This is a genomic window from Streptomyces musisoli (assembly GCF_016741855.1).
Taxonomy (GTDB): domain Bacteria; phylum Actinomycetota; class Actinomycetes; order Streptomycetales; family Streptomycetaceae; genus Streptomyces; species Streptomyces musisoli.
In genome coordinates this window covers 285,203-341,937 of record NZ_JAERRH010000006.1, presented here as the reverse complement: position 1 = coordinate 341,937, position 56,735 = coordinate 285,203, and the positions used below count along the sequence as shown (strand labels likewise).

Genomic DNA, 56,735 nt, shown 5'->3' with positions numbered 1-56,735 from the left:
CGTACGCGAAGCTGCCCGAGGTCCTCAGGAAGGAGGTCGCCGGCACCCACTGCCGGCACTCGGTCCGCAAGTACTTCAAGATCCGCCCGCACGACGTCTACCGCCCGCTCTCCGAGATCATCGAGGAGGTCGAGCGCAAGACACCACCCGTCCGCCAGCCCACCACGTTCACCCACCCCCTCACGGGCGAAACGGTCCTGTACATCAGCGAGGGCTTCACCGTCGGCATCGAGGACGCGGACGGCGAACCGCTCGACGACGGCCTGCTGCACCGCCTCTTCGAAGCCACCGGCCAGCTCGACGACACCTTCGAACACGACAACATCCACCTCCAGAGCTTCGAGCAGGGCGACCTGCTGATCTGGGACAACCGCAGCCTCATCCACCGCGCCCGGCACACCACCACCCCGGAGCCGACCGTCTCCTACCGCGTCACCGTCCACGACGAGCGCAAGCTGCACGACGGGATACGGGTGCCATGACCACACCCGCCGTCGACCGCCCGTACGCCACCGACGCCGGCCTGCTCGCGCGGGTCCTGAGGCCGTACAAGAAACATTGCAGGTACCTGAGGGCCGCCGAGGTCACCGCCGGCCCCGAAGGCGTCATGGCGCACTGCGAGTTCGCGATCCCGGAGTCCTGCTACATCGACGACACCGGCCACCTGAACTCGGTGGAGACCAACATCGCCTACAACCAGATGATGTACTACCTCGTCGCGAAGTCCGTGAAAGAGGGACTCCTCGCCGGGTTCGAGAACTGGACCCTGGACGACTTCTGGCGGCACCAGCTCCCGGACATCCTCATCGCCCGCTTCGCGGGCTCCTTCCGGCGCCCCGTCGACCCCCGCCGCTTCTTCGGGGAGATGACGTTCCTGTCCGTCACCCGGCGCGAGCCCAGCGGGGGCGAACCGTTCCTGCACGCCACGACCTCGTACCGCTACTGGGACGCCGACGGCGGCCGGTGCGACGGCGAGGCCACCCTCGCATTCGTCAACATCCCCTGAGCCACCGAAGGGACCGCCCATGGAGACGCTCGTCCAGACCACCCGCTTCCACGCCGACCGTCGGCCCGACACCCCGGCCGTGCTCTGCGAGGGCCGCAGCCTGTCCTACGGGGAACTGCACCGCGAGAGCAACCGCATCGCCCACGCCGTCCGCGCCGCCGGACTGACCGAGGGCGACCGGGTGGCCTACCTCGGCAAGGAGTCCGAGCACTACTACGAGATCCTCTTCGGCTGCGCCAAGAGCGGCACCGTCCTGGTCCCCGTCAACTGGAGGCTCACCGCACCCGAGGTCGGCCACATCCTCCAGGACTCCGGCACCCGGCTCCTGTTCCTGGAACCGGAGTTCGCGCCGATCGTGGACCGCATGCCGACCGCGCCGCCCGGGACGGTCGTACCCCTCGGCCCGGACTTCGCGGGGTGGAAGGCCGGACACCCCGACAGCGACACCGAGTTCGACGCCACCGCCGGCACACCCGTCGCCCAGCTCTACACCAGTGGCACCACCGGCCTGCCCAAGGGCGTCGTCCTCGCCCACCGCAGCTTCTTCGCCATCCGTGACGCCCTGACGGGCGAAGGGCTCGACTGGATCGACTGGCGGCACGGTGACATCGCACTCGTCGGCATCCCCGGCTTCCACATCGGCGGCCTGTGGTGGGCCACGCAGAACCTCAACGCGGGCACGACGATCGTGGCGATGCGCGCCTTCACCGCCCGCCGGGCCGTCGACCTGATCCGCGACCTCGGCATCACCACGGCCTGTGTCGTTCCCGCCATGCTCCGCATGATGCTCACCGAACCGGGTGCCGGCGCACAGGACTTCACCACCCTGCGCAAGGCCGTCTACGGCGGCTCGCCGATCTCCGAGAGCCTGCTGGAGGAGAGCCTCGCCGTCCTGGACTGCGAGTTCGCGCAGATCTACGGGCTCACCGAGACAGGCAACACCGCCGTGTGCCTGCCGCCGGCCGACCACGTCCCCGGCGGACCCCGCATGCAGGCCGCCGGCCGTCCCTACCCGGGCGTCCGCGCCAAGGTGATCGACGGCACCGGCAGGGAACTGCCCCCAGGTGAGATCGGCGAGGTCTGCCTGCACACCCCGGCCCGGATGGTGGAGTACTGGGGACTGCCCGACAGGACCGCGGAGACCCTGGTCGCCGGGTGGATCCACACCGGCGACGCCGGCTACGTCGACGAGGACGGCTACGTCTTCATCCGCGACCGCATCAAGGACGCCATCCTCGTCGCCGGGGAGAACGTGTACCCCGCGGAGATCGAGAACGTGCTGGAACACCACCCGGGGGTGACCGAGGCGGTGATCGTCGGAGCCCCCGACGAGCGCTGGGGCGAACGGGTCCATGCGTACGTCGTCCCCGCCGCGGGGGAGCAGCCGAGCCCACGCGACCTGCACACCTTCCTGGTGCCGCGCCTCGCCGCCTTCAAGCTGCCCTCGGCCTACGAGTTCATCGACCACGTCCCACGCAACCCCAGCGGCAAGATCCTCCGCCGCGAACTGCGCGACCGCTTCTGGGGCGGCTCCGCCCGCAAGGTCAACTGACGCCACCGCCGACCGTCGTGGAGACGAACCATGCCCGAACCCCTCACCCTGGAGAGCTTCCGCGCCGACCTCGCGGAGTTCCTGTACCTCCGGCCCGACGAAATCGACCTGGACGACAACCCGTTGGACGCCGGCCTCGACTCCCTGCGCATCGCCACGCTGCTCGAACGGTGGCAGGCCGCCGGCGCGCACGTCAGCTTCGTGGACCTCGCCGAGCGCACCTCCTTCGCCCAGTGGTGGCGGCTGCTGACCGAGCGCCGGGGAGGTGCGGCACGTGCCGACACCTGAGCCCGCGCTCCGCCACCCGCTGCTGGCCGCCCAGGAGGGCATCTGGACCGGCCAGCAGCTCGACCCGGACAGCCCCGCCTACAACACGGCCGAGTACGTGTGCATCGACGGCCCGGTGAACGCCTCCGTCTTCGACACCGCGCTCCACCTCGTCGTCGGCGAGACCGAAGCCCTCAACGTCACCTTCGGCACAGACGACGAGGGCCGCCCCTGGCAGACCGGCACCCCGGCCGGCGACTGGCAGATGCACACGGCCGACTTCACCGCCGAACCGGACCCGGACGCCGCCGCCCTCGCGTGGATGGCCGCGGACATGGCACGCCCGGTCGACCTCACCCGCGGCCCCGTCTTCGGCCACGCCCTGCTGAGGACCGCGGACGACCGCCACCTCTGGTACCACCGCGTCCACCACATCGCCCTCGACGGCTTCGGCCTCTCGCTGGTCGCCCGCCGTGTGGCCCAGGTCTACACCGCCCTCATGGCGGGCGAGCCCGTGCCCGACAGCGCATTCGGCACCCTCGAATCCGTCCGGGCCGAGGAACGCGCCTACCTGGACTCCCCTCGCCCCGCCAGGGACCGCGCCTACTGGACCGGCCGGTACGCCGACCGCCCCCCGGTGGCCACCCCGGCGGGCCGGTCGGCGCTGCCCGCCCGCACCTTCCACCGGCGGGTCACCGACCTCGACACCACCCAGGCCGAAGCGCTGCGCACCGTCGCCCGTGAGCTGTCGGTCACCTGGTCCGAGGTGCTGCTCGCGGCTACCGTGGCCCACCTGCACCGGCTCACCGGGGCGCCGGAGATCGTCCTCAGCCTGCCGGCCATGGGCCGCCTCGGTTCCGTGTCGCTGCGGGTTCCGGCCATGGTGCGCAACATCCTGCCCCTGCGCGTCGCCGTGCGCGCCGGCGACAGCCTGCGCGACCTCACGGCCCGCGTGTCCCGCGAACTCCGCGCCGGGCTGCCGCACCAGCGCTACCGCTACGAACAGCTGCGCCGCGACCTGAAGCTGGTGGGCGGCCGGCGCAGGCTTTCCGGGCCCGGCGTCAACATCATGCCGTTCGAGTACGACCTGCGGTTCGCCGGACACCGCAGCACCGTGCACAACGTCTCCGCCGGCCCCGTCGACGACCTCGCGGTCAACGTGTACGACCGGTCCGACGGCACCGGAGTGCGGATCGCGGTCGACGCCAACCCCGAGCTGTACGAGGAAGCCGAAGTGAAGGCGTTCCAGGACGGGTTGCTCGCGCTGCTCGCCGACGCGACGGCCGCTCCCGACCGGCCCCTGCGCCCGGTCCCCGCACCGGTCCCGCACGGCGGTCCGCTGCCCGTCCCCGCACCGGTCGCGCACGGTGTTCCGCTGCCCGCCCCCGCACCGGTCCCGCACGGTGGTCCGCTGCCCGCCCCCGCGCCGGTTCTTGACGGCGGTCCGCTGCCCGTCCCCGCCCGGCCGGTGCTCAGCCTGATCGCCGACCATGCCGCCCGCAGGGGCGGAGCCGTCGCCGTGGAACACGACGGCGACAGCGTCACCTACGCCCGGCTCCTCGGCAGCGCGCACGACCTGGCCCGCCGCCTGGCCGCCAGGGGCGTAGGCCGGGGCGACCTGGTGGCCGTGGCGCTGCCCCGGGGCATCGACGCCGTCACCGCCGTCCTCGGCGTACTGCTGTCGGGCGCGGCCTACTGCCCGCTCGACCCGGATGCCCCCACCGGGCGGACGGCCCGGCTCCTGGACGAGGCCGCGCCCGGCCTGGTCCTCACCACGGCCCGCCGCGCGAGCGTCTTCGCGGGCACGCCCGTCCTCACCCCCGGCCGGCCGGACGACTTCCAGGGCCCCACCACGTCACCCCACGCGAGCACCTTCGCGGGCACGCCCGTCCTTCCCCCCGGCCGGCCGAACCAGTTCCAGGGCCCCATCCCGGCACCCCACGCGAGCGACTCGGCGGGCACGCCCGTCCTCACCCCCGGCCGGCCGGACGAGTTTCCGCTCCCCGCCCCGGTGCCGCCGTCACCCCGGAGCCCCGCCTACGTCATCCACACCTCCGGTTCCGGCGGCCGCCCCAAGGGTGTCGAGATCAGCCACGGTGCCCTGGCGCACTTCGTGGCGGGTGCCACCCACCGCTACGGGCTGCGCAGCGAGGACCGCGTGCTTCAGTTCGCGCCCCTCCACTTCGACGCCAGCGTCGAGGAGATCTTCCTCACCCTCTGCGCCGGCGCGACCCTCGTCGTCCGCACCGAGGAGATGACGGAGTCGGTCCCACGGTTCCTGGACGACTGCGCACGCCTGCGCGTCAGCGTGCTGGACCTGCCCACCGCGTACTGGCACGAACTCGCCTACACGCTCTCGACGGGAACCGCCGCCCTTCCCGAAGGTGTGCGGGCCGTCGTCATCGGCGGCGAGGCAGCGCTCCCCGAACGGGTCGAGCGCTGGCGCAAGGCCGTCGGCACCTCGGTCGAGCTGTTCAACACGTACGGCCCGACCGAGGCGACCGTCGTGGCCACCGTCGCCGACCTGCACGACCCCGCGCTCGCCCCCGGCGACGTGCCGATCGGACTGCCGCTGCCCGGCACCCGGGCCGCCGTCGTCGACGGCGAGCTGTACCTCATGGGCGACAACCTGGCCCTCGGCTACCGAGGGTCCGGCGCCTTTGGCGCCCCCCGCTTCGCCCCTCTCGCCGCACTCCCCGGCGCACCCCGCGCCTACCGCACGGGCGACCTCGTACGCATCGGCGACGACGGCCGGCTGCGGTTCCTCGGCCGGGCGGACGAGGAGTTCAAGATCAGCGGCCACCGTGTGCATCCGGCCGAGGTGGAGAGCGCACTGGTGACCCACCCGCGGATCCGCGAAGCCGCGGTCGTCGGACAGACACTGCCGGACGGGACGCGACGCCTCGCGGCCCATCTGGTCACGGACCCTCCGGCTCCCTCGGCCTCCGAGGTGCGGGACCACCTGAGGGCCAGGCTGCCCGCGGCGATGATCCCCTCCGCCGTCGAACTCCACGACCGCCTGCCCCGCACCCGAACCGGCAAGATCGACAGGGCCGCGCTGGGCACCCCCCGCACCCCGAAGGCCCCGACCGAAGGAAGCCGGCTGGAGCGGACGATCGTCGCCGTCTGGCGGCACGTGCTGGGTACGGACGACGCCACCGCCGACGACGACGTCTTCGTCCTGGGCGCCCACTCCCTTCAGGCCATCCAGGCCGCCAACAGGCTCGGGGTCGAACTGGGCCGCGACATACGGGTGGCCTGGCTCTTCCAGCACCCCACCGCCGCCGGACTCGCCCGCTTCCTCGACGACCGGCCGCCCGCCGCGACCGGACTCCCGGCGGTCCTGGCCACCGACACCGTCCTCGACCCGGACATCAGGCCCGGCGCCACCCGCCGCCCGGACGCGCTCCGGCGCATCCTGCTGACCGGCGCCACCGGATTCGTCGGAGTGCACCTGCTGGCGGAACTCCTCGCCACCACGGACGCCGGGATCGTCTGCACCGTCCGCGCGCACACCACCGACGAGGCCCTGGACCGCCTCCACCGGGCCCTCGCGGAGCATCGCCTCGCGCTCGCCGAGGACGTGAGGCCGCGCATCACCGCACTCCCCGCCGACCTCGCCCGCCCCGGGCTCGGTCTCGCACCCGAGGACCTGAGCCGGCTCGCCGACACCTGCGACGCGATCTTCCACAACGCCGCGACGGTCAGCATCATGCGGGAGTACGGCACCCTGCGCGCCGTCAACACCGGGTCCACCCGGGACCTGCTGCGCCTGGCCGCCCCACGGGCGGTCCCCCTGCACTACGTCTCCACGCTGTCCGTGGCCCCGCCCGTGAGCCACAGCCCCGAGGTGACGGAGACGTTCCTGGCGCCCCATCCCGGTCTCCGGTACGGCTACCAGCAGTCGAAGTGGGCCTCGGAACGGCTCCTCGAACAGGCCGCCGAACGAGGACTGCCCGTCACCGTGCACCGCCTGGGCCGAGTGGTCGGACCCGCAGGCACCGGGTACGTGAACGCACCTGACTTCCTGTGGAGTGTGCTGCGGGCGGGCATCCCGGCGGGGATCGTCCCGCACCTGTTCGAGGACGAGATCTGGACACCGGTGGACCACACCGCCAAGTCCCTCGCGCACCTCGCCCTGACCGCCGCCGGCCCCGTCTTCAACCACGCGGCGGTCCCGAGGGTGCGGCTGAGCGACTTCTACGACTGGGTCGAGGAGTACGGCTACCCCCTGCGACGTCTGCCGCTCGCCCGGTGGCGGGATCTGCTGCCCCGCTCGGCCGACGTGGCCGCGACCACGCTCGCCTTCTTCGACGCGCACGAGACGAGCGGGAGCGAGGCTCCCGACCTGCGCCTCGGGCACATCCGTGCCGACAACTTCCGCGACGGACTGCGCGGCACCGGCATCACCTGCCCGCCGGTCGGCCGGGACCTGGTGTTCCGGTACCTCGACCACTGCGTGACCACGGGGGCACTTCCGTCCCCGGCCGGCCGGCGGCCTCGTCCGGCAACGCGAGCGAAGTGAGCCGGAGTTCGCCGGGAACTCACCGCCGCCCCGTCACGACTACTGCAACGGAACACCACCGAGCCCCGTGAGCAAGGAGCCAGCATGTCCATCAAACGGCCGGTCGCCACAGCCCTGGCCGCGGCCCTCTGTCTGGTCACCACGGCATGCGCCGACTCCTCGACCGACGAGAAGACCGACGGCGGGCGGACCGGGGCCGCGTCGAAGTCCGGATACCCGGTGACCATCGACAACTGCGGCCGGACCGCGACCTTCGAGAAAGCCCCCCGCCGGGTGGTCGTCATGAACGGCGCCTCGGTCGCCGAGGTCTCGACCCTGCTCGCCCTCGGCCTCGGCGACAGGATCGTCGCCAACGAGCAGACGTACGGAATGAGCGAGGTACCGGGCCGGGCCGAGGCCATCAAGGCGCTGCCCACCGGCGACATCGAACTCAACGACGCCTACGACATCCCCCGCGAGGCGATGCTGGGCCTGCGCCCGGACCTGGTGCTGTCCACCACCTCGTACGGCTTCGACGAGAAGAACGGCTTCGCCACCCGGGACCAGCTCGAACAGGTGGCCGCCGAGACGTACGTCTCCCCGCAGGGCTGCAAGCAGGACACCTCGAAGATGACCGTCGCCGACAGCTACACCCTGCTGCGCGACATGGGAAAGATCTTCCACGTGTCCGACCGCGCGGAGAAACTGATCGCCGCCTCCCGGAAGCACATCGGCGAGGTCTCCGCCAAGGTCAAGGGCAAGAAGGCGCCCAAGGTGATGGTGCTCTTCTCCAACATGTCCATGGGCGGCAACGCCTTCAGCTCCGTCGTCGCCCAGGGCATCTACAACGACATCCTCGCGAAGGCCGGCGGTGCCAACGCCTTCGCGTCGGCATCCGCGACCTCCTTCGCCGACCTGAGCAAGGAGAAGGTCGCCGCCACCGACGTCGACGCGCTCGTCGTCATCGGCTACAACGACCCCCACCCGGCGGCCTACGCCAGGAAACTGCTGAAGGAGTTCCCCCAGTGGCCGGCCGCCAGGAAGAACACGTACGTGGTCCTGTCCGACTCGATGTACCTCGGTCCGAGCAACGACCTGGCGGTGGAGAAGATCGCCAAGATGCTGCACCCGGACGCGTTCCGAGCCGGCCGGCCCGGCTGAGGGTCACCCTGGCCTTCACCCTCCTGCCCGTCGCCCTGATCGCCACCATGATCGTGGCGATCAGCATCGGCGCGGTCACCGTCCCCCTGGGTGACGTCTGGGGCATCGTCTGGCACCACGTCACCGGGCAGGGCGCCGCCGGTGACCTCGCGACCGACCAGATCGTCTGGAACTTCCGCACTCCCCGGGTGGTTCTGGCGGCCCTGGTCGGCGCGGGCCTGGCCGTCTCGGGCGCGGTGCTCCAGACCGTGGTGTCCAACCCGCTCGCCGACCCCATCGTGCTCGGTTTCTCCTACGGGGCCACCCTCGGAGCGGTGCTCGTCATCACCCTGGGCGGAGGCGTGGCGCTCGCCGGGCTCGGCGTCTCGGCGGCCGCGTTCCTCGGTGCGGTGGCGGCGGGCGCACTGGTCTTCGCCCTCGGGCGGAGGAACGGCCGGATGGCCCCCACCCGGCTGGTCCTGGCCGGGGTCGCGGTGGGCTACGTCTTCCTCTCGGCGACGAGCTACGTCCAGTTGCAGGCCACGCCGACCGAGCTGCGGACGGTGATGTTCTGGATGCTGGGAAGCGTGGCCGGCGCCCAGTGGGACCAACTGCCCCCGGTGACGGTGGTGGTGCTGGCGGGCACCGCCCTCCTCACGCTCTTCGGCCGGAGGCTCAACGTCCTGCTGGCCGGGGACGACTCCGCCACCGCGCTGGGCGTCGACGTCAACCGCCTGCGCGCCGTCCTCCTGGTGCTCAGCGCGCTGCTGACCGGAACCGTCATCGCGGTCGCCGGCAGCATCGGCTTCGTCGGCCTGATGATCCCGCACCTGGTCCGGCTCACCCTCGGCGCCGACCACCGCCGCCTCCTGCCCCTGACCGCCCTGCTGGGCGCCCTCTACCTGGTCCTCGTCGACCTGCTCTCCCGCACCCTCGACCGCCCCAACGAACTCCCGCTGGGCATCCTCACCGCGCTGCTGGGCGCTCCCTTCTTCCTGTGGCTGCTGCGCCGAAACAGGGGCCTGGACTGAAGCATGAAACTCACCGTCGACCGGCTCCACATCACCCTCGACCGCAGCCCGATCCTCCACGACGTGTGCCTGGAGGCACGCAAGGGCGACATCGTCGGCCTCGTCGGCCCCAACGGCAGCGGCAAGTCCACGCTGCTGCGCGCCATTTACCGCTCGCTCCGCCCCGCGCAGGGCGTGGTCCGCGTCGGCGACGACGACGTATGGGCCCTGTCCGCGCGCACCGCGGCCCGGCGTACCGCCGCCGTCCTCCAGGACGCCACCGGCAACACCACCGGCCTGACGGTCACCGAGATCGTCGCCCTCGGCCGCGCACCCCACCACGGGCTGCTGGGGCGCGACGGCGCCGAGGACCACCGGGCCGTGGAGGACGCCATCGACCGCTGCGGGGTACGACCGTACGCGGACCGGGACTACGCCTCCCTGTCCGGGGGTGAGCGCCAACGTGTACTGCTCGCCCGGGCGTTGGCGCAGGATCCGCAGCTGCTCGTGCTCGACGAGCTGACCAACCACCTGGACATCCGCGCCCGGTTCGAGCTGCTGGACCTGATCCGGGCCACCGGTGTCACCACGCTGGCGGTCCTGCACGACCTCGATCTGGCCGCCCGACTCTGCGATCACCTGGTCGTCCTGCACGAGGGAGCCGTCGTGACGGCGGGACCGGTCCTGGACGTGCTGTCCCCGGCACTCCTGGCCGACGTCTTCGGCGTGCGCGCGCACGCCGGGCAGCACGCCGACGGCGTCGTCCGCATCACCTACGCGGCCCAGCCGCTCGCCCGCGGCGGCGGGGAGGAGCCCGGTCCCGTGGCGCGCGACGGCACCGGAGCGGAGGAGGGCCGGACCGTGGGGACCGGGGACCGCTGACACGCGGTCAGGCCCCACGTCGAGCCCTCCTTGTCCGTCTCGTCAGCCGGTGTCGGCGGTGCGGGCGCTCCAGCGCTCCTCGACCTTGGCCAGGCGCCAGTAGGCGATGGCCACGGCCCAGACGACCACGAACAGGCCGACGATGACGTAGCCGACGTTGTCCAGGTTCAGGTCCGCGATCCAGCCGGTGACGTCGTCGCTCAGGCCGAGCTTGTCGTGCAGCACGCCGACCAGCTCGATCGTGCCGACGAAGAAGGCCACCGCGATGGACAGGCCGGTGATCGTGAGGTTGTAGAACACCTTGCGGACGGGGTTGGAGAACGCCCACTGGTAGGCGAAGTTCATGAAGGTGCCGTCGAGGGTGTCGAACAGGCTCATGCCCGCCGCGAAGAGGAGGGGCAGGCACAGGACCGCGTACCAGGGCAGGCCGGCGGCGGCGCCGTTGCCGGCCAGGGCGAGGAGGAGGACCTCGGTCGTGGTGTCGAACCCGATCCCGAAGAGGAAGCCGAGCGGGAACATCTGGCCGGGGCGGCGGATCGACTTGGTGAACCGGCCCAGGAGGCGGTTCATGAAGCCACGCGAGTCCAGGTGGGCCTCCAGTTCCGCCTCGTCGTAGCGTCCGGCGCGCATGGCCTTGAAGACGCGCGCGATGCCGAACAGAGCGACGAGGTTGAGCGCGGCGATCAGGTACAGAAAGCTGCCGGAGACCGTGGTGCCCACGGTGCCGAGGACCTGGTGGGTCCGGGAGCCGTCGTCCATCAGGGTGCCGGCGAGCTTCGCGCCCCCGGCCACCAGCGCGGCCATCGCGACGACCACGCTGGAGTGTCCCAGAGCGAACCAGAAACCCACGGACACCGGCCGCTGGCCGTCGGCCATCAGCTTGCGCGTGGTGTTGTCGATCGCGGCGATGTGATCCGCGTCGAAGGCGTGCCGCATGCCGAGGGTGTAGGCCGTGACGCCCAGACCGACCCCGAACGCCTTCGAGTCGACCTCGTAGTGGCGCGGGAGCACGAGCAGGAAGAGGATCCCGAAGGCGACCACGTGCAGGGCGACGACCACGGCCAGGAGACCCGCGGTGCGGACGGTGTCCTCCCGTCGCCAGCGAAAGGACGGGACGGCGGTTTCGGGCACGCCTCGGGACACGGTCATACGGTCACGCTCCAACACCTCGTGGATCAGCTTCGTGCTGCCGTGGCCGGTCTCCTGGCTGACGGGTCGACGCGCCCGCCCCTGCCTTCCCGGCCGTGCGGCCAGTGGCAAACATGGGGCGGGAACTTCCCGATCACAGTGGCGAGGGCCGCTCCGGACTGAGCCCTTTGGGGGCCGGCACCGGTCTTCCCGAACACCACGGCCCGTTCACCCTAGAAGGCCGTGCACGTCAGCTGCAAGATCGCACAGCCGGGCAGGCACGGAGGGGTGCCGTCGACCGGGGGCCGCGGTGGTCGTGACACCGGGCCCGACACCGGGCCCGACACCGGGCCGAGGGGAGCAGCTGGGCCGGGGAGATGGGCCGGGCCGGGGGAAGGACCGGGCCGGGAGGGGCTGGGCCGGGGTCGGCGGCGGGCCGGGGGTCTGTGCGGCGTCAGTGCCCCAGCACCCGCCGTGTCGCCGCCCCGATGACGGCGGCCACGGCGGCCAGCGCGGCCACGCTGGTCAGTGCGGCGGGCAGGGAGAACCAGTCGGCCATGAACCCGATCGCGGGCGGCCCGAGGAGCATGCCGCCGTAGCCCAGGGTGGAGGCGATGGCGACGCCGGACGGACCGGCCAGCGCACCCGCCCGCTCCACGGCGACCGGGAACAGGTTGGCGAGTCCGAGCCCGGTGACCGCGAAGCCGGTCAGGGCGGCCCAGACGGAGGGCGCGAGCGAACCGATCAGCATGCCGGCCGTGGCCACGGTGCCGCCGGCGACGACGGTCCGGGCCCGGCCGAGCCGGGCGAGCAGCGTCGTCCCCGTCAGCCGGCCGACGGTCATGGCGAGCGCGAAGCACGCGTACCCGGCAGCCGCCGTGCCGGCGGAGGCGGCGAGATCCTGTTGCAGGTGGAGCGCGCCCCAGTCGGCCATCGCGCCCTCGCCGTACGCCGTGCACAGGGCGACGAGCCCGAAGACGACGACGAGCCCGCGCCCGGTCCGCCCGCCCGCGGCACTCCCGCCCGGCGCCGCCGCCGACGGCGCGCGTTCCGGCGGCGCGGGCGACTCGTGCCGCAGCAGGGTGCGCCCGGCGACGGCCGTGACCAGCAGCCCGATCACGGTGAGGCCGAGGAGATGGCGGGTGGGGGAGAGGGCGCCGGCGACCAGCCCGCCGAGGCCCGCGCCGACCATCCCGCCCAGGCTGAAGGCTGCGTGGAAGCCGGGCATGATCGGCCTGCGCAGGGCGGTGACCAGGTCGACCGCCGCGCTGTTGAAGGCCACGTTGACACCGCCGTAGGCCGCGCCGAACAGCAGCAGGACGGCCCCCAGCGCCGGCGCCGAGTGGGTGAGCGGGGGCAGTGCGACGCTGAGCGCGAGCACGGTCATGCAGACCACCGTCACCGGATGACTGCCGTAGCGGCGGCACAGCCGTCCGGTCAGCGTCATGGTCAGCACGGCCCCCGCGGAGACCCCGAGCAGAGCGAGCCCGAGGGCGCCGGTGGAGGCGTGCGTCTGGTGCTTGATGTCGGGGATGCGGACGACCCACCCCGCGAAGATGAAACCGTCCAGTGCGAAGAAGGCGGTGATCGCTGCGCGCAGTGCCGCGAGGCCCCGGCCTGGCACGACGCTGTGCGCGCGGGTTTTGTTTATTGTCGGCACAAAATGCAGGGTAGGGGTGGGGGCGGGGATCGGGCAAGCGGCTGGAGGGCGGCCGGGTGGTTGCGGGCCCGGCCCCCGCACCGGGTGAGCGGGGGTGCCGGCGTCTCCTCCCGACACCGCACCCGGCCGAGCTGCACGGCTCCGCCCTGTGTCGCGTGTGGCTGTGGTGGGACCCGTCCATGAACCGGTGGCGAAGGCGGCGTACCGGATGTGCGGCCGGTGAAGAGCGGTACCACTGTGCGGGTTGCCCTGGTGGGGGCGGTGGGACCTCCGGCGCGGCAGCCCGAACGGGCCTGCCCACCTGCGGTTTCCGTCGACTGGGTGGCGCGCGGTGGGGCAATCGTGGTTCGAGGTGGACCCGTTCGAGGGATGGATGCGTGTGCGGGTTCCGCAACGTGCGGCGGATACGGGATGGTTAATGCTTGCGCACGCGCTGGTTGCGGGCGGGTGAGCGCGCCATGATGGGCCCATGACGTTGGCCTCGCGCGCGCTCGCGCAACTGGCGACCTGGCCGGACCTGAGACAGGCCGTCCCGAGCTGCGGTCTGGGGCGGGCGCTGACTTCGGCCCAGGGTGAGGTCGTCCACTTCCACTCCGAGCGTGATGTCGATCTGCGGCTCACCGACCGGGCCGTCCGGCGGTTCGCCAAGGACCTCAGGGACTCGGGTGCGATCAGGATCGTGCCCGGCTCGCAGTGGGTGACCCTGCGCCTGGACGCCGCGAGCGACGTGGACCTGCTGCTGACGCTGGTCAGCGTGGCGCTCCAGGCCCCGCAGATGTGGCCCGACCCGGCCGACCGGCCGGTGGCGGGCTGCAACGACCAGCGGGGCGCGGGGTTCGTGAAGACGGACCTCGGCGCCTTCTGAGCCCGGCGGGCCCCTCCGGCCGACCTCTGCGGCGGTCAGCAGCCAGCATCGGCGGCCAGCGGCCAGCGGCCAGCAGCCAGCAGCCAGCAGTCAGCGTTTAGCTGTCGGCTGTCGGCGGTCAGCTGCCAGCAGTCCGCTGTCGGCAGTCGGTGTCGGCAGTCGGTGTCGGACTCATCCCTCACACCGCCAGCACCCGCACGCCGGCCTCCTCGAACCGCCGTACCGTCTCCTTCTCCACCGCCGCGTCCGTCACCAGCGTGTCCACCAGCTCCGCTCCGCAGATCCGGGCGAACGCCCGGCGGCCCAGCTTGCTGGAGTCGGCGGCGACCACCACCCGCTCGGCGCGCTCGCACAGCAGGCGGTTTATGGCGGCCTCCGCCTCGTCGTGCGCCGCCGCCCCGTGCGCGACGTCGAAGCCGACGACACCGAGGACCGCCACGTCGAGCGTGATCTGGCTCAACACGCCGTCCGCCAGCGGGCCGATGAGTTCGTACGACTGGGCACGCGCCACCCCGCCCGTCACCACGATCTTGAACTGGGGGCGGACGGCAAGTTCGTTGGCGATGTTGAGCGCGTTGGTGACGACGGTGAGCGCCGGGGATCCGGTGGTGAGGTCACCGCGTACGGCCAGCGCCCGGGCCACCTCCGTGGTGGTCGTGCCGCCGGTCAGCCCCACCGCCTCGCCCGGGGCGACCAGCTCGGCCACCGCCTTGGCGATGCGCTGCTTCTCCGAGGCGCGCCGGGCCGTCTTGTAGCGCAGCGGGAGTTCGTACGACACCCCGTGCACCACCGCTCCGCCCCGGGTGCGCACCAGCATCTGCTGTTCGGCGAGCTGGTCGAAGTCCCGGCGGATGGTCGCCGCCGACACCGCCAGCTCGGCCGCGGCCTCCTCGACCTCCAGCCGGCCACGCTCGACGAGCAGTTCCAGCAGCGCCTTCCAGCGGGCGTCCCGGGACATCCGCAGCCTCCGTTCCTTATTCCGGCGATCCTCGGGACGGCCTCGCGATCGTCCCGTACCGGCCTCCCGACCGTTCTCCAGCCGGCCAGCCAGCCAGCCAGCCGACCGGTCGGCCGAACGTCCAGCCACCGGGCCGGTCTTCCGGTCGTGCCCCGACCGAACCGCCAGCCGTTCTCCGTCGTTCTCCGTCGCTCTCCGACCGCCTCCGGTCTCCCGGCGACCCTAGCGCACTCGGCCCTGCCCCCGAATGCTTGATTGTGTTCGAAAGCTCGCTATATCTTGCAGGAACAATCAGCAAGGGGAGGGTGTGGGCATGACCCATGTCGAGAACGAGCTGAACAGCCAGCCGGAGTGCTGGATACGGGCGGCCGAGCAGGCGGAGCGGTACCGGGGCGCACTGCCGGAGCCGGGGGAGCGGGTCGCCGTCGTCGGGTGCGGGACCTCGTACTTCATGGCCCAGGCGGTCGCCGCCCTGCGGGAGGGCGCCGGGCAGGGCGAGACCGACGCGTTCGCCGCCTCCGAGTTCCCCGCCGGGCGGTCGTACGACCGGGTCGTCGCCCTCACCCGGTCCGGCACCACCACCGAAGTACTGGAACTGCTGCGCAGCCTGGCCGGGCGGACACGCACCACCGCGGTCACCGCCGACCCCGGCACCCCGGTCATGGCTGCCGCCGACGACCTCGTCGTCCTGGACTTCGCGGACGAACACTCCGTCGTCCAGACCCGGTTCGCGACCACCGCACTCACCCTCCTGCGCGCCCACCTCGGCCTCCACACCGACGCCGTCGTCGCCGACGCACGCACCGCCCTCGCCGCTCCCTTGCCGGAAGGGCTCGTGCGATGCACGCAGTTCACCTTCCTCGGGCGCGGCTGGACCGTCGGACTCGCCAACGAAGCCGGGCTGAAGATGCGCGAGGCGTCCCTCTCCTGGACCGAGGCCTACCCGGCGATGGAGTACCGGCACGGCCCGATCAGCGTCACCACCGAGGGCACGGCCACCTGGATGCTCGGCGCGGCGCCCGACGGCCTCGCCGAACAGGTCCGCGCCACCGGTGGGCTGTGGATCGAGGGTGAGCTGGATCCGCTCGCCGAACTCGTGCGCGTACAGCGGCTCGCGGTCGCCGTCGCCGCCGCCCGGGGGCTGGACCCCGACCGGCCCCGGCACCTCACCCGCTCGGTGATCCTCACCCCCTGAACCCGTCGGCCCCGTCCCGGAAGGACACCACCCGTGCCCCTCGCACCCACCGGCGAGCTGGTCACCCGGGCCGCCGCTGCCCGCTCCGCCGTCGCCGCGTTCAACGTCATCACCCTGGAACACATCGAGGCCGTCATCGCCGGAGCGGAGTCGGCCGGCTCACCCGTGGTCCTCCAAGTCAGCGAGAACGCCGTCAAGTACCGCTACGGACGGCTCCTGCCGCTGGCCCGCGCCGCCGTCGCCGCCGCCGAACGAGCCGACGTACAGGTCGCGTTGCACCTGGACCACGTGCAGAGCGACGACCTGCTGCGCCAGGCGCCCGACGCCGGGTTCAGCTCGGTCATGTACGACGCGGCCCGTCTGTCCTACACCGACAACCTCGCCGCCACCCGGGTCGCCGCCGACTGGGCGCACGGCCAAGGGCTGTGGATCGAGGCCGAGCTGGGACAGATCGGCGGCAAGGACGGCCGGCCGCCGCTCGACGCGCACGCGCCCGGCGCCCGTACCGACCCGGGCCGCGCGCGGGACTTCGTCGCCCGCACCGGTGTCGACGGCCTGGCCGTCGCCATCGGCAGTGCGCACGCCATGACCACCCGCACCGCCGAACTCGACCACGGACTGCTCCGGCGGCTGACCGCCGCGCTGACCGTGCCGCTCGTCCTGCACGGCTCGTCGGGGGTGCCGGACGACGGACTGGTCGCGGCGGTCGGCGGCGGCATCGCGAAGGTCAACGTCGGCACCGCCCTCAACATCGCCATGACCGGGGCGATCCGGGCGTTCCTCGCCGCCCGTCCGGACGCCGTCGACTCACGGAAGTACCTCAGCGTCGGCCGGGAGGCGATGGCGCACGAGGTGACCCGGATCATCGGCGTCCTCTCCCGCACCCCTGCCTGATCCCCGCCACCGAGACCGGGCACCGGCACGCCGCCGTACCCGGTCGCCACGGTGCCCGGCGCACCGAGCGGCTGCGCCGGACCAGGCCGTTCCAGGCCCCGGGGCTCACCCCACAGCGGAACCTCCGGCCTGCGCCCGCCCCACCGAGCACCCGGGCCGCGCACGCTGACGAGCCCGCGGTCCGCCCCGCCGGCCCGCGCCTCACCTCCGTGGCCTCCGGGCCGCGCCGGCCGTCGAAGCCTTCGTCCCCCGATCCCCCACCGGTGCCTCCGGGCCGCGCGCAGCCGGCGACGGGCTCGCGCTAACCCCTCTTGACGGCCTTCAGGACGACGAACTTCGGATCGCTCGCCACGAGTCGGCTGTTCCCGAACAACCGCTTCAGCTTCACGTGGTAGCCGAGGTGCCGGTTGCCGATCACCCACAGCTCGCCGCCCGGCCGCAGCGCACGCTTCGCCCCGGTGAACATCCGCCACGCCGTCGCGTCCGTGGTCGCCTGGTGGGAGTGGAACGGCGGGTTGTTCAGAACCAGGTCCACACTGCCGGGCGCGACCCCCGCCAGCCCGTCCCCGACCCGGAACTCGGCGTGTCCCGGCACCCCGTTCGCCTTGTACGTCGCCTCGGCCGAGGCCACCGCCTGGAACGACTCGTCCACGAACAGCACCTCCGCCGTCGGATCGGCCAGCGCGACCGCCGTACCGACCACGCCGTTGCCGCAGCCCAGGTCCACCACACGCCCGGCGCCCGGCGCGGGCAGATGGCCGAGGAGGAAGCGGGTGCCGATGTCCAGCCGCTCGGCGCAGAACACGCCCGCGTGGTTGACCACCGTGTGCCCCGACACCGCGCCGACACCGTCCGGCAGGGCGTAGCTGTACGGCCACGGGTTGGCGGGCCGCTCCAGCGACGGGTCCGGGGTGCAGAAGATCAGCCGGGCCTTCTGCTGTGCCCGCGAGGTCCGGGTCGGCCCGAGGATCCGCTCGAACAGCTGGAGCGTCGAGGTGTGGATCTCCTTCACCATCCCGGTGCCGACCACGACCGTGTCCGCGTGCACGGCGGGCGCCAGCCGCAGCAGCTGGTCCTCCAGCAGCGCGAGGCTCTTGGGCACCCGCACCAGCAGCACGTCCACCCGCTCCGGGGGCGGGTCCTGCGTGGTGAGCAGCCGTACGGCACCCGGCTCCACGCCGGCCCGCGCCAGGTTCGCCCGGGTCGCCTCCTGACCGAGGAAGGAATCCGTGATCTGCGCCGGCCGGTGCTCCGCCAGCGCGGTGACCAGCGCCCCCCAGCGGTCCCCGACCACCACGACCGTGCCCGTGAGCGGCACCTTCTCCTCGGCGAGGTGGCGCAGCAGGTACGCGTCGGAGGCGTCCCAGGCACGCAGCCGGTCGCGGGGATCCTCGGGGAAGCGGGTCAGCTCGACCTCGCCCCACGGTGTCGTCATACGGTCGCTCATCGTGCGTCCAGGCTAGCGGAGCCGCAGATCAGGGGCCGTGGGGCAGGATGGGGGCATGGAGGACGAGCTGTTCGGCCGGGAGCGCGCGGAGGTCGCGCCGGGCGCCGTGCACGTCCCGGACTGGCTGGACCCCGGGCGGCAGCGCGCCCTGCTGGACGCCTGCCGGGAATGGGCGCGGCCCCCCGCCGGACTGCGCACGGTCCGCACCCCGGGCGGCGGCACGATGACCGCCCGCCAGGTCTGCCTCGGCTGGCACTGGTACCCGTACGCCTACGCCCGCACCGTCGTCGACGGCGACGGCAGCCCCGTGAAGCCCTTCCCGGGCTGGCTCGGCGAGCTGGGCCGGCGCGCGGTGACCGACGCGCTGGGCCCGCCCGCCGCCGCGGCCCCGCCGTACGACATCGCGCTGATCAACTTCTACGACGGCGACGCCCGCATGGGCATGCACCGCGACGGCGACGAACAGGCGGACGCCCCGGTGGTCTCCCTGAGCCTCGGCGACACCTGCGTGTTCCGCTTCGGGAACACCGGGACCCGCGCGAAGCCGTACACCGACGTGGAACTGCGCAGCGGCGACCTGTTCGTCTTCGGCGGCCCGTCGCGGCTCGCCTACCACGGTGTGCCGCGCGTCCGCCCGGGCACGGCGCCGGCCTGGCTGGGCCTCGCCGGGCGGCTGAACATCACCCTGCGGGTGAGCGGCCTGTAGGCGGAGCCACGGGCCACCCCGGGTGCGGATCATGGGAGACTCGCCCTCATGAGCGGCAAGGCGGAACCCCGGGCAGCGGGGGAGAGGACCACCTCGAGGGCGCGGCTGGACCGGGGACGCGGGGCACTGGGGCCCGCGCTGGAGCTGGTGCACACCGGACGTGCGCCGACCCGGGCCGTGCTCACCGCCGAACTCGGCGTCACCCGGGCGACGGCCGGCGCGGTGGCCGCCGAACTGGAGGCGCTGGGCCTGATCCGGGTGGACGCCCGTCCCGGCTCCGGGGCCGGCTCCCAGGGGCGCCCCTCGCACCGGCTGGAGGTGGCCGAGGACGGACCGGTGGTCCTCGCGGCACAGGTCCACGCCGACGGCTTCCGCGCCGCGCTGGTCGGACTCGGCGGGCGGATCGTGGCGACCGCGCCCGGCTGCGAGACCGTCGACGCCGACCCGGCCAAGGTGCTCGGCTCCGTGGTCGAGGCGGGCGCGGAACTGCTGCGCAGCACCGGACGGCGCTGTGTCGGCGCCGGGCTCGCCGTGCCGTCCGCCGTCGCCGAACCCGACGGTCTCGCCCTCAACCCGCTGCACCTGGCCTGGCCCGTCGGCGCGCCCGTCCGGCGGACCTTCGCCGAGTGCGTGCGCGCCGCCGGCATCGGTGGACCCGCGTTCACGGGTAACGATGTCAACCTCGCCGCGCTCGCCGAGCACCGGCACGGCGCCGGCCGGGGCGCGCGCGACCTGCTGTGCGTGGCCACCGGGCACCGGGGCGTCGGGGGCGCGCTCGTCCTCGACGGCCGTCTGCACACCGGCAGTTCGGGCCTCGCGCTGGAGGTCGGCCACCTCACGGTCAACCCCGAGGGCCGCCCCTGCCACTGCGGCAGCCGCGGCTGCCTGGACGTGGAGGCGGACCCGCTGGCCCTGCTGGTGGAGGCCGGCCGCGAGCCCGGTCCCGAGGTGTCGCTGCTCCAGCAGGCCGGCGACCTGCTGCGCACCCGGTACGACGACCCGGCCGTCCGCCGGGCCGCCGAAGCGCTCATCGACCGCCTCGGTCTCGGCCTGGCCGGCCTGGTCAACATCCTGAACCCGGACCGCATCATCCTCGGCGGCCTCCACCGCACCCTGCTGAACGCGGACCCCGGCCGGCTGCGCGCGGTGGTGGCCGGCCGAAGCCTGTGGGGCCAGAGCGGCGGCGTGCCCATCCTGCCGTGCACCCTGGACCACAACAGCCTGGTAGGAGCGGCGGAACTGGCCTGGCAGCCGGTACTGGACGACCCGCTGGCCGCGCTGGCCGAGAGCGGCTGAGACCTTCCCCAGGACCGGACCGGCCCCGCTACGACGGCCGGCCGGGCCGCCCGAGGCCGACGAGGAGCGCGTCGAGCGCCTCGGCGCGGTCCTGCGGGCGGACGGCGACGATCACCACGTCGGAGCCGTCCACCACGTCCTGGTTGCCGGCCCGGACCCGCACGTTCGGATACCGCCCGGCCAGCTCGGCGGCCGTGCGCGCGCCGCGCGGCGAGAGAAGGATCTCCGGCGGCTCCTCGACGCCGTCGCTCAGGCCCTCCACGACGGCCCGGCCGATCTCGCCCACACCGATGATCCCGATGCGTTCCACTGTGTCTCCCTCTCGTCCCAGCTCTCGCAGTCCCCTGCCGGTTACCGGCTGCCCGTGAGGCCCCGACCGCCCGGCGCCCCGGGTGACGCCCAAAGCCGTCAGTACGTCACCGTGATCCGTCGCCCCGGGCCGTCCACGGTGACCGATCCGCCGTAGGGGATCACGAGTTGGGGATCGGTGTGCCCGAGGTCCACGTCGAGGACCGCCATGGTCCGCGGGGCATAAGCGGCCAGCGCACGAAGCACCGCCTCACGCTGCTCGGCGGTGTAGCGCCGCTTGGCGTCCGCGTCGTTCGGCCGCTGGAACGACCACGCCTTGGCGCGGCCCATCAGCAGGGCCGGGAAGCGCTCCAGCAGGCCCCGTTCGCCCATGTTGCGCAGGATCCGGAAGACCTCCTCCCCGCTCGGCAGCTCCTCCGACGTCTCCAGGAACAGCACGCCGCCGTCGTAGGCCGCGGGATCGCGTTCGACCTCCCGGTCGGCCATCAGCAGCCACGAGAGGATCTCCAGGTTGCCTCCCCAGGCGCGCCCCTCGACGACCCGGTCGGGCCGGTGCCAGGTCCAGCCGCCGGCCGGCTGGGCGTCCGGCTCCGTGCCGAAGGTGGCCGGGTCGGCCCAGTCGCGGTCGGTGTCGCGGTACCGCTCGGCGCAACGGAGTTCGTAGGGGCCCGACGTGAACAGGGCCGCGCGGACCGAGTCGGCGGTCAGGGGGTGCAGCGCGTACGGGCGCCCGATCTCGGTCATCAGGCAGGCGCCGTGGTAGGCGACGATGCCGAGGTTGTACAGGACGGCCAGCAGATTGGTGTTGTCGCTGTAGCCGAAGAACGGCTTGGGGTTGGCGCGGATCAGCTCGCGGTCCAGGTACGGCAGCACGGTGATCTGGTCGTCGCCGCCGATGGTGGCCATCACCGCCTTGATCGTCGGATCGGCGAACGCGGCGTGGATGTCGGCGGCGCGCTCCTCGGGGGCGGACCCCGTCTTGCGAGTGGTGGGGTACTCCACCGGTTGGAGGCCGAAGTCCTCGCGCAGGCGTTTGAGCCCCAGTTCGTAGGGGAGGGGAAGCAGCCCCGCCAGACCGGAGGCGGGCGAGAGGACCGCTATCCGGTCGCCGGGCACGGGTTTGGGGGGATACACGGGTAAGTTCATGCCGGTCAGGCTAGGTGCCCGACCGGCCTTCGATCACTTCATTTCGGACGGGTCCAGCGCCTCACCCCGCACGCCGTGGCCTCGCCACCAGTTCACCCCCGCAGTTGGGACAGAGCCGGCCCAGGGCCGCTCCGCACGCATCGCAGAACGTGCACTCGTACGAGCAGATGAGGGCGGGGCCGTCCGGTGACAGCGGGGCGGTCTCACAGCGCTCGCAGCGGGTGCGCATCTCCAGTGCCATGGTCTTTCGTCCTTCCGGGGAACGGTCGTCGGTCTTGTGCCCTCATCCTCCTGATCAGACGCGGCGACGTAACCGTCCGGCGGGACAGGTATCCGCACGATCGGGCCGCGGCGGCGTGCTCACGTCCAGTCGGTCCCGAACGCCCGCCCCGGGTGCCCGCCGAGCACGAGGTCCGCCAGCTCCGCGCCCACCTCCTGCGCCAGCCGCTGCCGCACCCGGCGCAGCAGGTACGGCATCCCGGGCCCGCCGTCGACCGAGCGGGCCCCGGCGACCACCGTGTCCCCGCCGAGCAGCAGCCGGTCGCCGAACCCCGCCTCCGCCAGCGCCCGTACGGCCTCCGGCATCCGCCAGTCGGTGGCGTGGTGGGCGCGGGACGGCCCGTCGAAGGCCAGCCAGCAGCCCGAAGCGGCGGCCTGACGGTGCACGACCGGATCGGGGGAGCGGTTCAGGTGCCCCAGGATCACACGCCGGCCGGGCACGCCCAACTCACCGCACAGCAGGTCCAGTACGTCCAGCGCACCGGTGCCCAGCTCCAGGTGGACGGCGATGGGCGCGCCGGTGGCATGGTGCGCCTCGGCCGCCGCCGCCATCGTCCAGCGGGCGTGCGCGTCCAGCCCGTGGAAGCCGCCCGCCACCTTGATCAGACCGGCCCGCACCCCGGTCGTCCCGATGCCCTCGGTCAGCTCGGAGACGAACAGCCCGGCCAGCCGTCCGCCGCGCAGCCGGCCGAGCGGCTCCGCGTCGTAGTGCGCCGCTTGGTGCAGCCCGGTGGCGCAGACGATCCGCACCCCGGTCGCCCGGGACAGGGCCGCCAGATCCCCGGCCCGCCGTCCCATGCCGTACGGCGTCCACTGCACGACGGCCGCTCCGCCCGCCGCGCGGAACGCCGCCAGCTCGGCCCGCGCGGCACGGACGTCGTCCAGCTCCTGCCCCGGCAGCTGCGGGCTGCGCAGGAAGAGATGGTCGTGCGCGTCGCACACGCCCAGTTCGCCGGGCCTGACGTCGCCGAGCACGGTACGGACGTGTGTCACCACTGCCGTCCACGCGGGAGCCGGTCGCGGCCGGGTGCGGACAGGTGCAGCACCTCGAAGACGTCCCCGTCGGCCTCGGGGGAGTCGTGCTCCCAGAGGGAGAAGTGCACCAGCTCCCAGCGGTGCGGGTCCACGGCCGCCGCCGCGAGCACGGCACCGTCCCGCGCGGCCAGGCCCTCCGCCTCGGCCACCGCGTCCTCCATCAGGGCCGTCAGCTCGACCCCCTCCGGCACGGGCCGGCGCCGCCGGACGGCGAACGCGGGCCGCGTGCCGCCGCCCTCGGCATATCCGAGGCCGGTCCACTGCCGCACCGCTGGCCTGCCGAAGTCGTCGACGAGCCCCTGAAAGGCGCCGCCCCACAGGAAGCGGTTCATGCCCTCGACGGTGTTCCACAGGTAGAACGGCGCGTACTGGTTCACCGGGGAGCCGTGCACCCCGCGTTCGCGTACCAGGTAGCTCTTGAAGCCGAGGCCCTCCCAGTCCTCCAGCAGGGGGCTGACGCGGGCCACCCGCGCGCGGATGATGCCCATGTCGTAGTCGGCCGGGAGGGTCGACTCGTACTGCAAGGCGTGCATCGGGGTTCCTTCCGTCGTGGCGGGCGTGTTCAGGCGGGCCGGGCGGAGACGGGGCGGCCGTCGGCGCGGACATGGCGGCCCCAGTCCACGGTGGTGCCGTCCGCGGCGGCCTCCACGACCGCCAGGTGGGTCATGAAGGTGCGGGGACCGGCGCCGTGCCAGTGCCATTCGTCCGGCTCGATCCACACCGTGTCGCCCGCCCGGATCTCCTCCACCTCACCGCCCCGGCGCTGCACCAGCCCCTCGCCCTCCAGGACGTGCAGCACCTGCCCGTGCGGGTGCCGGTGCCAGGCCGTGTGCGCACCGGGTGCGAAGTGGACGTTGAACATGCGCAGCCGGGACGGCGCGGCGGGAGCGGCTATCTCGTCCAGCCAGACCGTGCCGGTGAAGTTCTCCGCCGGGCCCTGCCGGGTGTCGGGACGCCGTCTGGTGATGTGCACTGAGTCAGTTCTCCTGTCCTGGGGCCGGCGGCGCGAGCAGGGAGAGCAGGCCGCGTACGCCGGCGTCGAAAGCGGCGGGGGATCCGGAGGCGCGGGCCAGGACGTAGCCGCCCTGCACGGTCGCGAGGACGGCGGCGGCGATCTCCTCGCCGTCGAGGCCGGGCGCGAACTGCCCCCGCCGCTTGCCCTCTTCGACGATGTCCGCGATCCGCCCGCGGATGGCGGCGATCGTCTCGTCGACCGGTGCGCGCAGCTCCTCGCTCGCGATCACGTCCGGGTCCATGGTGAGCCGGCCGACCGGGCAGCCCCGCAGCACGTCACGCTCGCGCAGCAGGTACGCCTCGATGCGCTCGTACGGCGTGCCCGGACCGCCGAGAACGGCCTCGGCGGTGGCCCGCAGTTCCTCGGCGGTGCGCCGGATCGCGGCCAGGGCGAGATCGGGCTTGCCCTTGAAGTGGTGGTACATGCTGCCCTGGCCGGCCCCCGCGCGCTCCAGGATCGCCTTGGGGCTGGTGCCCACGTACCCGCGCTCCCACAGCAGCTCGCGGGTCGATTCGATCAGTCGTTCCGAGGTGCTCATGCCCTTACTGTACATACTAGTAGTTACAGAGCGCCAGTCCGTGCGTCGCCGGCCCGCGGTGCGTCCACGGGAGCAGCCGTGCCACGGCGCCGTACTCCCCGGGCGGTACGCGTGGTGCCGCCGGCCGCACGACGACCCGGACCCCCTGCCGGAGGGAGCCTCGGAACATCACCCGAAGACCCGAACCGACGAGGGAGATGACCCGAGATGCAGACCCTGGCCAACTGGGACGGCGGGCCCGGCCCGTGGATCCTGTTCTTCCCGCTGATCTGGGCGGCCGTCGTGATCGGCGCCGTCACCGTCCTGCGCCGCACCGCCTGGCGCGGGCGCGGCGGCCCCTGGCGGCCGGTGGACGCGGGACGTCCGGCGGGCGACTCGCCGCTCGCGGTCCTCGGCCGCCGCTTCGCCTCAGGAGAGATCGACGAGGACGAGTACTGGCGCCGCCTGTCCGTCCTGGAGGAGCAGTTCGGCCGCATGGGCAAGGGCGGTGCGGCATGACCACGGCGACCGCGGAAGGGACCGCGGCCGCGTGACGGACGCCGTGACGGTGTACGGCGGCGGCGACACCGCCGTGCAGTTCGCCTTCGCTGCGGGGGTGGTCCCCGCCCGGTCAGCCGGAGACGGCGGACCGGGCGGGAGCCGGTGCCCCGGCCGCGGGGGAGGCGGGCCCCGCGGCGGGCATGGGGGCCGAGGCGGGCGCGGAAGCCGCGTTCACCACGGCCACGGCCGGAACCTGGGCGCCGGCGGGCACCGGGGCTCCCGGGCGGACAGCGCCCGGCGGTACAGCGGTCCCCGCCGGGACGCCCGCCGCTACCGAGGCCCCCGCCGACGCCACGGCCCCTGCCGTGACGGGCGCGGGCGTGGTTGCCGGCCTCGCCGCGCCCCGCGGCGACCGGGCCGGACGGCCGGGGGCCGCCGCGGGGGCCGGCAGCGTGAACCACACGACCTTGCCGTTCTCGCCGTCCGGCCGCGCGCCCCAGCTCTCGCTCACCGCGGCCACCATCGCCAGGCCCCGTCCGCACGTGGCCAGGGGCGTGGCGTCCGGCGCGGCCGCGGCGTCGGCCGGTACCGGAAGACGGGGATCGTGGTCGCGTACCGAGACCGTGAGCCGGTCCGGCAGCAACTCCAGTTCGACGGTGCACGACTTGTCGGGCCTGGCATGCCGGTGGACGTTGCTCAACAGCTCCGTCACACCGAGCGCGGCCCGGTCTATCAAGGGGTCCAGATGCCAGTAGCGCAACTGCGCAGATACGATTCTGCGGACCTGGCCGATCCGCGACGGCAGGGCTTGGAGCTCCACCGTGCAGTGCCTGCTTGGGTGACTGATCACGGCTGCGACTCCCCGATGTGAGGTCCGGAGGGACCGGAATAAACACGGAGAACAACGGATCCAGCAGGGTGCTTGCGTCCAAACGTCCGCCTGCTGTCGTGGCCGGCGGGCTGGTTCGCAGCGTTATCGCCGGTAAACCCAGAGTGACGTGAGACCAGCGTGACGCAGCGGATGCGCTCCCGCAACTCGCCGCGACGGCGCGTCGCTCAGCCGCCGCCTCCCGCCGCCCGGCGGACCGCCTCGACGAACCGCCGGGCGGCGGGCGCCCCCGGCCGGCCGGGGGCGGGGTCGTGCTCGCCCAGCGTCAGCAGGTACCGCGTGCCGTTGACGTCGGCCAGCGCGCGGTCGTCCGGCACGAACCACGGCGTGGAGGCGCGCACCGCCTGCACCGGCGCGCTGTCGATCTCGCTGCCGTAGCTGTTGAGCAGCTGCAGCCTGCCGTCGCTGATCCGGACCTGTCCGGCCCGGGTGAGCGAACGCAGGCGTTTGCCGATTCGCACGCCTGTGGCAGTGAACTCCGGCTCCGCCATGTCTCGCCGCCCCCTCGCGGGTGTTCCCGTGTTTCCGTGTTTCCGTGTGCGCGCCCGTTCGGGACAGGTCGTCCCGTCGCGTGCAGTCTGCCCCGGCGCGGCGTGAAGCACCAGTACACGCGGGGCGCCCGTGACAGGCGCCCGGAGCACTTCCGCCCATGCGCCCCCAGGGGGCTCGCACGTGCGTGCCCCAGTAGTCCTTTGAATGGCTCAAAGATGCGTTTATGCAGGTGGGAAGGCGTGGGAAAGGTGCCTATGCTCGATCTGCCGGCCCGCGTGAGGCGCCGTCGGCGACGAGCGTAAGGAGCCCCTCCGTGAGCACCACTCCCCAGACCAGGACCGGCGCCACTCTCGACGTCGACCGCAGTGATCCCGCGTACCGCGCATGGCTGAAAGAAGCCGTTCGCAAGGTTCAGGCCGACGCCAACAGATCGGCGGACACCCACCTGCTGCGCTTCCCGCTGCCCGAGCGCTGGGGTATCGACCTCTATCTGAAGGACGAGTCCACCCATCCGACCGGCAGCCTCAAGCACCGGCTCGCCCGTTCCCTGTTCCTCTACGGCCTGTGCAATGGCTGGATCCGGCCGGACCGCCCGGTCATCGAGGCGTCCAGCGGCTCGACGGCGGTGTCCGAGGCCTACTTCGCCAAGCTGATCGGCGTGCCCTTCATCGCGGTGATGCCGCGCACGACCAGCGCCGAGAAGATCCGCCTCATTGAGTTCCACGGCGGCCGGTGCCACTTCGTGGACGACTCCCGGAAGATGTACGAGGAGTCCGCCCGCCTCGCGGTGGAGACCGGCGGCCACTACATGGACCAGTTCACCTACGCCGAGCGGGCCACGGACTGGCGCGGCAACAACAACATCGCCGAATCCATCTTCCGTCAGCTCCAGTTGGAGCGGTTCCCGGAGCCGGCCTGGATCGTCGCCACGGCGGGCACCGGCGGCACCTCCGCCACCCTCGCCCGCTATGTCCACTACATGCAGTACGACACCCGGATCTGTGTGGCCGATCCGGACAACTCCTGTTTCTTCGAGGGCTGGACCGCCGGCGACCCGGACGTCACCTGCGACTGCGGCTCCCGGATCGAGGGCATCGGCCGGCCGCGCATGGAGCCGAGCTTCGTGCCCGGCGCGATCGACCGGATGATGAAGGTGCCGGACGCGGCCAGCGTCGCCGCGGTGCGGGCGCTGGAGGGGGCCATCGGCCGCAAGGCGGGCGGCTCCACGGGCACCGGACTGTGGAGCGCGCTGAAGATCGTCGCCGAGATGGTGGCCGAGGGGCGTACGGGCAGTGTCGTGACCCTGCTGTGCGACCCGGGGGACCGGTACCTGGACAAGTACTACTCGGACGCCTGGCTCGCGGAGCAGGGCCTGGACATCGCGCCGTACGCGGCGGCGATCGACTCTTTCCTGGCCACGGGGGTGTGGCCGCGCTGAGCCGGCCCCGCACTCCCGGCAGCGGCCGCCCGACGGGCGGGTGACGGGGGTGTGTGGGTTTCGTGACGTCTCAAGTGAGGCTCGGTGCAAGCTGGTTGTGTCTGTACGACTGATAAGATCATCACACTTTTCAGTGGGCTGACGGCGTGTCACGAACGCGTCTGGGGGACAGTCAAAGGCACCATCGCGCTCTCATGCTCCTGGCGCGATGCGACTTGAAGAGAGTCTCATGACGTCATTGACCACGGATCCACTGCTGTGGATCTTGCTGGTGGTGCTCATCGCTGCGGTCGTCGCGGTGATGCGGGCCCGGAGGACCAACATGGCTCTCCGAAGAACGAGGAAGGACCTGGAGACAGGACTGGGAGAGGCCCGCGGCGACGTCGGCCAGCTCCACACGCACATCGCCGCGCTGACCGCACAGCATCAGCGGGACCTGGCCGACGTACGCGCGGACGCGGAGGCGGCGACCAAGGCGGTGCTGAAGTCCGCCATGGGAACGCTCCAGTCCCTCGCCGAGGAGCAGCAGGTGCTCCTCGACGACCTGCTGAAGAAGTACGGCGACACCACGGACGTCCTGGGCGACCTGATGACGGTCGACCACACCGGCAGCCAGTTCGGCCGCCGCGCCAAGGGCATCTCCGTGCTGTGCGGCGGCTGGCTGGGCAGGCGCGACGGCGCCGCCACGGTCTACGACGTCGCCCGCAGCGCCCAGGGCAGGATCAGGGACTTCAACCGGGTCAGCGTCCACTCGCAGGTGAACGTCTCGCTCGTCGGCAAGGCGGTCGAGCCGGTGGCCGTCGTGCTGGCCGAACTGCTGGACAACGCGACGAACTACAGTGCGCCCGGAACGCCGGTCGAGGTCAACATCCAGACCGTACCGACCGGTTTGTGTTTCATCGTGGACGACGCCGGCCTCGGCATGGACCAGGAGACCAAGGACCGGGCGGCGTCCCTGCTGTCCGTGGACGGTCCCGTCGACATCACCGGGCTCGGCGATCCGCCGCGGTTCGGCTTCGCCGTGTGCGGCATGCTCGCCGCCCGCTACGGCTTCGCCGTCTCCGTCGGCTCCGTATCCCCCTATGGCGGAGTGCGTGCAGTGATTCGTGTGCCCGAAAGCCTCCTCGCGGCCGATGCTCCTTCCCCGGCTGTCGACGCCCACGACACCGCGGGCGCGGAGGCCGCGCCCCAGCGCCTCGCGCCGGTCCCGGTCGTGGGCCCCTCGCACGTGGTGGGAACCACCTCGGGCGGGCTGCCCAAGCGCCGGCGCCGCAACGGCTCCGTCACGGTGGTCCCCGCCCTCGACGCCGCCGGTCAGGAGGGGACGCCCCAGCCGGTCAGCGAGGTGACGGCGTCACGGCTCGGGGCATTCGCGCGCGGAACTCAGCTCGGTCGCACCACGAACACCACGGAAGGATCTGACGACAAGTGAAGACCGACCTGTCCTGGGTGCTGAACGACGTGCTCGAGGTGCGCGGAGCCCGGCACGCCGTCCTCGTCTCGGGTGACGGCCTGCTGTTGCAGCGCTCGGACGACATCGGGCGGGACGACGCGGAGACGAACGCCGCCGCGATGAGTTCCATGCAGTCGCTGAGCCGTGCCGTCGCGGGGTTCGTGGGAGCGGGACACGGCATCTGGAAGCAGACCCTGCTGGAGTACGACGGCGGCTGGATCTTCCTGATCGCCGCGGGCCAGGGCGCGTACCTCGCCGTCTCGGCCGCGCTGGACGTCGACATGGAGGCCATGTCCTTCCGCATGCAGAAGACGGTGGTCTCCCTGAGCAAAGCGATGAGTGTGGCACCGCGCACGGACAGCGGTGCGCACGCATGACGACGCCGGGTGAGGAAGCCTCTGTCACCAGTGATTTCGTCCGCTCCTACGTCATCACCGGCGGCCGCACGCTGCCGGACGCGGACGACCTGGCGCTGCACACCCTGGTCACGCTGGCTCCCGAGCGGATCCGTCCGCTGGGAGCCGGTCCCGAGGTGATGGCCATCTGGAACCTGTGTGCGGGCGGCTACCTGTCGGTCGCCGAGGTGGCCGGACACGTGGGACTGCCGGTGGGGGTGGCCCGGCTGCTGCTGACCGACTTATTCGAGCAGGGACACCTCCTGCGCCGCGCCGAGCCGCCAAGGGCTCAGAACGTTGACAGAGCGACCCTCGAGAAGGTTCTGAATGGACTCCAATCCCTCATCGGCTGAGACGGCCCCTGGATCCATATACGTCTCCAGCGCGGTGACCAATGCCGCCAAGATCCTGGTCGTCGGGCACTTCGCCGTGGGCAAGACGACCTTCATCGGCTCGCTCTCGGAGATCACCCCGCTGCGCACCGAGGAGAAGATGACGCAGGCGTCCCTCCACGTGGACGACCTCAGGGGCGTGACGGAGAAGACCACCACCACCGTGGCGCTGGACTTCGGCCGTCTGACACTCAGCGACGACCTCGTGCTGTACCTGTTCGGCACCCCCGGGCAGCAGCGTTTCATGCAGCTGTGGGAGGACATGGCCCGTGGCGCGCTGGGGGCGCTGCTGCTGGTCGATCCCGGACGGCTGGAGGAGACCTTCCCCGTCATCGACCTCGTCGAGCGGTACGGCCTGGAGTACGCCATCGCGGTCAACGGCTTCGCGCCGGGCACGGTGTACGAGGAGGCGGAGGTGCGCGAGGCGCTCGACCTGCTCCCCGACACCCCCGTCGTCTACTGCGACGCGCGTGACCGGCAGTCCTCCGCCCACGCGCTGATCGCGCTCGTGCGTCACCTGCTCACCCGAGCCGCCTGACACGCCCATCCGCCCGGACCTACGGCCCGGAGCCAGCAGAAGGAACCTCATGGACCCCCAGTCAGCCCCCGCCCCCACCGGGGCCAGATGCCCGATGCACGACACCGCGTTCGCCGCCGACCCCCACCAGGTCTACGACCGGTTGCGCGCCCACGGTCCGGCCGGGCCGGTCGAACTCGCCCCCGGCATCGACGCCACCCTGGTCGTCGGCCACGAGACGGCGCTGCGCGTGCTCCAGAACTCCACGCTCTTCGCCCGGGACGCCCGCCGCTGGAAGGCGCTGAACGAAGGGCGGATCGGGCTGGACCACCCGGTGCTGCCGATGATGATGTACCGGCCCAACTGCCTGTTCACCGACGGTGCCGTGCACCTGCGGCTGCGCAAGGCCGTCACGGACAGCCTCGCCCGGCTCAACATCACCCGGATCCGCCGGGACGTCGAGCCCATCGCCGACTACCTCATCGACCAGTTCAGCGAGCGGGGCCGGGCTGACCTGCTGAACGACTACGCCAAGCTGCTGCCGCTGCTGCTGTTCAACAAGCTCTTCGGCTGCCCGGCGGACATCGGTGACACCCTCACCAGCTCCATGTCGGCGATCTTCGACGGCAAGGACGCCCTGCGCGCCAACGAGGAACTCACCGCCTGCCTCATGGAACTGATCGCCCTCAAGCGGCGCCGGCCCGGCGACGACGTCACCTCCTGGCTGATCCAGCACCCCGCGGGACTCACCGACGAGGAACTCAAGGACCAGCTGGTCATGCTGATGGGCGCGGGCGTGGAACCCGAGCGCAACCTCATCGGCAACGCGCTGCTCCTGCTGCTGGCCCCCGGCGCCGGCGGGCGCGACTCCGGGATGCTGATCGAGGAGGCGATCGATCACGTGCTGTGGGACCAGACGCCGATCGCCAACTACGCCACCCACTACCCGGTCCAGGACGTGGACCTCGGCGGAGTGGTGGCCGAGGCCAACACGCCGGTCGTCATCAGCTTCGCCGCGGCCAACAGCGACCCCGCGCTCGCCGAGGCCCGCCGGACCCGCAGCAAGGGCGCCCACCTGGCATGGGGGGCCGGCCCGCACGCCTGCCCGGCCAAGGACCCGGCGCAGGTCATCGCCGTCACCGCGATCGAGAAGATCCTCAACGCCCTGCCCGACCTGACGCTGGCCGTCCACGAGAAGGAGCTGGAATGGCGGCCGGGGCCGTTCCACCGGGCACTGGCCACGCTGCCCGTGGCGTTCAGCCCGACGCCGGCGACCCGCATGGTCGCCGCGTTGCAGAACAGGGCCGTCCCCGCGGCGGCGGAGCAGCCGGCGCGCACGGCTCCGGCCGCCGCCGCACGTCAGGAACCAGCCAGGAAGAAGGGCTTCTGGAGCACGTTTTTGGACATTTTCCGGGTCTGATGTGCCGTGTGTGACGGGAGCAACACTGTCAGGCGCATGACCAAGGAGGGGGGAAGGGTAGGTTCCGGCGGTATCGGTAGCGCCCCGCCACAAAGGAGCTTTGCGTGACCGCCGTTGGCGTCATACGCGGTATCACCACCGACCGCCGAGCCGTCATCCCCTCGCTGCGCAGGCTCCGTTCCGAGGAGGGACAGGCCAACCCCCTCCCCGTCTGGGACGAACTGCGCGCACTGGGCGAAGTGGTGCCCGCTCCCTGGGGCGGGTACTTCGTGACGGGATTCGACGCCTGTAACCAGATCCTGCGCGGCCGGAACTGGCTCGTACCGGACTTCGCATGGCAGGAGCGCAGGCCCGACGCGGCACGCTGGCAGGACCCGGCGACGCGGGAGATGACGCGGACGCTCTCCCGCCTCAACCCGCCCACGCACACCTTCCAGCGCCGCGCCCTGGGCAACCTCTTCGACCGCGGCACCCTGGAGGCCATGGGGCCGGGGATCGACGCCCAGGTCTCCCGGCTCCTGGACCGCCTCGACCTGGAGCTGCGCCGCCACGGCGAGGCCGACTTCGCCACCACGGTCGGCGACCAGCTGCCGATCCACACCGTGGGTCACTGGCTCGGCATCCCGGACGAGCACTTCCCGCACATCCTGGACTTCACCCACCGGCAGGTCCACGCCCAGGAGCTGCTCCCCACCAAGAGCGAACTGGCGGTCTCGGCCGAGGCCACCGTGGAGATGAAGGCCTTCTTCACCGGCTTCGTCGCCGACCGGCGCGCCCGCCCCGGCAACGATGTCCTCAGCGGCTGGATCCGCTACTGGGACGCGCAGTTCCCCGGTGACCGCGCCGCGGCGGACCAGATGCTCTACGACCTGACGATGTTCATCACCATCGCCTCCCTGGAGACCACCGCGACCCTGCTGGCCAACGCCGTGTGGCTGCTGACCCAGGAGCCCTCCCGGGCCGACTGGCTGCGCCGGCACCCCGAACACGTCGACGACGCCGTCGACGAGGCGCTGCGCTACGACCCGCCGATCCACCTCAACTCCCGGTTCGCCGCCGACGACACCGTCCTCGCCGGCGTACCCATCGCCAAGGACACCGTCGTCCACGTCCTCTACGGCGCCGCCAACCACGACCCGCGCCGCAACCCGGACCCCCACGTCTTCGACATCCGCCGCAAGGGCGGCCACCTCACCTTCGGCGGCGGCGCCCACTACTGCCTCGGCACGTCCCTGGCCCGCCTGGAGGCCCGCCTGCTGCTCACCCGGCTGCTGCAACGATTCCCCACCCTGCGGCCGACCGCGCGCCCGACCTACGCGAACCGGATGGTCTTCCGGCGCATCACCTCCCTGAAAGTGACGACATGACCGCCATCCCCCTCAGAGCCCTTCCGACCGGTGACGTACGGCAGATCCTGCGGACCCGCCGTGAGGGTCCCGTCCTCACCATCGAGCTGAACACCCCCGAGCAGGGCAACACGGTCACCGACGCCCTGCTGGACGACCTGCTGGCGGTCCTCCAGGGGCAGGGTCCGGCCGTCCGCGTGGTCGTGCTCAGCGGGAACGGCGACGACTTCTGCCTCGGCGGGGACCGCGGCGAGTTCACCCGGCATCTCGCCCACGACTCCACGGGCAGCGGCATCCGCATGTCGGGGATCAAGGCCCAGCGCGTCTGCGACGCCCTGACCACGAACCCGGCCGTCACCATCGCCCGCGTCCACGGCAAGGTCATCGGAGCCGGCATGGCCCTCGCGCTCGCCTGCGACCTGCGGGTCGGATCCGAGGACGCGACCTTCCGGCTGCCCGAACTCGCCCTCGGACTGCCCACCGCCTGGGGCGGCCTCCTGCCCCGCCTCATCAACGAGGTCGGTGCCGCACGCGTCCGCGAACTCGTCCTGACCGGACGCGCCTTCACCGCCGCGGAGGCCCAGTCCCTGTCCATCCTTCAGCGGGTCGTCCCCGCCCATGAGCTGGACGCGGCCGTCGCCGAATGGGCCCGGCCCATCGTCCGCCGCCCCCCGGCGGCACTGCGCGTCACCAAGACGCTGCTGAACTCGCTGTCCGCCGCCTCCCGCCTGGCCGACGTCTCCGTGCTGGACGCGGAGCTCATGGCCGCGGTCGTGGCCGAGTCGCACCAGGCCCGCGGCGCCGGCTGATCAGCGCGGCGTCACGCGCCGGTCCAGGGACGTCACCGCGTCACGGAAGGCGCGTCCCAGACCCGCCCGGGCCAGCCCCAGGACGACCCGGAACGGTGCCGTGCCGTCGGCGGCGAAGGTCCACTGCACCCGGGTGCCGGTGCCCCGGGGAGCGAGGCGCCACTCCTCGACCAGGGCACGGGCGCCCGGCGCGTTGGTGGTGTCGACGCGGTAGGCGTACACCTCGGGCGCCTTCGCCGCGAGCACCGTCTCCGTGAACCGTGTCCCGCCCCTGAGCCGTATCTCCCGCCCGGCGCCGCCGTCGGTGGCCCGGGCGAGCGTCACGGCCGAGAACCACTGGGTCCAGCCGGGCACGTCCTCGGCGAGCGCGTGGAAGACCTGCTCCGGGGACGCGGAGATCTCCCGCGCGAAAACCAGGCGTACGGGCGCGGTCCCGACGAAGTCGAGATCCACCGGGCGCAGACGACGAGCCATGGACGTAACCCCCTTGCGCCACTTTCGCGGCGCGGTCGACCGGGCAGGGCCACCATAGCTGACGGTGCCTCAGATGTCTGTGGTGTCTTCCCCGGGCTCGCCCGCCACGACCACCCGCAGATGCTCGGAGATCTCCGCGCGGGCCTCGGCGGGCAGGCCGGCGTCGGTCACCAGCGTGTCCACCTGGTCCAGCGCGGCGAAGGAACTCAGGCCCACCGTGCCCCACTTGGTGTGGTCGGCGACCACGACGACCCGGCGCGCGGAGTGCACCAGCCGCCGGTTGGTCTCGGCCTCCGCGAGGTTCGGTGTGGACAGGCCGGCCTCCACCGATATTCCGTGCACGCCGAGGAAGAGCAGATCGAAGTGGAGCGAGGCGATCGCCTGGTCGGCCACCGGGCCCACCAGGGAGTCCGACGGGGTACGCACCCCGCCGGTGAGCACCACCGTCGCCGATCCCTGCCGCTGGCCCGATGTGCGCTGCGCCGCGTGGAAGACGTCCGCGACCCGCACCGAGTTCGTCACCACGGTCAGGTCCGGCACCTCCAGCAACTGCTGGGCGAGCGCGTACGTCGTGGTACCACCGGACAGGGCGATCGCCGCCCCCGGGCCGACCAGGCGGGCCGCGGCGCGCGCGATGTCCTCCTTGGCGGTCAGCTCCAGTCCCGACTTAGCCTCGAACCCCGGCTCGTGCGTGCTCGCCTCGACCACCGGCACCGCACCGCCGTGGACCTTCTCCAGCATGCCCTGGCGGGCCAGCGCGTCCAGATCGCGGCGCACGGTCATGTCCGAGACGCCGAGCTTGCGGGTCAGCTCGTTGACCCGCACCCCGCCCCGGCGCCGGACCTCGTCCAGGATGAGGGCGCGGCGCTGCTCCGCGAGGAGGTTCTGATTCTCACTCACGTACGCTCCGGTCCTTTCGCCGCCAACCGTCCGACACGTCCGGCGCACCGGCTCCGACCAGGAAGTTCAATCCGTCCGGCAGTGCGCGGGCGTCCCATCCTTTCACGGGTCCGTGCCGGTTGCGCCACCGCCTGCCGGCCCGGGCCCCCGCCGCCCGGGCCGCGGGCCGCCCCGCCCGCCGTCACACGGATCGGGGAGATTCCGTGACGAGAGGTGTACGGGGCCGCGGGACCGGCGATCCTGAAGCGCGCACGGCACAGACGTCAGGGCGTCACGGGGGAAGTGCGAGAACAGTGGAACACGCACAGCACCGCCGCGCGGAGCGGCAGGAGAACCGGCCCACGGAACACGACGGGAACCGGCCCACGGAACACGACGGGAACCGGCCCACGGAACACGACGGGAACCGGCCCACGGAACACGACGGGAACCGGCCCGCGGAACACCACGAGCACCAGACCGCCGGGCCACACGAGACCCGGCCCGCCGGGCGGCAGACAGGGCGGGCTGCCGGTTCGTATGAGGACCAGGGCGCCGGGACGGCCGAGGACCCAGTCGTCGGGCGGTGGGCGGGGCGGCCGGTCGGGTCCGGGGACGACCTGGAACTGCTGGTGCACGGGGTCGGCGGCACCACGCCCGAGAGGATGCTCGGCGACCCGCGCACGGTCCGGGTCACCGGTGACGACACGGCCGCCGTCTTCCGGCGCGCCGAGGACGCCGGGCCCACCCCGGACGGTGTGGGCGCCGAGGGGGACCCAGGGGGCGATCACGGGAGAGACCTCGGGGGAGACCTCGGGAAGGGGGCCCGGCGCGGGCCGGTCCGGGAGGCGTACGTCTGGTGCAACCTCACCTCCGGCGACGGCAGCCGCGCCCTGTGGCTGCTGTTACTGCCGTTCATGGTCGTCAACCTCGCTCACTGGATGCGCCCCAGCGGACCCGGCCGGCCGCGTACCGTCCGGCTCTACGGCCTCCTCGTGCGGCTCTCCGCCCTCACCCTGACCGTGCTGCTGGTGGCCGCCGCCTGCGAGGTGGCCCTCGACCTGCTGGCCTGGCAGTGCGCGGGGACCCCGGCCTGCGTACGCCGCCACTCCTGGCTGGGCTTCCTGGCACCCGCCGCCCCCGGAGCGCCCGCCGGGCCCGGGGGCTGGTGGAGCGCGCCCGGCCGCCGGCTGGCCCTCGCCGCGGCGCTGCCGGCCGCGCTGACCGGCCTGCTCTGGTACCTCTCGCACCGCACCTGGCGAGCGTACGAGTCCCACCGGCCACTGTCCGCCGACATGGGACCGGACACCGGCGGCCCCGGGCCGGGAGCCGACGGGCGGGGGTCGGTCGGCGACGGCCTCGGGCCGGGAGCCGACGGGCGGGGGTCGGTCGGCGACGGCCTCGGGGCGGGGGCCGTTGGGCGGGGGTCGGGCGGCGGTGGCCTCGGGGCGGTGGCCGACGGGCGGGGGTCGGTCGGCGATGACCCCGGGGCGAGGGCCGTTGGGCCGGGGTCGGTCGGTGAGGGCCCTGGGGCGGAGGCCGGTGAGCCAGGGTTGATCGGCGACGGCCACACGTCCGTCGCCGGTGGATCCGGGCCGGGCGATGACGGCTTTCGTACGCGCGCCGGCGGCTCGGAGCCGACCGGCGACGCCCCCGGGACGGGCTCCCACGGCCGCGGCGCGGGCTCCCACGGCGATGGGGCGCGTGTCGATGAGGCCGAGGCGGACGTGCACGGCAGTGCGCTGGTCCGGGCCGGTTTCTGGTACGGGCGCCGGCTGGTCGCCCGGCTGCGGGCGGCCCACACCGCGGCGGGGCTGCTCACCGTGGCCGCCGCCGTCGCCACCCCCGCGGTCCGCTTCGACCACCGGACCGGCGGCCCCGCCGCCCTGGACGCCCTCGGCCTGCTGCTGACCGCGGCCCTGCTCGCCTGGGCGGTCGCGGTGGTCGGAGTCGTGTGCCGCCGAGGCCGCGGCGAGAACCGGCTCGACCAGCGGCTCGACCAGCACCTCGTCCGCTCGTTACCGCTCGTCGCGCTCGCCCTGCTGCTGCTCAGCCTGGTGTACGCGGGCTGGTCCCGGCCCGGCTGGCAGTCCACCGGACGGATCCCCGGTGATCCGGCCTTCGGCGCCCTCATGCTGGCCCAGGGCTTGCTCGTCATCGCCCTCGGCGCCGTGGCCCGGGACCTTCACCGGCGCCGACGCGACCCGCGCGCCGGAATGCGGGGCCTCGGCGGTCCCGCCGTGACGCTGCTCGCCTGCGCCCTGGGCGGAGTGATGTCCGGCGGGCTCGCCCAGCGCGTCGCCGACTGGCTGGACGGCACCCGCGCCCTGCTCGCCGGGCCACCCGTGCTGCTGACCTGGCAGGCGTCCGCCATCCCACCGCTTCTCGTGGTCCTGTCGGTCCTGGCCGCGCTGCTCGCCGTGCGCACCGCCCGGCTGGCCCGTGCCGAACGCGACCGCGTGCGCCAGGAGCACCCGGGCGAATCCGAGGACCCGTCCCGCACCCGGGCCATCGCCCGGGCCCGCGCCGTGGCCACCCTCACCGACCGGGCGCCCCTCGTCGTCACCGTCCTCACCGTCGCCACCCTGCTCCTGGGCACCTCCGCGCTGGCCGGCGCCCTGGCCACCGGGAAGACGCCCGTCGGGGCGGCCCGCCGCACCCACCACCTCGTCCAGGCCGTGGCCGAGACCTCCCAGGCGCTGGGCTCCTGGCTCGTCGGATTCGGCTTCCTGCTCTTCGTGACCTGGGGCAGGCGCGCCTACAAGGACGCCTCCGCGCGGCGGACCATCGGCATCCTCTGGGACGTCGGCACCTTCTGGCCGCGCGCCGCACACCCCTTCGCACCGCCCTGCTACGCCGAGCGCGCGGTGCCGGACCTGACCTGGCGCATGGCCACCTGGACCCGCCGCACCGGGGGCCGGCTCGTCCTGTCCGGGCACTCCCAGGGCAGCGTCCTGGCCGCGGCGGCGGCCTGGCAACTGCCGCCGTCCGTACGCGGGCGGGTCGCCCTGCTCACCTACGGATCCCCGCTGGAGCGCCTGTACGGCCGCTGGTTCCCGGCCCACTTCGGGCCGCCGGCGCTCGCCGCGCTGCACCATGACATCGCCTGCTGGCGCAATCTCTACCGGCGCACCGACCCCATCGGCGGCCCGGTCCGCGTCGCGGGCGACGCCACCCCGGAAGTCGACCACGAGCCGCTGCCGGACCCCCGCGCCTACGGACGCACCGCCGAGCACCCGCTCCCGGCCCCGATCCTCGGCCACTCCGACTACCAGTCGGACCCCGCCTTCACCCGCGAACGAGCCCACCTCCTGACCCGCCTGTGCCCCGGACTTCCCGGCCAGCGCCCGGGGCAGGGGACGTGACCCGGTCACATCGAGGGCTTCACTAATCAAGTTTTACCAGCGAGGCGAAAAGGTGTACGCTCCCAGCGCTGGAAACAGCTAGACAAATTTGATTAGCCCTATCGAAGGAGCCCGTATGCCCCTCCTGCCCGACACGGGATACAGCCCGACCCACGAAGACCGCGTGAGCCTGGACGCCTGGTTCGCGGAGTACGACGCGGCGAGCGGCAAGCGCGATGTCGAGCGCATGGCGGACCTGGCGGTCTTCCCGCTCAACCTCGTGAGCGACGACTCCGCGGGCAACGGCCGGTCGGCGCAGTGGGACCGGGAGCGGTTCGTCGCGACCATGACGCAGGTGATGGGTGGAGGAAGCCAGGACATCGCCTTCGAGTCCACCCGGACTCCGGTGTTCCTGTCCTCCTCGATGGCCGTCGTCTTCACGGACTCGACCATGACCGTCGACGGCCACTCCCAGCGGCTCCGGTACGCCGACATCCTGCTCAGGCGGGACGGGAAGTGGGCGTTCCAGACCATGATCCAGGGCGGCTGGGGCGACAACCTCTAGTCCCGCAGCCCCCTGGGCTCCGCGGCGCGGAGGAGTGGAAAGCCGGTGCGGGCTGCCCGGGCTGCCCGAGTGCTCAGGGCAGCTCCGGCAGATCCTCCGCGTACAGCAGGGTCAGGTCGTCGGTGGTCGGATCGGGAAGCTGGGCGACACGGCCCGCGTGGCGCTCCACCATCGCCTCGAACGTCTGCCGGGCGGTGCGGCCGTTGCCGAACGCGGGGCCCTTCGGGATCGCCGTGAAGTACTTCAGCAGCGCCTCGGACGCTCCCGGTGCCAGCCGGTACTCGTGCTCGTCGGCCTGCTGCTCCACGATCCGCAGCAGTTCCTCGGGGCCGTAGTCGCCGAAGGTGATCGTGCGGGAGAAGCGGGAGGCCACGCCAGGGTTGACGGAGAGGAAGCGCTCCATCTCCGCGGTGTACCCGGCGACGATCACCACCACCGCGTCCCGGTGGTCCTCCATCAGCTTCACCAGCGTGTCGATGGCCTCCTTGCCGAAGTCCCGCCCGGCGTCCTCCGGGGACAGCGCGTACGCCTCGTCGATGAACAGCACACCGCCGCGGGCCCGTTCGAAGGCCTCCTGGGTGCGGATCGCGGTGGAACCGATGTGCTCGCCGACCAGGTCCACCCGGGACACCTCCACCAGGTGGCCCTTCTCCAGGACGTCCAGCGAGGCGAGGATCTCGCCGTAGAGCCGGGCGACCGTCGTCTTGCCGGTACCGGGGGAGCCGGTGAAGACCAGATGCCGCTTGACGGAGGCCGCCTTCAGGCCCGCCCGCTGCCGGCGCCGGCCCACCTCGATCATGTCGGTCAGCGCCCGCACCTCGCGCTTGACGCTCTCCAGGCCCACCAGCGCGTCGAGTTCCCCGAGCACGTCCTTCGACGTCCGCTGCGGCTCCGCGGGTTCGGCGACGGCGACGGGCGGCTCCGGCTCCGCCGCGCGCTGCCCGGGGAACGCGCCCAGCAGGCCGGCGGACTGCGGCACCGTCTGCGCGGCCGTCTCCCGGGCCGCGGGCGTCCGGGGGCCGCCGCTCTCGTCGCTGGTGCAGTCCTCCACGACCGGTCCCGTCCCGGAGCCGGCGGCCGGGCCGCCGTCGGCGAACTCGTACCCGCCGCGCGCGCACCGTTCCGTACGGCACTTGCGCAGCGTCGTACGGCAGCCGTCGATCACATGGAAGCCGTAACCGCCGCTGCCGGTGACCCGGCAGCCGAGGAAGCTGCCGCGGCCGCCAGCGGAGACGTAGAAACCGGCCTCGGCGGGGGAGTCGACCGTGCAGCGCTCGATGGTCGGGTCGGCGCCCTTGGTGACGATCACTCCGGTCTGGGTGCCGTCCACGGTGCAGTTGTTGAGCGTGCCGCCGCTGCCGTGGTCGCGGAACCAGGCACCGGTGGCCGCCTCCCTGATCCGGCAGTCGTCGAGCTGCGCGGTCGCCCCGTCGCTCACCGACACGGCCGTGTTGCGCACCTGCGACAGGTCGCTGTCGACGACGTCCGCGCGGGAACCACGGTCCAGCACGAACAGCGCGTCCGGCACGTCGTGCACGCGGCAGGAGTCGAGGACGGCGGTGGCCCCGTCGCTCACCCACACCGCCGGGTAGTCGCCGGTGCTGTCGAAGATCTCGCACTGGTTGGCGTCCACCCGGGTCCCCGGATCCCACACGGACAGGCCGTTGCGCCCGAACTGACGGACCGTCGTCCGGGTCAGCGTGAGCACCGAGCGGGAGCGCAGGTCGACCGCGTTCTCCGGGATGTCGTGGATGCGGCAGTCGGCGAGCGTGAGCACCGCGTCGGTGTCCAGGGTGATGCCGTCGGCGGTGGTGCGGTGCACATCGCAGTCGGTCAGGTGCGCGGTGGCGCGCTGGGTGATCTGCACACCGGAGCCGCGCACCTCGTAGATCTCGCACCCCACGGCCTCCAGCGCGGAGTTCTCGCCGGTCGCGGTGAGCCCGGTGCCGGAGGCGTGGTGCACCCGGCAGCGCTCCAGGCGCGGATGGGCCCCGCCCCGGACCGCCACGCCCGCCTGTCCGGCCGCGACGACCTCGCACTCCTCGAACACCCCGCCGCCGCCGTCGAGTACGGCGATGCCGATTCCGGCCGGGTTGTCGACGGTGCACCGGCGCACGGTGGGGCGGGCGCCGCCGCGCACCTCGATGCCGGTGGCGGACCGGGTGACGATCCGCATGTCCATCAGCTCGGGCGTGCCCTCCTCGATGAGCAGCGCGGGCGCCGCCGCGTCCTGGCCCTCCACGTGCAGGTCCTGCACGACGGCCGAGGCCCGCACGGTGAGCGGCACCCCGTCCAGGGGTGCGATCCGCACGGAGCCGGGCGAGCCCTCGGGCCCACGGAGTGTCACCGCCCGCTGGACGACGAGGTTCTCCCGGTACGTGCCGGGGGCGATCGTGAGGACGTCGCCGTCGGCGGCGGCCTCCAGGGCGGCGGCGAGCGAAGCGTACTCACCCGTGCGGCGCCGCCACCGCGACGTACCGGTGTGCGTCACCTGGACCGTGCCCTGTGCCATGGCGTTGTTGTGCCCCCACCTCGTCGTACTGATGGCTCGCCGTCCGTCGGGACGCTGCCGCCGGCACCCGGACCGCGACCGACCTCGGCCTCCGGGCGTGAGCGCGTTCGCGCTCCCGTGGAAATCCGCTCGGCCCCGCGGTCCTGAACCCGTGGGCCTTCGCCGACAGCGCTTCGGCCGGTCCACCGTAGCGTGTGCCAGGACGCCCGGTTGACCAGAGCGGGAAGGCCGTCAGATGCCGGTGCCCGCCTTGCCCCAGTCCGGGCCGGCCCGGTCCCACGCCTGGTCCCAGCGCGCGTACCGGCGGCGGACCAGGCGCCAGACGGTCAGGCGCCGACCGGTCTCGACCAGGGCCGCGGTCAGCAGGGCCGCACCGAGCCCGGCGAGCACGGCGTGCGTCGTGGCCGTGGCGGAGTCCAGCGGGCGGGTCGTTATTCGGCCGTGCGGGTCGGTCCAGAGCCCGAAGTGGTCCCCTCGGTGCGGGGTTCTGAGGTTCGCCAGGACCGGGCCGTGCCGCCGGGTGCCGTCCGGCGCGGCCCAGTACGCGAGGACACGGCTGTGGGTCTGGCGTCCGGGGGCCGTCTCGGGGTCGGTCTCGGGCAGGGCGCCGCCCAGTGCCCGCACCACGACCGCCGTGACGAGACGGCGCCCGTGCTGCTGGTGCCGAGCGGATCGCTGCAGCGAGTCCTGGGCGGAAGCACCGACCAGACAGCCCGTCACGGGTGCGCCCACGGTGATCAGCAGCAGCGCGACGAGCGCCACCCACGCCTCGGCCAGATCGGTCGTGCGGCGGAGCGGATTGTGCCGCCAGCGCCAGAGACCGCTGAGTGCCCGCATGTCCCCACCCCCCTGCGGTCCCTCACCACCCCCGGCGCCGGCCCCGCCCCGGCCGGGACCGGGAAAAGGCGACGTCAGGCGTGCCGCGGTGACCGACGCACGCGGTGTCTCACGAATTCCTCACGCTTCCCCAACGAGCGGGCCACGGCCCCCGGTTCCCGTTCCGCCGGATCAGTGCCGGTCCGCTGTCCGTGGGCCGTCGGCGGGCTCGTCCGGCACCCGGACCGGGTCGCCGACTCTGATCGTGCCGGGGAAGAGGGGCACGAGGTACTGCCCGAACACCAGCTTCCCGCCGATCCTGCGGTGGCGTGCCAGGGTCTGCAACGGTTCCCGGCCGCGCACCGCGCTCTCCTGGTCGGTGGTGGTCACCACACACCGGCCGCTCGGCTTGGCGGCCCGGAAGACCACCTCGCCGACGGCGATCCGCGTCCAGTGGTCCTCGGCCCAGGGCTCCGTGCCGGCGACGACGATGTTGGGCCGGAACCGGTTCATGGGCAGCGGGCCCTCGTGGGCGTTGCGCCCCTCGGCGATCAGGGAGTTCAGCGCCTCCAGCGAGGCCACCGTGGTGACCAGCAGGGGATAGCCGTCCGCGAAGCTCACCGTCTCGCCGGGCAGGGCGTAGTCGGGGTCGATCGGGCGGCGGGTGGCCGGATCGTCCATGTGCACCAGACGGACCTCGGCCCCCAGATAGGCGCTGCACCAGGCGTGCGCTGCCGCGGCGGCCGGCACCGCCTCCACCTTCGTGCCGAACACGGTCACCGGCATGGTCTCCGTCTGCTCCGGCACCGCGACCGTCAGCGGTGCCCGGCCGGGCGCGGACAGACGGACGCCGCCGCCGGCCAGAGGCTCGGCGGCGGCCAGTGCGAGGCGCGGCTCCTCGCGCTGTGTGACGACCTTTCCCCCGTCGTCGATCAGCGTCCAGCGTCGGTCACCGGCCAGGCCCCAGGGCTCCACGACGGCATCCCGGAGCGACACTGCCCGGAACGCCTTGACCGGATGGACGTGGATCGACTGCACTTCGGCGCTTCCCATGCCGTCCATCGTGCCAGGTGGCACCGACAGCCTGGGCGCGCCGGTCAGTAGCCGCGGTACTGCTGGTTGTTGTACGGGTCCTGGTACGGAGCCGGCGCGGGCCGCGGCGCGGCCGGACGCATGGCCTCGTACCCGGTGCCCCCCGCCATCGGCCGCTGCTGCTGCGGGGCCTGCGGTCCCGGGTAGCCGCGCGGGGCGCTCGCCTGCTGCGGGATGTAGGCCGTGGGCGCCTGCTGCAGCGGTGCGGGCTGCTGCTGCGGGTAGCCGTAGGCGGGGGCCTGCGCGGACGGGGCCGCCGGGAGGGCGGGGAGGGCCGACGGCAGGGCGGGCAGGCTGCTGCCCGTGTCGTAGGCGGCGGGGACCCGGATCGGGGCGATCTGCGGGGTGCCACGCTCGGCCACGAGCGAGTCGTAGATCGGGGTGTCCGGGAAGGAGGCGGAGTAGTAGCCGCCACCATAAGTGGAGCGGGGGGAGGTCATGGCACATAAGTTAAGCCCACGATGTGCTGGTTGGGGAGACCGATAAGAGGGTTGTTTTCCGTGTCGGCAGTGACCTGGGATCCCCAATATGAGCGAACTCGGCAAAAAGGGACGCCCGTCGCCGTTTGGATCGTGTAAAGGCGGGGTTCCTTCGGGGTTACCAGCGGTTGACCGGCGATCTTGCTGCGCGGATCGTGGGTGCGTGCCGTGCCCGGGAATAGGTTGTGCGGGTAGGGATGACACGGGCCGAGACGACCCGGACGAAGGACGAAAGCCGACGCGCGATGGGGGCGGACATGACAATGTCGAAAGGGTCGAACACGCCGGTGCCGAGCACGGCGCTGCGCGTCGAATTGGGCTGGCGCTCCGGTCCAGGAGTGCCGGACGCCGATGCCTCGGCGCTGCTGCTCGCGTCCGGAAAGGTCCGCTCCGACGGAGACTTCGTCTTCTACAACCAGCCCGCCCACTCCTCCGGCGCGGTGCGCCACGAGGGCAAGCGGACGACCGGCGACCGGGTCACCGACACCCTGCTGGCCGACCTCCCGCGCGTGGAGGGCGCCATCGAGCGGATCGTCCTCGCCGCCTCCGCGGACGGCGGAACGTTCGGGCAGGTCCCGGATCTCTACATCGAGGTGACCGACGCCGCCTCCGGCCAGGTGGTCGCCCGCTTCGACAGCCCCGGCGCGACCGTCGAGACGGCCTTCGTGTTCGGCGAGCTGTACCGCCGTCAGGGCGGCTGGAAGTTCCGTGCCGTCGGCCAGGGCTACGGCAGCGGACTCGAGGGCCTCGCAACGGACTTCGGTATCACCGTGGACGAACCCCAGCACGCCGCACCGCCCGCGGCCCAGGCCCCGGCCACCGTCCCGCCGCGCCCCGCCGCGGCCCCGGTCACCGCACCACCGCCCCCCACCGCGGCCCCCGCCCCGCCGCCCGCGGCCCCGCCCGTCCGCCTGAGCAAGGTCACGCTCACGAAGGCGGCCCCCTCCGTCTCGCTGGCCAAGCAGGGCGGCACCTCCGGTTCCATGCGCGTGAACCTCAACTGGCAGATGCGCAAACAGGCGCAGGGCTGGGGCAGCCGGTGGGGCGGCGCCGGCAACCTCGACCTCGACCTGTGCGCGCTGTACGAACTCACCGACGGCCGCAAGGGAGTCGTACAGGCCCTCGGCAACGCCTTCGGCGCGCTCCGGCGCCCGCCGTACATCCAGCTCGACGGCGACGACCGCACCGGAGCCGTGGCCGACGGTGAGAACCTCACCATCAACCTCGACCACAAGAACGACTTCCGGCGCATCCTCGTCTTCGTCACCGTCTACGAAGGCGCCAGCTCCTTCGCCGACCTGCACGCCACCGTCACCCTCCAGCCGCAGCACGGGGCGGCCATCGAGTTCTCGCTCGACGAGTGCACCGTCGCCTCCCCGGTGTGCGCGCTCGCCCTGATCACCAACACCGGCGGCGACCTCGTCGTCCAGCGCGAGGCGCGCTACCTCGTGCCGGAGCGCGGGGCGAGCCCGCAGCGGACCGTGGACCACGCCTACGGCTGGGGCATGAACTGGACGCCCGGCCGTAAGTGACCGGGCTCAGCCCTCGTCGGGCACGGCGTCCGGACGGGCGTAGGTGCGGCCCTTCCAGGCGGCCCCGCGCCCGCGGTGGTGCTGCACGGCGGAGTCGACCGTCATCAGCAGATACAGCGACGCGGTGAACGGCAGCAGCGGGGCGAGCCACCACGGCTGCCGGTAGTACCGCAGCATGGGCACGTACGTCCCCGCCATCACCGCCCACGCCGACGCCCCGGCGAGCGCCGTCGCCGCACTGCCGCCGGCCGCGCCCACGACCACGGCGGCCGGCGGGACCAGGTACACCAGCGCGAGTCCGGCGACCGTGCCGAGGAGCAGCAACGGGTTGTGCCGCAGCTGGGCGTACGCGCTGCGCGAGACCATCCGCCACAGGTCACCCAGCCGCGGATAGGGACGCACGCTGTCCACCCGGTCGGCCAGCCCCAGCCATACGTGACCGCCCGCCCCCTTCACCACGCGCGCGAGCGCCACGTCGTCGATGACGGCGTGCCGGATGGACTCCGGGACGCGCGCCTGCTGCGCCATCCCCGCGCGCAGCAGGACACAGCCGCCCGCCGCCGCGGCCGTACGCGCTCCCCTCCGGCCGATCCACCGGAAGGGATACAGCTGCGCGAAGAAGTAGACGAACGCCGGGACCACGAGCCGCTCCCACATGCTCGCCACCCGCAGCCGCGCCATCTGCGACACGACGTCGTAGTCCCCGGTGCGGGCCGCCGCCACCAGCGCGCGCAGGCTGTCCGGCGCGTGCGCGATGTCCGCGTCCGTGAGGAGCAGGTACTCGGGGTCACGCGCGCGTGCCAGCCCGATGCCGTGCCGCACCGCCCACAGCTTGCCCGTCCAGCCCGTCGGCGGCTCACCGGGCGTCCCCACCGTCAGCGGCAGCCCGCCGTGCCGCCGGGACAGCTCGCGGGCCAGCTCTCCGGTGCCGTCCGTGCTCCCGTCGTCCACCAGGAAGACCTCCGCCCGTCCCGGATAGTCCTGCGCCAGCAGCGACGGCAGGCTGAAGGGCAGCACGGCGGCCTCGTCGCGGGCCGGTACGACCACACAGACCGACGGCCACTCGTCCGGTTCCCGGCGCCGCGGCAGCCGGACGTCCGTGCGCCAGAAGAAGCCCTGGCCGAACAGCATCCAGCACCACGCGGCCAGTGATACGACGGTGATCCACAGGAAGGCGCCCACGGCGGCAGTCTGCCCCACCCGACCGGCTCACAAGAGCGCATCGTCTATCGTGGCCAGGTGAAGATCGCGCTCATGGACTCCGGAATCGGCCTGCTTCCCGCTGCCGCGGCGGTACGTCGGCTGCGGCCGGACGCGGACCTCGTGCTGTCGTGGGACCCGGACGGAATGCCCTGGGGACCGCGCACCCCGGAAGACATCACCGAGCGGGCCATAGCCGTCGCCGAGGCCGCCGCCGCGCATGAGCCCGATGTCCTGATCGTGGCGTGCAACACCGCTTCGGTGCACTCCCTGCCCGCCATGCGGGCCCGCTTCGAGCCGGACCTGCCGATCATCGGCACCGTCCCGGCGATCAAGCCCGCTGCCGCGGGCGGCGGCCCCGTCGCGATCTGGGCGACCCCGGCCACCACGGGAAGCGCCTATCAGCGCGGGCTGATCGACCAGTTCGCCGACGGCGTCACCGTGGCGGAGGTGGCGTGCCCGGGCCTCGCGGACGCCGTGCACCACGCGGACGAGACGGCGATCGACGCCGCGATCGCCTCGGCCGCCGCGCGCACCCCGGACGACGTGACCACCGTCGTCCTGGGCTGCACCAACTACGAACTGGTCGCCGAGCGCATCCGGGCGGCCGTCCAGCAGCCCGGCCGCCCGCCCCTCGTCCTGCACGGCACCGCCGGTGCGGTGGCCGCCCAGGCCCTGCGCCGGCTCGGAGCGGAGCCGGCCCCGGCCGCCGTCGCCGACACCACCCTCACGGTGCTGCTCAGCGGCCGTGAGGCGACGCTCCCCGACACGGCGCTGTCCTACGCGGAAGGCCGTTTCCTACAGGCGGTCAGCCCCGTCCGCTGACCTGCGCGGAACGGACCCGGCAGTGCGGTCCGCGGTGCTCCGCCCGGGCCAGTCGCCCCGCGCCATGCCCTACCCGCGCGGCGAAACCTGAGTAACCTCATGAATATGAGGGACCACCCCGACGCCGACGACAAGCTCCACCCGGACGTCTGGACGGGACGCGCCACCAACCGGGTCCAGTGGCTGCTCGCCCTGGTCGGCGCCGCCTGCATGGCGCTCGGCATCGAGCTGGCCGTCGACTCGGCCTGGACCTCGGGTATCGCCCCGCTGGTGATGTCCGTCGTGGGCTGCATCGCGGCCGGCCTGCTGGTTCTCTTCGGCACGCTCGCCTTCGTGCACGTCGACCTCAAGCTGGACCGGGAGTGCGTCGAGGTGCGCTGCGGGCACGTGGGCCTGCCGCGCCGCCGTATCCCGCTCTCCCAGGTGGCCGGCGCCGACTTCACCGCCCTCGTCACCCCCCGGAACTGGGGCGGCTGGGGCTACCGCTGGCGCCCCGAGAAGGGCACCGCGGTCGTCGTACGCCGCGGCGAGGGCATCGTGCTGCGCCTGTGGGACGGCCACACCTTCACGGTCACCGTCGACAACGCGGAGGCGGCGGTCCGGGTCATCAGGGACCGGCTCCGCACGATCAGGCCGGGAACGGCCGGCTGACCCGGACGGCCGGCTGACGGAACCGGCCCGCTGACGGCAGTGGCCCACTGATGAGACGGCCGGCTGACCGGAGTGGCCGGCCGGTGGGACGGCCGGCCGGTGGGACGGCCGGCCGGTGGGACGGCCGGCCGGTGGGACGGCCGGCCGGTGGGACGGCCGACCGATGGGACGGCCGACCGATGAGACGGCCGACCGATGAGACGGCCGACCGATGAGACGGCCGACCGATGGGACGGCCGGCTGGGGCGGCTTGTCGGGGCTGTCTGGGCGGCACCCGGGACAGCCGGTCGGCGTGTCCGTGCCGCGTCACGCTCCGCGGCCGGGAGTCATGGAGTCGCCCGCCCACGGCCGGGCCGTGGCCCAGCCGGCCAGGAGTCCGGCGCCCGCCGTCACCGTCGTGAAGCTCAGCGCGTTGCTCATCGAGGCGAGGGCGGCCAGTGCCGTCAGGGCCGCGCCCGCGGTGAGGGCGACCGGCGTGGGGCGGGAGGTGCGCCACAGCGCGTACAGGACCCAGCAGAACACGGCGGCCAGCAGGAACACACCGATCAGGCCCTGCTCCGCCGCCTGTTGCAGCGGGGCCGAGTGCGGTCTGCCGTCGGACAGCAGTGTCCGCGCCGTGATCCGACTCGGCTCGCCGAACCGGCCGGGGCCGACCCCGAGGCCGCTGTTCCGGTCCGCCAGCCGCAGGGCGTCCTGCCACTGCGACACCCGGTGCGCGGGAAAACGTCCTGCGAGCGCCCCGGCGAGGCCGTCGGGCAGCGCGCCCGCCGCGACCGCCCAGATCGCCGCCGCCACCAGTCCCGCCGCCATGGCCAGGCCCGCCAGCCACACCCCCCGGCTGCGGGCCGAGCCCGCCGCCAGTGAGCACAGCAGCACGGCCGCGCCGGCCACACACCCGGCCGCCGACCCCAGCACGATCCCGGCGGGCACGGTGGCGCAGGCCAGCGCCCCCAGCACGAGCCGCAGCGCCGGGACGCTCGTCGCCCAGGCGGCACAGCACGCGGCCCCGGCGCTCAGCGTCAGCAGGGCGGCCGTGGCACCGGCGTGCCCGAGCGGGGCCGCGTACCAGGGGCCGGGGGAGAGCCCGGGCAGCGCCGCGGCCAGCACCAGTCCCGCCGCCGCGCCGGCGCAGGGCGCGGCCACCGGCAGCAGCGCGCCGGAGACCCGGCCCGTGGCGTACCCCGCGGCCACGGCGAGCACCGCCAGCAGCATGCCCTCGGGCCGCCCGTCATGGACCGCCGCGGTGATCAGCGACCACCCGGCGCAGGCTCCCAACAGGAGCATGCCCGTCCCGTCGGAAACGTTTCTTCGTGTGCTGTGGGCGTCCGCACCGTACGCACCGGTCGCGGACCCCGTCCCCGTCGACCCCACCGCCGCCCCTCGTACCCGGTCCCCCGACCTGTGGCAGGCCACGACCGCGTGCCGGGTCCGGCCGCGCCGTCGAGGCTGGCCACACCGTAGCGGCTCATGACCGCTTTGGGCACGAGACGCGGAGGAACGGCACGATTCCGCCAGGTACAGCGCCCGTCCCGGTCCGAGCGCAGGCGGGGGTGCGAACCGGTGCCCCGGGGCGGGGAAGCGCGGCCAGGAACCCGGCCGCCGGCTCCCGGTGACCGGCGCCCACCAGCGACAACCGCCGGTGCGCCCGCGCCGGACCGTGCTGTCGGCGGGAACGTCAACCGCCGTACACTCACCCGGGTGACCGTCACCGCAACTTCCGTGGACCAGCCGGACCAGCTCCAGCCGCGCCCCGCCTCCGGCGCGCGCCGTGGCCGATTGCTGCGCCTGGTCCCGGCCCTCGCCTCCGTGCTCTGCGGAGTGCTGCTCTACGTCAGCTTCCCGCCACGGACCCTGTGGTGGCTGGCCCTGCCCGCCTTCGCCGGTTTCGCCTGGGTGCTGCGCGGCCGGAGCCGGAAGGCCGCCTTCGGCCTCGGCTACCTCTTCGGGCTGGGTTTCCTGCTGCCGCTGCTGGTGTGGACGAGCGTGGAGGTCGGGCCCCTTCCCTGGCTGGCCCTGGTGGCGATCGAGGCGCTCTTCGTCGCCCTGGTCGGCGTGGGCGTCGCCGCGGTCTCCAAGCTGCCCGCCTGGCCGGTGTGGGCCGCCGCCGTGTGGACAGCGGGCGAGGCGGCACGCGCGCGCGTGCCGTTCAGCGGCTTCCCCTGGGGCAAGATCGCGTTCGGTCAGGCGGACGGCGTCTTCCTGCCGCTCGCCGCGGTGGGCGGCACCCCCGTGCTCGGCTTCGCGGTCGTCCTGTGCGGATTCGGTCTGTACGAGGCGGGGCGGCTGATCGCCGAGCGGCGCCTCACCGGTACCGTGCGGCGGGCCGCCGCGACCGCCGCGCTGCTGAGCGTCGCCGTCCCGGTGGCGGGCGCGGTCGCGGCCCGCGCACTGGTGAGCGACACGGCGGAGGACGGCACCGCGACCGTGGCGCTGATCCAGGGCAACGTGCCGCGCGCCGGGCTGGAGTTCAACGCCCAGCGCCGGGCCGTGCTCGACTACCATGCGCGCGAGACGCACAAGCTGGCCGCCGACATCAGGGCGGGCAAGGTCGCCAGACCGGACTACGTCCTGTGGCCGGAGAACTCCTCCGACATCGACCCCTTCGAGTACGCCGATGCCGCCACCGTCATCGAGCAGGCGGCCAAGGACATCGGCGTGCCCGTCTCGGTCGGCAGTGTGGTCGAGAGGGACGGCGAGCTGTTCAACGAGCAGATCCTGTGGGACCCGGTCAAGGGCCCGACGCAGACCTACGACAAGCGGCAGATCCAGCCCTTCGGCGAGTACCTTCCGCTCCGCTCGCTCGTCGGCGCGATAAACAAGAACTGGACCGACATGGCCCGCCAGGACTTCAGCCGAGGCGGCAAGCCGGGCGTGTTCGGCATCAAGGGCGCCGAGGTGGGCCTGGCCACCTGCTACGAGGCCGCCTTCGACTGGGCCGTGCGGGACACGGTGACGCACGGCGCGGAGATGATCTCCGTACCGAGCAACAACGCCACCTTCGACCGCAGCGAGATGACCTACCAGCAGCTCGCCATGTCCCGCATCCGCGCCGTCGAGCACAGCCGCACCGTGACGGTGCCGGTGACCAGTGGCGTCAGCGCGGTCATCATGCCGGACGGGCGGATCACCCAGAAGACCGGCATGTTCGTGCCCGCGTACCTCGTCCAGAAGGTGCCGCTGCGCACGTCCACGACCCCCGCCACCGACCTGGGCGTCCTCCCGGAGATCGCCCTGGTGCTGGTCGCCGCGGGAGGGATCGGCTGGGCCGTCGGCTCCGGCCTGCGCGCCCGCCGGGCAGCCGACGCGTAACACGTACGACCGACCGCTCTCGCGCCGCGGACCGACCGCTCTGGTGCCGCGGACCGACCGCTCTGGTGCCGCGGACCGGCCGCTCTGGTGCCGCGGACCGACCGCTCTGGTGCCGCGGCACGACCGCTCTGGTGCCGCGGACCGGCCGCTCTCGTGCCGCGGCACGACCGTCGTACGTCCCCGGAACCGGCCGGGCGCCGGTCACCGGCCCGCTAGGGTCGGATCATGGCTACCCCCGAATTCATCCGCACGCTCAGGGACTCCGCGGGCCAACAGCTGCTCTGGCTCCCCGGGGTCACCGCGATCGTCTTCGACGACGAGGGCAGGGTGCTGCTCGGCCGGCGGACCGACACCCGTAAGTGGTCGGTGATCGGCGGGATCCCGGAGCCGGGCGAGCAGCCCGCGGCCTGCGCCGTGCGGGAGGTCTTCGAGGAGACGGCGGTGCACTGCGTGGCCGAGCGGGTGGTCCTGGTCCAGGCGCTGGAGCCGGTGACGTACCCCAACGGCGACACCTGCCAGTACATGGACATCACCGTCCGCTGCCGGGCCGTGGGCGGCGACGCCCGGGTCAACGACGACGAGTCGCTGGAGGTCGGCTGGTTCGCGGTGGACGCGCTGCCCGCACTGAGCGAGTTCGGCCTCTTCCGGATCAAGCAAGCCATGTGCGATGCACCCACATGGTTTGACCCTACGACTGCCAGCTGAAGTATGGGTGGCCGCCACATGTGGTGGCCGTGGGGTTCTGCTTAGGGTCGGCACATGACCTCGCCCACCCCCCTGTCCGGCCCCCGGCTCCAGCCCCTCGCCCTCGACCTCGACGGCCGTACCGCGCTCGTCACCGGCGCCGCCAGCGGCATCGGCCGCGCCTGCGCGCTGCGGCTGGCCGCCGCCGGGGCCGAGGTGCGCGCCGTCGACCGGGACGCGGCCGGCCTGGCAGAGCTGGCCCAGCAGGCGGAGCGGGCCGGCGACCTCGCCGGCACCGTCGTACCGCGGGTCGTGGACCTCACCGACCTGGACGCCGCCGAACGCGCCGCCGAAGGCACCGATGTGCTGGTCAACAACGCCGGACTGCAACTCGTACGCCCTATCGAGGAGTTCCCGCCCGAGGTGTTCCACACGGTGCTGACCGTGATGCTGGAGGCACCCTTCCGCCTCATCCGCGGTGCCCTTCCGCACATGTACGCCCAGGGCTGGGGCCGGATCGTGAATGTGTCCTCCGTCCATGGCCTGCGCGCCTCGGCCTTCAAGTCGGCCTATGTGGCCGCCAAACATGGTCTCGAAGGACTGTCCAAGACGGCCGCACTGGAAGGTGCCGACCACGGAGTCACCTCCAACTGTGTGAACCCGGCCTATGTGCGCACCCCACTGGTCGAGAAGCAGATCGCCGACCAGGCGCAGGCGCACGGCATCGCCGAGGAGCGCGTGCTGTCCGAGGTCCTGCTGAAGGACAGCGCGCTGCGGCGGCTCATCGAACCCGAGGAGGTCGCCGAGGCCGTGGCCTATCTGTGCAGCCCGCAGGCGTCCTTCGTCACCGGCACGTCGCTCGTCCTGGACGGCGGGTGGACGGCCCACTGACCAGTGTGGCAGCCCGGACCGAGAGAGTTTTCCACAGGCCTGCCGGGCCGGGTGGCCGATACGGAATCCTGTGACCATGTCCCGCGATCACCTTCAGCCGGCACCCAGCGGCAGCGCCGAGGCGCCGTACCTCGACCTGCTGGCCCGCGACGCCTCCATGGAGGCCTATGAGCAGCCCGTCCTGCTCGCCCGCGCCGAGGGCGAGCAGGACGGCCGGATCGCCGCGCTGGAAGAGGCCAGGCTGCTCGCCCTGCGCGTGCGAGCCGAACTCGAAGGCCGCCGGCGGCGTGAGGCGGAGCTGTCGGCGCTCTTCGAGACCGCGCACGACCTCGCCGGGCTCCGCGACCTGGACGCCGTCCTTCAGGCCATCGTGCAGCGCGCCCGCTCGCTCCTCGGCACGGACGTCGCCTACCTCAGCCTCAACGACCCGGAACGCGGCGACACCTACATGCGGGTCACGGAGGGCTCGGTCTCCGCCCGCTTCCAGCAGCTGCGCCTCGGCATGGGAGAGGGCCTCGGCGGGCTCGTCGCCCAGACCGCGCGGCCGTACGTCACCGACGACTACTTCCACGACAGCCGGTTCCAGCACACCCACACCATCGACGACGGGGTCAGCGACGAGGGCCTGGTCGCCATCCTCGGCGTGCCCCTGATGCTCGGACCGCACGTGATCGGCGTCCTCTTCGCGGCGGACCGGCGGGCGAGGGTCTTCGAGCGCGGGCAGATCGCCCTGCTCGGCTCCTTCGCCGCACTCGCCGCGGCGGCCATCGACACCGCCAACCTGCTCACCGAGACCCGCTCGGCCCTGGCCCGCCTGAAGCGCGCCAACGAGATCATCCAGGACCGCAGCGCCGTCATCGAGCGGGCGTCCGAGGTCCACGACCGGCTCGCCGAACTCGTCCTGCGCGGCGGCGGAGTGCACGACGTGGCCGCCGCCGTCTCCCAGGTCCTCGCCGGCACCGTGGAGTTCACCGAGGCCACGGCGGCACCGGCCGAGGCGCTGGAGGCGTCCCGTGCCGACGGGCACGCCGTACGGCACGGCGGGGACTGGATCGCCGCGGTGGCCGCGGGCGGTGAACTCCTCGGCGCGCTGGTCCTGCGCGGCCACCCCGGTCTGGACCCGGTCGACCAGCGCACGCTGGAGCGCGCGGCGATGGTCACCTCCCTGCTGCTGCTGGCGCGGCGCTCCGCCGCCGAGGCGGAACAGCGGGTGCGCGGCGAGCTGCTGGACGACCTGCTGGACGCGCGCGACCGGGACCCGCGCCTGCTGCGCGAACGCGCCAGCCGCCTCCACGCCGACCTGGACGCCACCCATGTCGTCCTCGCCGCCCGCCTCGACGGCCCGGCGGCCGACGCCGACGAGGAGGCCGCGGCCCGCCGCCGGCTGTGGTCCGCCGCGTCCCACCTCGCGGCCACCCGGCACGGTCTGGCCGCGGCCCGCGACGGCGGCACCGTCCTGCTGCTGCCGCTCGGCGCCGGCGACACCGCCACGAAGGTGGCCCGCCGCACCGCCGGCCACCTGGGCACGGCCGTCCACCAGCCGGTCACGGTCGGCGCCTCCGCACCCGTGACGGACCTCGCCGCGCACCCCGAGACCGTGGCGTCCGCCTATGCCGAAGGCCGTCGCTGCCTGGACGCCCTGCACCTGCTGGGCCGGGCCGGGGACGGCGCGGCGGCCGAGGACTTCGGCTTCCTCGGCCTGCTCCTCGCGGGCGAACGGGACATCGCCGGCTTCGTCGAGCGGACCATCGGCCCGGTGGTGTCGTACGACGAGCGGCGCGGCACGGAACTGCTGCGCACCCTGGACGCGTACTTCGAGGGCGGGATGAGCCCGGTCCGCACCAAGGACGCGCTGCACGTCCACGTGAACACGGTGGCGCAGCGGCTGGAGCGGGTGGGCCGCCTCCTCGGCGCGGACTGGCAGACCCCCGCCAGGGCGCTGGAGATACAACTGGCCCTGAGGCTGCACTGGTTGGCGAAGCCGGGACGGCACCGACCGGCCTCCCCGTGAAGGCCGGTCGGTGCGGGGGCGTGGCGCGCCGGTCAGACGGTGCGCGCCTCGGCGGCCGGGCGTGGCGCCGGTCAGACGGTGCGCGCCTCGGCGGCCGCTGCCGCCCCGGAGGGCTCCTCGCTGTCGCCCTCGACCTGTGCGAGATCCCGATGCCGTGTCTCGCGTGAGACGCCCACCGCGATCAGGGTGAGGACCGCGGCGGCGATCACGTACAGCGCGATCGGGGTGGAGCTGTCGTAGTCGGAGAGCAGCGCGGTGGCGATGAGCGGTGCCGGCGCGCCGGCCGCCACGGAGGCGAACTGGGCTCCGATGGACGCGCCCGAGTACCGCATCCTGGTCGCGAACATCTCGGCGAAGAACGCGGCCTGGGGCGCGTACATGGCGCCGTGCAGGACGAGTCCGACGGTCACGGCCAGGATCAGGTAACCGAAAGATCCGGTGTCCACGAGCGCGAAGAACGGGAACATCCACAGTCCGACACCGGCCGCGCCCAGCAGGTACACCGGCCGCCGTCCGACCCGGTCGGACAGTGCGCCCCAGGCCGGGATGACGGCGAAGTGCACGGCGGAGCCGATGAGTACGGCGTTGAGCGCGGTCTGCTTGGAGACGCCGGCCGAGGTGGTGGCGTAGACGAGGATGAACGCGGTGATCACGTAGTAGCTGATGTTCTCCGCCATCCGGGCGCCCATCGCGACGAGGACGTCCCGCCAGTGGTGGCGCAGCACGGAGACGAGCGGCAGCTTCTCGGTCTCGGTGCCCCGCCGTGCCTCGGCCCGCTCCAACGCCTCCTTGAAGACAGGCGATTCGTCGACGGACAGGCGAATCCACAGACCGACGATCACGAGCACCCCGGAGAGCAGGAACGGTATCCGCCAGCCCCAGCTGCCGAAGGCGTCGTCGGACAGGACGGCCGTGAGCAGCGAGAGCACGCCGGTGGCGAGCAGCTGCCCGGCCGGCGCGCCGGTCTGCGGCCAGGAGGCCCAGAATCCGCGTCGCCGCGCGTCTCCG

General features: G+C 73.1%; 52 protein-coding genes, 1 pseudogene and 1 riboswitch (2 of these 54 running past the window's edge). Of the genes and pseudogenes, 31 read left to right on the top strand and 22 right to left on the bottom strand.

What is annotated here, in order from left to right:
* The 8 genes from scoE to JK361_RS19080 all read left to right on the top strand — a co-directional run.
* Positions 1-482 carry the 3' portion of a (3R)-3-[(carboxymethyl)amino]fatty acid oxygenase/decarboxylase gene (scoE, locus tag JK361_RS19115; RefSeq protein ID WP_201819550.1) on the top strand. The gene continues 409 nt to the left of window position 1, outside the view, so only the last 482 of its 891 coding nucleotides appear in the window; its start codon lies off the left edge, out of view; its stop codon occupies positions 480-482.
* Positions 479-1,006, top strand: coding sequence for a (2E)-enoyl-ACP glycyltransferase (gene scoD, locus JK361_RS19110; protein WP_201819547.1), 528 nt, complete (start codon positions 479-481; stop codon positions 1,004-1,006). The genes scoE and scoD overlap by 4 nt, the downstream gene beginning before the upstream one ends.
* 19 nt (positions 1,007-1,025) lie before the next feature.
* Positions 1,026-2,558: a fatty acid-ACP ligase ScoC gene (scoC, locus tag JK361_RS19105; RefSeq protein WP_201819544.1), complete on the top strand. Its 1,533-nt coding sequence runs from the start codon at positions 1,026-1,028 to the stop codon at positions 2,556-2,558.
* Positions 2,559-2,588: 30 nt separating this feature from the next.
* Positions 2,589-2,846, top strand: coding sequence for a phosphopantetheine-binding protein (locus JK361_RS19100; RefSeq protein ID WP_201819541.1), 258 nt, complete (start codon positions 2,589-2,591; stop codon positions 2,844-2,846).
* On the top strand, positions 2,833-7,350 hold the full coding sequence (locus JK361_RS19095) for a non-ribosomal peptide synthetase (RefSeq protein ID WP_201819538.1): 4,518 nt from the start codon (positions 2,833-2,835) through the stop codon (positions 7,348-7,350). The genes JK361_RS19100 and JK361_RS19095 overlap by 14 nt, the downstream gene beginning before the upstream one ends.
* A gap of 84 nt (positions 7,351-7,434) precedes the next feature.
* Positions 7,435-8,490, top strand: a complete 1,056-nt coding sequence (locus JK361_RS19090; protein WP_201819535.1) for an ABC transporter substrate-binding protein — start codon at positions 7,435-7,437, stop codon at positions 8,488-8,490.
* Between the two features lie 47 nt (positions 8,491-8,537).
* Positions 8,538-9,500 (top strand): FecCD family ABC transporter permease, encoded by a 963-nt coding sequence (locus tag JK361_RS19085; protein WP_201819532.1) that lies wholly within the window; start codon positions 8,538-8,540, stop codon positions 9,498-9,500.
* Between the two features lie 3 nt (positions 9,501-9,503).
* On the top strand, positions 9,504-10,361 hold the full coding sequence (locus JK361_RS19080; RefSeq protein ID WP_201819530.1) for an ABC transporter ATP-binding protein: 858 nt from the start codon (positions 9,504-9,506) through the stop codon (positions 10,359-10,361).
* Between the two features lie 42 nt (positions 10,362-10,403).
* On the opposite strand, the gene nicT is transcribed toward JK361_RS19080, so the two are convergent.
* The gene (gene nicT, locus JK361_RS19075; protein ID WP_201819527.1) at positions 10,404-11,510 is read right to left on the bottom strand and encodes a Nickel transporter NicT; all 1,107 of its coding nucleotides are present in this window, start codon (positions 11,508-11,510) and stop codon (positions 10,404-10,406) included.
* Positions 11,511-11,537: 27 nt separating this feature from the next.
* Positions 11,538-11,726: riboswitch (cobalamin riboswitch) on the bottom strand.
* Between the two features lie 217 nt (positions 11,727-11,943).
* Positions 11,944-13,149 (bottom strand): MFS transporter, encoded by a 1,206-nt coding sequence (locus JK361_RS19070; RefSeq protein WP_307787276.1) that lies wholly within the window; start codon positions 13,147-13,149, stop codon positions 11,944-11,946.
* 469 nt (positions 13,150-13,618) lie between these two features.
* Between JK361_RS19070 and JK361_RS19065 the strand changes: the two genes are divergently transcribed.
* The gene (locus JK361_RS19065; RefSeq protein WP_201819525.1) at positions 13,619-14,014 is read left to right on the top strand and encodes a luciferase domain-containing protein; all 396 of its coding nucleotides are present in this window, start codon (positions 13,619-13,621) and stop codon (positions 14,012-14,014) included.
* Positions 14,015-14,192: 178 nt separating this feature from the next.
* Here JK361_RS19065 and JK361_RS19060 read toward each other — a convergent pair whose 3' ends face one another.
* On the bottom strand, positions 14,193-14,972 hold the full coding sequence (locus tag JK361_RS19060; protein ID WP_201819523.1) for a DeoR/GlpR family DNA-binding transcription regulator: 780 nt from the start codon (positions 14,970-14,972) through the stop codon (positions 14,193-14,195).
* Between the two features lie 313 nt (positions 14,973-15,285).
* Between JK361_RS19060 and JK361_RS19055 the strand changes: the two genes are divergently transcribed.
* Positions 15,286-16,167, top strand: coding sequence for an SIS domain-containing protein (locus tag JK361_RS19055; RefSeq protein WP_201819521.1), 882 nt, complete (start codon positions 15,286-15,288; stop codon positions 16,165-16,167).
* Positions 16,168-16,200: 33 nt separating this feature from the next.
* Positions 16,201-17,061, top strand: a complete 861-nt coding sequence (locus JK361_RS19050) for a class II fructose-bisphosphate aldolase (protein WP_201819507.1) — start codon at positions 16,201-16,203, stop codon at positions 17,059-17,061.
* 301 nt (positions 17,062-17,362) lie between these two features.
* On the opposite strand, the gene JK361_RS19045 is transcribed toward JK361_RS19050, so the two are convergent.
* Positions 17,363-18,496 (bottom strand): methyltransferase, encoded by a 1,134-nt coding sequence (locus JK361_RS19045; protein WP_201819505.1) that lies wholly within the window; start codon positions 18,494-18,496, stop codon positions 17,363-17,365.
* Between the two features lie 67 nt (positions 18,497-18,563).
* Here JK361_RS19045 and JK361_RS19040 point away from each other — a divergent pair, with 67 nt between their 5' ends.
* Together JK361_RS19040 and JK361_RS19035 are read left to right on the top strand one after the other, a co-directional pair.
* Positions 18,564-19,214 (top strand): alpha-ketoglutarate-dependent dioxygenase AlkB family protein, encoded by a 651-nt coding sequence (locus JK361_RS19040; protein ID WP_201819504.1) that lies wholly within the window; start codon positions 18,564-18,566, stop codon positions 19,212-19,214.
* Positions 19,215-19,262: 48 nt separating this feature from the next.
* Positions 19,263-20,510 carry an ROK family protein gene (locus tag JK361_RS19035; RefSeq protein ID WP_201819502.1) on the top strand — a complete coding sequence of 416 codons (1,248 nt, stop codon included), beginning with the start codon at positions 19,263-19,265 and terminating at the stop codon, positions 20,508-20,510.
* Between the two features lie 28 nt (positions 20,511-20,538).
* On the opposite strand, the gene JK361_RS19030 is transcribed toward JK361_RS19035, so the two are convergent.
* The 7 genes from JK361_RS19030 to JK361_RS19000 all read right to left on the bottom strand — a co-directional run bounded on the left by JK361_RS19030 (position 20,539) and on the right by JK361_RS19000 (position 24,847).
* Positions 20,539-20,820: an NAD(P)-binding domain-containing protein gene (locus JK361_RS19030; RefSeq protein ID WP_201819499.1), complete on the bottom strand. Its 282-nt coding sequence runs from the start codon at positions 20,818-20,820 to the stop codon at positions 20,539-20,541.
* 98 nt (positions 20,821-20,918) lie between these two features.
* A complete protein-coding gene (locus JK361_RS19025) occupies positions 20,919-21,965 on the bottom strand; it encodes a S66 family peptidase (protein ID WP_201819497.1) in 1,047 nt (348 codons plus the stop codon).
* 61 nt (positions 21,966-22,026) lie between these two features.
* Entirely contained in the window at positions 22,027-22,206 is a 180-nt protein-coding gene (locus JK361_RS19020) for a DUF1272 domain-containing protein (protein WP_201819494.1), read from the bottom strand.
* 119 nt (positions 22,207-22,325) lie between these two features.
* A complete protein-coding gene (locus tag JK361_RS19015; RefSeq protein WP_201819491.1) occupies positions 22,326-23,237 on the bottom strand; it encodes a phosphotriesterase family protein in 912 nt (303 codons plus the stop codon).
* Positions 23,234-23,812 (bottom strand): DUF4865 family protein, encoded by a 579-nt coding sequence (locus JK361_RS19010; protein WP_201819489.1) that lies wholly within the window; start codon positions 23,810-23,812, stop codon positions 23,234-23,236. The genes JK361_RS19015 and JK361_RS19010 overlap by 4 nt, the downstream gene beginning before the upstream one ends.
* A gap of 29 nt (positions 23,813-23,841) precedes the next feature.
* Positions 23,842-24,252, bottom strand: coding sequence for a (R)-mandelonitrile lyase (locus JK361_RS19005; RefSeq protein ID WP_201819487.1), 411 nt, complete (start codon positions 24,250-24,252; stop codon positions 23,842-23,844).
* A 4-nt stretch (positions 24,253-24,256) separates the two neighbouring features.
* Positions 24,257-24,847: a TetR/AcrR family transcriptional regulator gene (locus JK361_RS19000; RefSeq protein ID WP_201819485.1), complete on the bottom strand. Its 591-nt coding sequence runs from the start codon at positions 24,845-24,847 to the stop codon at positions 24,257-24,259.
* A 192-nt stretch (positions 24,848-25,039) separates the two neighbouring features.
* Here JK361_RS19000 and JK361_RS18995 point away from each other — a divergent pair, with 192 nt between their 5' ends.
* Positions 25,040-25,330, top strand: a complete 291-nt coding sequence (locus tag JK361_RS18995) for an SHOCT domain-containing protein (RefSeq protein ID WP_201819483.1) — start codon at positions 25,040-25,042, stop codon at positions 25,328-25,330.
* Between the two features lie 283 nt (positions 25,331-25,613).
* Here JK361_RS18995 and JK361_RS41305 read toward each other — a convergent pair.
* Positions 25,614-26,162: pseudogene (locus JK361_RS41305) on the bottom strand (ATP-binding protein); the annotation flags it as partial.
* Between the two features lie 206 nt (positions 26,163-26,368).
* Positions 26,369-26,692: a hypothetical protein gene (locus JK361_RS18985; protein ID WP_201819478.1), complete on the bottom strand. Its 324-nt coding sequence runs from the start codon at positions 26,690-26,692 to the stop codon at positions 26,369-26,371.
* 314 nt (positions 26,693-27,006) lie between these two features.
* Here JK361_RS18985 and cds1 point away from each other — a divergent pair, with 314 nt between their 5' ends.
* From cds1 to JK361_RS18945, 8 genes are all read left to right on the top strand, one after another.
* The gene (cds1, locus tag JK361_RS18980) at positions 27,007-28,131 is read left to right on the top strand and encodes an L-cysteine desulfhydrase Cds1 (RefSeq protein ID WP_201819475.1); all 1,125 of its coding nucleotides are present in this window, start codon (positions 27,007-27,009) and stop codon (positions 28,129-28,131) included.
* 229 nt (positions 28,132-28,360) lie between these two features.
* Complete coding sequence (locus JK361_RS18975; RefSeq protein WP_201819473.1) at positions 28,361-29,563, top strand: ATP-binding protein; 1,203 nt, start codon at positions 28,361-28,363, stop codon at positions 29,561-29,563.
* The gene (locus JK361_RS18970) at positions 29,560-29,961 is read left to right on the top strand and encodes a roadblock/LC7 domain-containing protein (RefSeq protein WP_201819470.1); all 402 of its coding nucleotides are present in this window, start codon (positions 29,560-29,562) and stop codon (positions 29,959-29,961) included. Before JK361_RS18975 ends, JK361_RS18970 begins: the two co-directional genes overlap by 4 nt.
* Positions 29,958-30,332, top strand: a complete 375-nt coding sequence (locus JK361_RS18965) for a DUF742 domain-containing protein (RefSeq protein WP_201819468.1) — start codon at positions 29,958-29,960, stop codon at positions 30,330-30,332. Before JK361_RS18970 ends, JK361_RS18965 begins: the two co-directional genes overlap by 4 nt.
* Entirely contained in the window at positions 30,307-30,909 is a 603-nt protein-coding gene (locus JK361_RS18960) for a GTP-binding protein (RefSeq protein ID WP_201819466.1), read from the top strand. Before JK361_RS18965 ends, JK361_RS18960 begins: the two co-directional genes overlap by 26 nt.
* A gap of 94 nt (positions 30,910-31,003) precedes the next feature.
* A complete protein-coding gene (locus tag JK361_RS18955; RefSeq protein ID WP_201819915.1) occupies positions 31,004-32,308 on the top strand; it encodes a cytochrome P450 family protein in 1,305 nt (434 codons plus the stop codon).
* Positions 32,309-32,412: 104 nt separating this feature from the next.
* Positions 32,413-33,675, top strand: coding sequence for a cytochrome P450 (locus JK361_RS18950; protein WP_201819463.1), 1,263 nt, complete (start codon positions 32,413-32,415; stop codon positions 33,673-33,675).
* A complete protein-coding gene (locus JK361_RS18945) occupies positions 33,672-34,463 on the top strand; it encodes an enoyl-CoA hydratase/isomerase family protein (protein ID WP_201819460.1) in 792 nt (263 codons plus the stop codon). Before JK361_RS18950 ends, JK361_RS18945 begins: the two co-directional genes overlap by 4 nt.
* Here the strand turns inward: JK361_RS18945 and JK361_RS18940 are convergent, their stop codons facing one another.
* Both JK361_RS18940 and JK361_RS18935 read right to left on the bottom strand, forming a co-directional pair.
* Positions 34,464-34,937, bottom strand: coding sequence for an SRPBCC family protein (locus JK361_RS18940; protein ID WP_201819458.1), 474 nt, complete (start codon positions 34,935-34,937; stop codon positions 34,464-34,466).
* Between the two features lie 69 nt (positions 34,938-35,006).
* The gene (locus tag JK361_RS18935) at positions 35,007-35,837 is read right to left on the bottom strand and encodes a DeoR/GlpR family DNA-binding transcription regulator (RefSeq protein ID WP_201819456.1); all 831 of its coding nucleotides are present in this window, start codon (positions 35,835-35,837) and stop codon (positions 35,007-35,009) included.
* A 644-nt stretch (positions 35,838-36,481) separates the two neighbouring features.
* On the opposite strand from JK361_RS18935, the gene JK361_RS41300 reads away from it, so the two are divergent.
* Together JK361_RS41300 and JK361_RS18920 are read left to right on the top strand one after the other, a co-directional pair.
* Positions 36,482-39,181 carry a hypothetical protein gene (locus JK361_RS41300; RefSeq protein ID WP_236053232.1) on the top strand — a complete coding sequence of 900 codons (2,700 nt, stop codon included), beginning with the start codon at positions 36,482-36,484 and terminating at the stop codon, positions 39,179-39,181.
* Between the two features lie 115 nt (positions 39,182-39,296).
* Positions 39,297-39,725, top strand: a complete 429-nt coding sequence (locus JK361_RS18920; protein ID WP_201819455.1) for a DUF4440 domain-containing protein — start codon at positions 39,297-39,299, stop codon at positions 39,723-39,725.
* A gap of 73 nt (positions 39,726-39,798) precedes the next feature.
* Here JK361_RS18920 and JK361_RS18915 read toward each other — a convergent pair whose 3' ends face one another.
* The 4 genes from JK361_RS18915 to JK361_RS18900 all read right to left on the bottom strand — a co-directional run bounded on the left by JK361_RS18915 (position 39,799) and on the right by JK361_RS18900 (position 44,585).
* Positions 39,799-42,237 (bottom strand): right-handed parallel beta-helix repeat-containing protein, encoded by a 2,439-nt coding sequence (locus JK361_RS18915; protein ID WP_201819453.1) that lies wholly within the window; start codon positions 42,235-42,237, stop codon positions 39,799-39,801.
* A gap of 231 nt (positions 42,238-42,468) precedes the next feature.
* Positions 42,469-43,074: an Rv1733c family protein gene (locus JK361_RS18910; RefSeq protein ID WP_201819451.1), complete on the bottom strand. Its 606-nt coding sequence runs from the start codon at positions 43,072-43,074 to the stop codon at positions 42,469-42,471.
* Positions 43,075-43,245: 171 nt separating this feature from the next.
* Complete coding sequence (locus JK361_RS18905; RefSeq protein WP_201819449.1) at positions 43,246-44,106, bottom strand: MOSC domain-containing protein; 861 nt, start codon at positions 44,104-44,106, stop codon at positions 43,246-43,248.
* Positions 44,107-44,150: 44 nt separating this feature from the next.
* Positions 44,151-44,585, bottom strand: coding sequence for a DUF6643 family protein (locus JK361_RS18900; RefSeq protein ID WP_201819447.1), 435 nt, complete (start codon positions 44,583-44,585; stop codon positions 44,151-44,153).
* A gap of 302 nt (positions 44,586-44,887) precedes the next feature.
* Between JK361_RS18900 and JK361_RS18895 the strand changes: the two genes are divergently transcribed.
* Positions 44,888-46,156 carry a TerD family protein gene (locus JK361_RS18895; protein WP_236053231.1) on the top strand — a complete coding sequence of 423 codons (1,269 nt, stop codon included), beginning with the start codon at positions 44,888-44,890 and terminating at the stop codon, positions 46,154-46,156.
* 6 nt (positions 46,157-46,162) lie between these two features.
* Here the strand turns inward: JK361_RS18895 and JK361_RS18890 are convergent, their stop codons facing one another.
* Entirely contained in the window at positions 46,163-47,356 is a 1,194-nt protein-coding gene (locus JK361_RS18890; protein WP_201819438.1) for a glycosyltransferase, read from the bottom strand.
* 39 nt (positions 47,357-47,395) lie between these two features.
* Between JK361_RS18890 and JK361_RS18885 the strand changes: the two genes are divergently transcribed.
* Complete coding sequence (locus tag JK361_RS18885) at positions 47,396-48,181, top strand: glutamate racemase (protein ID WP_201819435.1); 786 nt, start codon at positions 47,396-47,398, stop codon at positions 48,179-48,181.
* Between the two features lie 105 nt (positions 48,182-48,286).
* Positions 48,287-48,832 carry a hypothetical protein gene (locus JK361_RS18880; RefSeq protein ID WP_201819420.1) on the top strand — a complete coding sequence of 182 codons (546 nt, stop codon included), beginning with the start codon at positions 48,287-48,289 and terminating at the stop codon, positions 48,830-48,832.
* A gap of 306 nt (positions 48,833-49,138) precedes the next feature.
* Here JK361_RS18880 and JK361_RS18875 read toward each other — a convergent pair whose 3' ends face one another.
* Complete coding sequence (locus JK361_RS18875; RefSeq protein ID WP_201819418.1) at positions 49,139-50,116, bottom strand: O-antigen ligase family protein; 978 nt, start codon at positions 50,114-50,116, stop codon at positions 49,139-49,141.
* A gap of 414 nt (positions 50,117-50,530) precedes the next feature.
* On the opposite strand from JK361_RS18875, the gene lnt reads away from it, so the two are divergent.
* From lnt to JK361_RS18855, 4 genes are all read left to right on the top strand, one after another.
* Positions 50,531-52,141 carry an apolipoprotein N-acyltransferase gene (gene lnt / locus JK361_RS18870; protein WP_201819415.1) on the top strand — a complete coding sequence of 537 codons (1,611 nt, stop codon included), beginning with the start codon at positions 50,531-50,533 and terminating at the stop codon, positions 52,139-52,141.
* 225 nt (positions 52,142-52,366) lie between these two features.
* Positions 52,367-52,846 (top strand): NUDIX hydrolase, encoded by a 480-nt coding sequence (locus tag JK361_RS18865; RefSeq protein WP_201819412.1) that lies wholly within the window; start codon positions 52,367-52,369, stop codon positions 52,844-52,846.
* Between the two features lie 54 nt (positions 52,847-52,900).
* Positions 52,901-53,716, top strand: a complete 816-nt coding sequence (locus JK361_RS18860; protein ID WP_201819408.1) for a 3-hydroxybutyrate dehydrogenase — start codon at positions 52,901-52,903, stop codon at positions 53,714-53,716.
* Positions 53,717-53,792: 76 nt separating this feature from the next.
* On the top strand, positions 53,793-55,727 hold the full coding sequence (locus tag JK361_RS18855; RefSeq protein ID WP_201819405.1) for a helix-turn-helix domain-containing protein: 1,935 nt from the start codon (positions 53,793-53,795) through the stop codon (positions 55,725-55,727).
* A gap of 71 nt (positions 55,728-55,798) precedes the next feature.
* On the opposite strand, the gene JK361_RS18850 is transcribed toward JK361_RS18855, so the two are convergent.
* Positions 55,799-56,735, bottom strand: partial view of an MFS transporter gene (locus JK361_RS18850; protein WP_201819402.1) — the 3' portion only. It continues 440 nt past the right edge of the window; the window shows 937 of its 1,377 coding nt (coding positions 441-1,377); its start codon lies beyond the right edge, outside the window — the gene reads right to left on this strand; the stop codon is at positions 55,799-55,801.

Bases quoted from the DNA above. Each gene is read 5' to 3' on its own strand.
- scoD (WP_201819547.1), top strand. From the start codon at position 479: ATGACCACACCCGCCGTCGACCGCCCGTACGCCACCGACGCCGGCCTG.
- scoC (WP_201819544.1), top strand. From the start codon at position 1,026: ATGGAGACGCTCGTCCAGACCACCCGCTTCCACGCCGACCGTCGGCCC.
- JK361_RS19100 (WP_201819541.1), top strand. From the start codon at position 2,589: ATGCCCGAACCCCTCACCCTGGAGAGCTTCCGCGCCGACCTCGCGGAG.
- JK361_RS19090 (WP_201819535.1), top strand. From the start codon at position 7,435: ATGTCCATCAAACGGCCGGTCGCCACAGCCCTGGCCGCGGCCCTCTGT.
- JK361_RS19085 (WP_201819532.1), top strand. From the start codon at position 8,538: ATGATCGTGGCGATCAGCATCGGCGCGGTCACCGTCCCCCTGGGTGAC.
- JK361_RS19080 (WP_201819530.1), top strand. From the start codon at position 9,504: ATGAAACTCACCGTCGACCGGCTCCACATCACCCTCGACCGCAGCCCG.
- nicT (WP_201819527.1), bottom strand. From the start codon at position 11,510: ATGACCGTGTCCCGAGGCGTGCCCGAAACCGCCGTCCCGTCCTTTCGC.
- JK361_RS19065 (WP_201819525.1), top strand. From the start codon at position 13,619: ATGACGTTGGCCTCGCGCGCGCTCGCGCAACTGGCGACCTGGCCGGAC.
- JK361_RS19060 (WP_201819523.1), bottom strand. From the start codon at position 14,972: ATGTCCCGGGACGCCCGCTGGAAGGCGCTGCTGGAACTGCTCGTCGAG.
- JK361_RS19055 (WP_201819521.1), top strand. From the start codon at position 15,286: ATGACCCATGTCGAGAACGAGCTGAACAGCCAGCCGGAGTGCTGGATA.
- JK361_RS19045 (WP_201819505.1), bottom strand. From the start codon at position 18,496: ATGACGACACCGTGGGGCGAGGTCGAGCTGACCCGCTTCCCCGAGGAT.
- JK361_RS19040 (WP_201819504.1), top strand. From the start codon at position 18,564: ATGGAGGACGAGCTGTTCGGCCGGGAGCGCGCGGAGGTCGCGCCGGGC.
- JK361_RS19035 (WP_201819502.1), top strand. From the start codon at position 19,263: ATGAGCGGCAAGGCGGAACCCCGGGCAGCGGGGGAGAGGACCACCTCG.
- JK361_RS19025 (WP_201819497.1), bottom strand. From the start codon at position 21,965: ATGAACTTACCCGTGTATCCCCCCAAACCCGTGCCCGGCGACCGGATA.
- JK361_RS19020 (WP_201819494.1), bottom strand. From the start codon at position 22,206: ATGGCACTGGAGATGCGCACCCGCTGCGAGCGCTGTGAGACCGCCCCG.
- JK361_RS19010 (WP_201819489.1), bottom strand. From the start codon at position 23,812: ATGCACGCCTTGCAGTACGAGTCGACCCTCCCGGCCGACTACGACATG.
- JK361_RS19000 (WP_201819485.1), bottom strand. From the start codon at position 24,847: ATGTACAGTAAGGGCATGAGCACCTCGGAACGACTGATCGAATCGACC.
- JK361_RS18995 (WP_201819483.1), top strand. From the start codon at position 25,040: ATGCAGACCCTGGCCAACTGGGACGGCGGGCCCGGCCCGTGGATCCTG.
- JK361_RS18985 (WP_201819478.1), bottom strand. From the start codon at position 26,692: ATGGCGGAGCCGGAGTTCACTGCCACAGGCGTGCGAATCGGCAAACGC.
- JK361_RS18975 (WP_201819473.1), top strand. From the start codon at position 28,361: ATGACGTCATTGACCACGGATCCACTGCTGTGGATCTTGCTGGTGGTG.
- JK361_RS18965 (WP_201819468.1), top strand. From the start codon at position 29,958: ATGACGACGCCGGGTGAGGAAGCCTCTGTCACCAGTGATTTCGTCCGC.
- JK361_RS18960 (WP_201819466.1), top strand. From the start codon at position 30,307: ATGGACTCCAATCCCTCATCGGCTGAGACGGCCCCTGGATCCATATAC.
- JK361_RS18955 (WP_201819915.1), top strand. From the start codon at position 31,004: ATGCACGACACCGCGTTCGCCGCCGACCCCCACCAGGTCTACGACCGG.
- JK361_RS18945 (WP_201819460.1), top strand. From the start codon at position 33,672: ATGACCGCCATCCCCCTCAGAGCCCTTCCGACCGGTGACGTACGGCAG.
- JK361_RS18940 (WP_201819458.1), bottom strand. From the start codon at position 34,937: ATGGCTCGTCGTCTGCGCCCGGTGGATCTCGACTTCGTCGGGACCGCG.
- JK361_RS41300 (WP_236053232.1), top strand. From the start codon at position 36,482: ATGCTCGGCGACCCGCGCACGGTCCGGGTCACCGGTGACGACACGGCC.
- JK361_RS18920 (WP_201819455.1), top strand. From the start codon at position 39,297: ATGCCCCTCCTGCCCGACACGGGATACAGCCCGACCCACGAAGACCGC.
- JK361_RS18915 (WP_201819453.1), bottom strand. From the start codon at position 42,237: ATGGCACAGGGCACGGTCCAGGTGACGCACACCGGTACGTCGCGGTGG.
- JK361_RS18910 (WP_201819451.1), bottom strand. From the start codon at position 43,074: ATGCGGGCACTCAGCGGTCTCTGGCGCTGGCGGCACAATCCGCTCCGC.
- JK361_RS18905 (WP_201819449.1), bottom strand. From the start codon at position 44,106: ATGGGAAGCGCCGAAGTGCAGTCGATCCACGTCCATCCGGTCAAGGCG.
- JK361_RS18900 (WP_201819447.1), bottom strand. From the start codon at position 44,585: ATGACCTCCCCCCGCTCCACTTATGGTGGCGGCTACTACTCCGCCTCC.
- JK361_RS18895 (WP_236053231.1), top strand. From the start codon at position 44,888: ATGTCGAAAGGGTCGAACACGCCGGTGCCGAGCACGGCGCTGCGCGTC.
- JK361_RS18880 (WP_201819420.1), top strand. From the start codon at position 48,287: ATGAGGGACCACCCCGACGCCGACGACAAGCTCCACCCGGACGTCTGG.
- JK361_RS18875 (WP_201819418.1), bottom strand. From the start codon at position 50,116: ATGCTCCTGTTGGGAGCCTGCGCCGGGTGGTCGCTGATCACCGCGGCG.
- JK361_RS18865 (WP_201819412.1), top strand. From the start codon at position 52,367: ATGGCTACCCCCGAATTCATCCGCACGCTCAGGGACTCCGCGGGCCAA.
- JK361_RS18860 (WP_201819408.1), top strand. From the start codon at position 52,901: ATGACCTCGCCCACCCCCCTGTCCGGCCCCCGGCTCCAGCCCCTCGCC.
- JK361_RS18855 (WP_201819405.1), top strand. From the start codon at position 53,793: ATGTCCCGCGATCACCTTCAGCCGGCACCCAGCGGCAGCGCCGAGGCG.